Source organism: Xanthomonas sp. LF07-6 (assembly GCF_034105445.1).
In the GTDB taxonomy this organism is placed as follows: Bacteria; Pseudomonadota; Gammaproteobacteria; order Xanthomonadales; family Xanthomonadaceae; genus Xanthomonas_A; species Xanthomonas_A sontii.
In genome coordinates this window covers 1-57,671 of sequence record NZ_JAXGGI010000003.1, presented here as the reverse complement: position 1 = coordinate 57,671, position 57,671 = coordinate 1, and the positions used below count along the sequence as shown (strand labels likewise).

General features: G+C 68.8%; 42 protein-coding genes and 1 CRISPR repeat array (1 of these 43 running past the window's edge). Of the genes, 29 read left to right on the top strand and 13 right to left on the bottom strand.

The window, feature by feature from the left end:
• Nucleotides 1–3,389 carry the 5' portion of an NAD-glutamate dehydrogenase domain-containing protein gene (locus SLW56_RS07625; protein ID WP_320694603.1) on the bottom strand. Its footprint begins 1,729 nt before the window's first position, so the window shows 3,389 of its 5,118 coding nt (coding positions 1–3,389); its start codon is at nt 3,387–3,389; its stop codon lies off the left edge, out of view.
• Nucleotides 3,390–3,630: 241 nt separating this feature from the next.
• On the opposite strand from SLW56_RS07625, the gene SLW56_RS07620 reads away from it, so the two are divergent.
• Genes SLW56_RS07620 through SLW56_RS07610 form a run of 3 tightly spaced genes read left to right on the top strand, consistent with a single transcriptional unit; the run spans nt 3,631 to nt 8,753 of the window.
• Nucleotides 3,631–4,284, top strand: coding sequence for a TetR/AcrR family transcriptional regulator (locus tag SLW56_RS07620; protein ID WP_017907605.1), 654 nt, complete (start codon nt 3,631–3,633; stop codon nt 4,282–4,284).
• A complete protein-coding gene (locus tag SLW56_RS07615) occupies nt 4,281–5,567 on the top strand; it encodes an efflux RND transporter periplasmic adaptor subunit (RefSeq protein WP_267122428.1) in 1,287 nt (428 codons plus the stop codon). The genes SLW56_RS07620 and SLW56_RS07615 overlap by 4 nt, the downstream gene beginning before the upstream one ends.
• Before the next feature lie 12 nt (nt 5,568–5,579).
• A complete protein-coding gene (locus SLW56_RS07610; protein ID WP_017907603.1) occupies nt 5,580–8,753 on the top strand; it encodes a multidrug efflux RND transporter permease subunit in 3,174 nt (1,057 codons plus the stop codon).
• Between the two features lie 338 nt (nt 8,754–9,091).
• Here the strand turns inward: SLW56_RS07610 and SLW56_RS07605 are convergent, their stop codons facing one another.
• Nucleotides 9,092–10,240 (bottom strand): acyl-CoA dehydrogenase family protein, encoded by a 1,149-nt coding sequence (locus SLW56_RS07605; RefSeq protein ID WP_017907602.1) that lies wholly within the window; start codon nt 10,238–10,240, stop codon nt 9,092–9,094.
• A 126-nt stretch (nt 10,241–10,366) separates the two neighbouring features.
• Here SLW56_RS07605 and SLW56_RS07600 point away from each other — a divergent pair, with 126 nt between their 5' ends.
• The 4 genes from SLW56_RS07600 to SLW56_RS07585 all read left to right on the top strand — a co-directional run bounded on the left by SLW56_RS07600 (nt 10,367) and on the right by SLW56_RS07585 (nt 16,361).
• The gene (locus SLW56_RS07600) at nt 10,367–11,368 is read left to right on the top strand and encodes a metalloregulator ArsR/SmtB family transcription factor (RefSeq protein WP_267085715.1); all 1,002 of its coding nucleotides are present in this window, start codon (nt 10,367–10,369) and stop codon (nt 11,366–11,368) included.
• Complete coding sequence (locus SLW56_RS07595; protein WP_267085714.1) at nt 11,365–12,510, top strand: homocysteine S-methyltransferase family protein; 1,146 nt, start codon at nt 11,365–11,367, stop codon at nt 12,508–12,510. The genes SLW56_RS07600 and SLW56_RS07595 overlap by 4 nt, the downstream gene beginning before the upstream one ends.
• Nucleotides 12,511–12,613: 103 nt before the next feature.
• On the top strand, nt 12,614–15,376 hold the full coding sequence (gene metH, locus SLW56_RS07590) for a methionine synthase (protein ID WP_152237282.1): 2,763 nt from the start codon (nt 12,614–12,616) through the stop codon (nt 15,374–15,376).
• 73 nt (nt 15,377–15,449) lie between these two features.
• Nucleotides 15,450–16,361: an NAD(P)-dependent oxidoreductase gene (locus SLW56_RS07585; protein ID WP_267100723.1), complete on the top strand. Its 912-nt coding sequence runs from the start codon at nt 15,450–15,452 to the stop codon at nt 16,359–16,361.
• A 250-nt stretch (nt 16,362–16,611) separates the two neighbouring features.
• Nucleotides 16,612–18,798: a CRISPR direct-repeat array (repeat unit 31 nt; unit sequence GTCGCGCCCTCACGGGCGCGTGGATTGAAAC).
• Nucleotides 18,799–18,918: 120 nt separating this feature from the next.
• Here the strand turns inward: SLW56_RS07585 and SLW56_RS07580 are convergent.
• The 7 genes from SLW56_RS07580 to SLW56_RS07550 all read right to left on the bottom strand — a co-directional run bounded on the left by SLW56_RS07580 (nt 18,919) and on the right by SLW56_RS07550 (nt 25,894).
• On the bottom strand, nt 18,919–19,776 hold the full coding sequence (locus SLW56_RS07580; RefSeq protein ID WP_320694602.1) for a transporter: 858 nt from the start codon (nt 19,774–19,776) through the stop codon (nt 18,919–18,921).
• A gap of 39 nt (nt 19,777–19,815) precedes the next feature.
• Nucleotides 19,816–21,963, bottom strand: a complete 2,148-nt coding sequence (locus SLW56_RS07575) for an acyltransferase family protein (protein WP_320694601.1) — start codon at nt 21,961–21,963, stop codon at nt 19,816–19,818.
• Nucleotides 21,964–21,965: 2 nt separating this feature from the next.
• The gene (locus tag SLW56_RS07570) at nt 21,966–22,661 is read right to left on the bottom strand and encodes a DUF2058 family protein (RefSeq protein ID WP_043092168.1); all 696 of its coding nucleotides are present in this window, start codon (nt 22,659–22,661) and stop codon (nt 21,966–21,968) included.
• A gap of 27 nt (nt 22,662–22,688) precedes the next feature.
• Complete coding sequence (locus SLW56_RS07565; protein WP_017908102.1) at nt 22,689–22,925, bottom strand: SlyX family protein; 237 nt, start codon at nt 22,923–22,925, stop codon at nt 22,689–22,691.
• A complete protein-coding gene (locus tag SLW56_RS07560; protein WP_267106488.1) occupies nt 22,915–24,261 on the bottom strand; it encodes a UDP-glucose/GDP-mannose dehydrogenase family protein in 1,347 nt (448 codons plus the stop codon). Before SLW56_RS07560 ends, SLW56_RS07565 begins: the two co-directional genes overlap by 11 nt.
• Nucleotides 24,262–24,276: 15 nt before the next feature.
• Nucleotides 24,277–25,227: an FKBP-type peptidyl-prolyl cis-trans isomerase gene (locus SLW56_RS07555; RefSeq protein WP_148827766.1), complete on the bottom strand. Its 951-nt coding sequence runs from the start codon at nt 25,225–25,227 to the stop codon at nt 24,277–24,279.
• Between the two features lie 100 nt (nt 25,228–25,327).
• A complete protein-coding gene (locus tag SLW56_RS07550; RefSeq protein WP_320694600.1) occupies nt 25,328–25,894 on the bottom strand; it encodes a glutathione peroxidase in 567 nt (188 codons plus the stop codon).
• A gap of 130 nt (nt 25,895–26,024) precedes the next feature.
• Here SLW56_RS07550 and SLW56_RS07545 point away from each other — a divergent pair, with 130 nt between their 5' ends.
• Genes SLW56_RS07545 through SLW56_RS07520 form a run of 6 tightly spaced genes read left to right on the top strand, consistent with a single transcriptional unit; the run spans nt 26,025 to nt 29,970 of the window.
• Nucleotides 26,025–26,267: a hypothetical protein gene (locus tag SLW56_RS07545; protein ID WP_010344229.1), complete on the top strand. Its 243-nt coding sequence runs from the start codon at nt 26,025–26,027 to the stop codon at nt 26,265–26,267.
• A gap of 2 nt (nt 26,268–26,269) precedes the next feature.
• Nucleotides 26,270–26,632, top strand: coding sequence for a GntR family transcriptional regulator (locus tag SLW56_RS07540; RefSeq protein ID WP_017908106.1), 363 nt, complete (start codon nt 26,270–26,272; stop codon nt 26,630–26,632).
• Nucleotides 26,629–27,510 (top strand): ABC transporter ATP-binding protein, encoded by an 882-nt coding sequence (locus SLW56_RS07535; RefSeq protein ID WP_017908107.1) that lies wholly within the window; start codon nt 26,629–26,631, stop codon nt 27,508–27,510. Before SLW56_RS07540 ends, SLW56_RS07535 begins: the two co-directional genes overlap by 4 nt.
• Nucleotides 27,507–28,499 (top strand): hypothetical protein, encoded by a 993-nt coding sequence (locus tag SLW56_RS07530; protein WP_043092173.1) that lies wholly within the window; start codon nt 27,507–27,509, stop codon nt 28,497–28,499. The genes SLW56_RS07535 and SLW56_RS07530 overlap by 4 nt, the downstream gene beginning before the upstream one ends.
• Before the next feature lie 43 nt (nt 28,500–28,542).
• Entirely contained in the window at nt 28,543–29,364 is an 822-nt protein-coding gene (locus SLW56_RS07525) for a DUF2807 domain-containing protein (protein WP_017908109.1), read from the top strand.
• Between the two features lie 45 nt (nt 29,365–29,409).
• Entirely contained in the window at nt 29,410–29,970 is a 561-nt protein-coding gene (locus SLW56_RS07520) for a DUF2884 family protein (protein ID WP_152238381.1), read from the top strand.
• 100 nt (nt 29,971–30,070) lie between these two features.
• On the opposite strand, the gene SLW56_RS07515 is transcribed toward SLW56_RS07520, so the two are convergent.
• A complete protein-coding gene (locus SLW56_RS07515; protein ID WP_026143342.1) occupies nt 30,071–30,934 on the bottom strand; it encodes a DMT family transporter in 864 nt (287 codons plus the stop codon).
• A gap of 161 nt (nt 30,935–31,095) precedes the next feature.
• Between SLW56_RS07515 and SLW56_RS07510 the strand changes: the two genes are divergently transcribed.
• Nucleotides 31,096–32,463, top strand: coding sequence for a PLP-dependent aminotransferase family protein (locus tag SLW56_RS07510; RefSeq protein ID WP_267100499.1), 1,368 nt, complete (start codon nt 31,096–31,098; stop codon nt 32,461–32,463).
• Nucleotides 32,464–32,542: 79 nt separating this feature from the next.
• Nucleotides 32,543–32,983: a hypothetical protein gene (locus SLW56_RS07505; RefSeq protein ID WP_267085786.1), complete on the top strand. Its 441-nt coding sequence runs from the start codon at nt 32,543–32,545 to the stop codon at nt 32,981–32,983.
• 258 nt (nt 32,984–33,241) lie between these two features.
• Here SLW56_RS07505 and SLW56_RS07500 read toward each other — a convergent pair whose 3' ends face one another.
• Complete coding sequence (locus SLW56_RS07500) at nt 33,242–34,675, bottom strand: class II fumarate hydratase (RefSeq protein WP_295909773.1); 1,434 nt, start codon at nt 34,673–34,675, stop codon at nt 33,242–33,244.
• Between the two features lie 389 nt (nt 34,676–35,064).
• The gene (locus SLW56_RS07495; RefSeq protein WP_320694599.1) at nt 35,065–36,069 is read right to left on the bottom strand and encodes a YiiG family protein; all 1,005 of its coding nucleotides are present in this window, start codon (nt 36,067–36,069) and stop codon (nt 35,065–35,067) included.
• Nucleotides 36,070–36,467: 398 nt separating this feature from the next.
• Here SLW56_RS07495 and SLW56_RS07490 point away from each other — a divergent pair, with 398 nt between their 5' ends.
• The 9 genes from SLW56_RS07490 to SLW56_RS07450 all read left to right on the top strand — a co-directional run bounded on the left by SLW56_RS07490 (nt 36,468) and on the right by SLW56_RS07450 (nt 49,081).
• Nucleotides 36,468–37,787: a hemolysin family protein gene (locus SLW56_RS07490; RefSeq protein WP_320694598.1), complete on the top strand. Its 1,320-nt coding sequence runs from the start codon at nt 36,468–36,470 to the stop codon at nt 37,785–37,787.
• A 37-nt stretch (nt 37,788–37,824) separates the two neighbouring features.
• Nucleotides 37,825–39,192, top strand: coding sequence for an adenylosuccinate lyase (gene purB / locus SLW56_RS07485; RefSeq protein WP_320694597.1), 1,368 nt, complete (start codon nt 37,825–37,827; stop codon nt 39,190–39,192).
• Nucleotides 39,193–39,431: 239 nt separating this feature from the next.
• Complete coding sequence (locus tag SLW56_RS07480; RefSeq protein WP_267092396.1) at nt 39,432–40,034, top strand: DUF3060 domain-containing protein; 603 nt, start codon at nt 39,432–39,434, stop codon at nt 40,032–40,034.
• Between the two features lie 287 nt (nt 40,035–40,321).
• Nucleotides 40,322–41,563, top strand: coding sequence for a cupin domain-containing protein (locus SLW56_RS07475; protein ID WP_150410498.1), 1,242 nt, complete (start codon nt 40,322–40,324; stop codon nt 41,561–41,563).
• Nucleotides 41,564–41,570: 7 nt separating this feature from the next.
• Complete coding sequence (locus tag SLW56_RS07470; protein WP_267092397.1) at nt 41,571–42,467, top strand: GNAT family N-acetyltransferase; 897 nt, start codon at nt 41,571–41,573, stop codon at nt 42,465–42,467.
• Nucleotides 42,468–42,652: 185 nt separating this feature from the next.
• Nucleotides 42,653–45,478, top strand: coding sequence for a 2-oxoglutarate dehydrogenase E1 component (locus SLW56_RS07465; RefSeq protein WP_043092181.1), 2,826 nt, complete (start codon nt 42,653–42,655; stop codon nt 45,476–45,478).
• 48 nt (nt 45,479–45,526) lie between these two features.
• Nucleotides 45,527–46,741, top strand: a complete 1,215-nt coding sequence (sucB, locus tag SLW56_RS07460) for a dihydrolipoyllysine-residue succinyltransferase (protein WP_017909176.1) — start codon at nt 45,527–45,529, stop codon at nt 46,739–46,741.
• A 149-nt stretch (nt 46,742–46,890) separates the two neighbouring features.
• Nucleotides 46,891–48,342, top strand: coding sequence for a dihydrolipoyl dehydrogenase (gene lpdA, locus SLW56_RS07455; RefSeq protein WP_148829753.1), 1,452 nt, complete (start codon nt 46,891–46,893; stop codon nt 48,340–48,342).
• A 145-nt stretch (nt 48,343–48,487) separates the two neighbouring features.
• A complete protein-coding gene (locus SLW56_RS07450) occupies nt 48,488–49,081 on the top strand; it encodes a TIGR00730 family Rossman fold protein (protein WP_017913415.1) in 594 nt (197 codons plus the stop codon).
• A 716-nt stretch (nt 49,082–49,797) separates the two neighbouring features.
• Here SLW56_RS07450 and SLW56_RS07445 read toward each other — a convergent pair.
• Nucleotides 49,798–52,683: an EAL domain-containing protein gene (locus tag SLW56_RS07445; protein ID WP_320694596.1), complete on the bottom strand. Its 2,886-nt coding sequence runs from the start codon at nt 52,681–52,683 to the stop codon at nt 49,798–49,800.
• A gap of 219 nt (nt 52,684–52,902) precedes the next feature.
• Between SLW56_RS07445 and SLW56_RS07440 the strand changes: the two genes are divergently transcribed.
• The 5 genes from SLW56_RS07440 to SLW56_RS07420 all read left to right on the top strand — a co-directional run bounded on the left by SLW56_RS07440 (nt 52,903) and on the right by SLW56_RS07420 (nt 57,357).
• Nucleotides 52,903–53,457, top strand: coding sequence for an RNA polymerase sigma factor (locus SLW56_RS07440; protein WP_017915811.1), 555 nt, complete (start codon nt 52,903–52,905; stop codon nt 53,455–53,457).
• The gene (locus SLW56_RS07435) at nt 53,454–54,608 is read left to right on the top strand and encodes a hypothetical protein (protein WP_320694595.1); all 1,155 of its coding nucleotides are present in this window, start codon (nt 53,454–53,456) and stop codon (nt 54,606–54,608) included. The genes SLW56_RS07440 and SLW56_RS07435 overlap by 4 nt, the downstream gene beginning before the upstream one ends.
• Before the next feature lie 61 nt (nt 54,609–54,669).
• Complete coding sequence (locus SLW56_RS07430; protein WP_017908536.1) at nt 54,670–55,263, top strand: YigZ family protein; 594 nt, start codon at nt 54,670–54,672, stop codon at nt 55,261–55,263.
• A complete protein-coding gene (locus tag SLW56_RS07425) occupies nt 55,260–57,026 on the top strand; it encodes an ABC transporter transmembrane domain-containing protein (RefSeq protein ID WP_320694594.1) in 1,767 nt (588 codons plus the stop codon). The genes SLW56_RS07430 and SLW56_RS07425 overlap by 4 nt, the downstream gene beginning before the upstream one ends.
• A gap of 118 nt (nt 57,027–57,144) precedes the next feature.
• Nucleotides 57,145–57,357, top strand: a complete 213-nt coding sequence (locus SLW56_RS07420; RefSeq protein ID WP_017917721.1) for a hypothetical protein — start codon at nt 57,145–57,147, stop codon at nt 57,355–57,357.
• The last annotated feature ends 314 nt before the right edge of the window (nt 57,358–57,671 follow it).

The window sequence follows — 57,671 nt, the reverse complement described above, 5'->3', positions numbered from 1 at the left end:
CGCGGCAGCTTGAACAGGCGCTCGCGCTCGGCGAAGGACGCCGCCGCGTCCGGGTTCGGGTCGAGGAAGATGTGGCGGTGGTCGAACGCGGCCAGCAGGCGGATGTGGCGCGACAGCAGCATGCCGTTGCCGAACACGTCGCCGGACATGTCGCCGATGCCCACGCAGGTGAAGTCCTCGCTCTGGCAGTCGCGGCCCAGGGCGCGGAAGTGGCGCTTGACCGACTCCCAGGCGCCGCGCGCGGTGATGCCCATGCCCTTGTGGTCGTAGCCGACCGAGCCGCCGGAGGCGAACGCGTCGCCCAGCCAGAAACCGTGGTCCAGCGCCAGGCCGTTGGCGATGTCGGAGAAGGTGGCCGTGCCCTTGTCGGCGGCGACCACCAGGTACGGGTCGTCCTGGTCGTGGCGCACCACCTGCGGCGGCGGCACGATCTTGCCGCCGACGATGTTGTCGGTGATGTCCAGCAGGCCCTGGATGAACAGCTTGTAGCAGGCGATACCTTCGGCCAGCACCGCGTCGCGGTCGCCGCCGACCGGCGGGCGCTTGCAGAAGAAGCCGCCCTTGGCGCCGACCGGCACGATCACCGTGTTCTTGACCATCTGCGCCTTGACCAGGCCCAGCACCTCGGTGCGGAAGTCCTCGCGCCGGTCGGACCAGCGCAGGCCGCCACGCGCCACCGCGCCGAAGCGCAGGTGCACGCCTTCCACGCGCGGGCCGTACACGAAGATCTCGCGGTACGGACGCGGCTTGGGCAGGTCCGGCACCTTGGCCGAATCCAGCTTGAAGCTGATGCAGTGACCCAGCCCGCCATCGGCGGTGCGCTGGTAGTGGCTGGTGCGCAGGGTCGCCTCGATCACGCCCTTGAAGCTGCGCAGGATGCGGTCCTCATCGAGGCTCGCCACCTGGTCGAACAGCTTCAGCAACGCGGCCGAGACCGCCTCCAGCTGCGCGTCGCGGCTGCCGCTGCGCGCATCGATCACCGGCTGCAGCGCCTTCAGCGCCGCGGCATCGTCCTTGGCCAGCAGGTGCAGTTGCGCCGTCAGCGCGGCCTGTCCCTCGGCGATCTGCGCCTTGCTCTCGTTGCCGGTGGCCGGATCGAAGCGCGCCTCGAACAGCTCCACCAGCAGCCGCGCCAGCAGCGGATAGCGGTTGCAGGTCTCTTCAACGTAGGCCTGCGAGAACGGCACGCCGGTCTGCAGCAGGTACTTGCAGTAGCCGCGCAGCACCGCGACCTGGCGCCAGCTCAGGCTGGCACCGACGATCAGGCGGTTGAAGCCGTCGTTCTCGGCGTCGCCGCGCCAGATCCGCACGAACGCCTCGCACAGCGGCGCGTCGGCCGCGGCCACATCGATGCTGCCGGCCAGCGGCTCGACCTCGAAGTCCTGGATCGACAGCGGCGTGCCGTCGACCACCAGCCGGTACGGACGCTCGGAGATCACCCGCAGGCCCAGGTTCTCCATCATCGGCAGCACGTCCGACAGCGGCAGGTCGTCGTGCTGGCGGTACAGCTTCAGGCGCAGGCTGTCGGCGCCGTCGCGGCGCAGCGCCTGCAGGCTCAGGTGCAGGTCTTCCGGACCGCGCAGCGCGGCCAGGCGCTCGACGTCGCGCGCGGCGATCTGCGCGGTCGACTCCTCGATGTAGCCGGCCGGCAGCGCGCGGCCGTAGCCGGCGGCCAGGCGCAGACCATCGCGCTCGCCGCAGCTGGCCACCAACGCCTCGCGCAGGTCGTCATGCCAGTTGCGCAGCAGGTGCGCCAGGCGCGATTCCAGTTCGGTGGTGTCGAACTCCAGCGCCTCGCCGGGCTTGGGCCGCACGATCATGTGCAGCTGCGCCAGCGGCGATTCGCCCAGCACCACGTTGGAATCGATGTACTCGCCGTGCAGCGCGTCCTTCAGCAAGGCCTCGATGCGCAGGCGCACGTCGGTGTTGAAACGCTCGCGCGGGATGTACACCAGCGCGGAAATGAAGCGGCCGTACTTGTCGCGGCGCAGGAACAGGCGACTGCGCACCCGCTCCTGCAGGCCCAGAATGCCCATCGCGGTGCGGTACAGCTCTTCCTCGTTGGACTGGAACAGCTCCTCGCGCGGCAGCGTCTCCAGGATATGGCGCAGCGCCTTGCCGCTGTGGCTGCTCGGGGTCAGTTCGGACTTGCGCATCACGTAGTCGAAGCGCTCGCGCACCAGCGGGATCTCCCACGGGCGGCGGTTGTAGGCGCTGGAGGTGAACAGGCCGAGGAAGCGCTGTTCGGCGACGATGCGGCCCTTGGCGTCGAACTCCAGCACGCCGATGTAGTCCATGTAGCCGCTGCGGTGCACCCGCGAGCGCGCATTGGTCTTGGTCAGGATCAGCGCTTCCTTGGTGCCGGACTCGCTGAGGCCGTGTGCGGCCAGCGTGCGCACCGGCCGCGCCGGCGACTTGTCCTGCCCGCGCAGCAGGCCCAGGCCGCTGTCTTCCAGCGGCGCCAGCACGTCTTCGCCGCCCTGCTTCTCCACGCGGTATTCGCGGTAGCCGAAGAAGGTGAAATGGTCGGCCGCGGCCCAGCGCAGGAATTCCTGCGCCTCGCGCCGGCCCTTGTCGTCCACCGGCAGGCGCCGCGTGGTCAGGTCGTCGGCCAGCGCCAGCATCTTCTCGCGCATGCCGCCCCAGTCGCGCACGATGTTGCGCACCTCGCCAAGGATGCGCCGGATCGCCGCTTCCACCTGCGCCATGTCTTCCGGCGGCTGGCGGTCGATCTCCAGCGCCATCAGCGATTCCGCCTTGCCCTCGCCCACGTTCTCCAGCGTGCCGCCCTTGTCGCGCTGCATGCGCAGCACCGGGTGGCCGAGCACGTGCACGCCGATGCCCAGCTCGGCCAGCGCCATGCTCACCGAATCGACCAGGAACGGCATGTCGTCGTTGACGATCTGCAGCACCGTGTGCGACGACTCCCAGCCGTCGTCCTTCAGGTTCGGGTTGAACACCCGCACGTTGACCGTGCCCGGCTTGCGCTTGCGTGCGAACTCCAGCATCGACGCGGCCAGTGCCGCCCACTCCTGCGCACTGTGGTGAGGGAACTCGTCCTCCTCCATGCGCTTGTAGAACTCTTCGGCGAAGGTCTGCGCCTCCTGCTGGCGCGCGGCCGGGTAGCGCTTGCGCAGCGCCGCGAACACCGAGGCCAGGCTGAAGGCGCTGGCGGCGGGCGCCGCGTCGATCACCTTGGCGGTCGCCGGCACGGTCGCGGCCAGCCTGGGCGGCGTCGCGGCCTTGCGCGGGGCGGCGGCCTTGGCCGCAGGCTTGGCGGCCGCCTTGGTCTTGGCAGGCGCCTTGGCCGGCTTGGTGGCGGACGGGGTCGCGGAGGTGCGGGTGGCGGCCGAAGATTTGGAACGGGAAGCGGCGTGTTTGGGTTTCATGACGGAGAGCAGCAACGATGCTCGATGGGAAAGCCGGAATTGTACCGGTGCTCCGTTCAACTACCTTGCTGCATCGCAAACCAATGGAGCGGCCGCGGCGACGCGCCAGATCGCGCAAAGCGACCGCAACACCATCATCACGCGGCGGTCACCATGCTTTGCCGGCCACGCTGTTGTCAGCAAGAACACCCCTGTGTCAAGGCTGTTCTAATTCTAAACTGGACGGTATAGTCCACAATCGATGAGCACTCCCCTCGCCTCCGCCGCACAGCGCCAGGCGCGCGACCAGCGCGTGTACGCTGCCGTGCGCGAATTGCTGGCCGAGGAAGGCATGGGCCTGAGCATGGATGCAGTGGCGGCACGCGCCGGCTGCTCCAAGCAGACCCTGTACAGCCGCTACCGCAGCAAGCAGGGCCTGCTGCGGCGGGCGATGCAGGATCACCTGGACCTGGCCACCGCGCACCTGGAACCGGTGCAGGACGACCTGCGCGGCAGCCTGCTGCGTTTCGCCTGCGAGTACCTGGAACAGCTGTCGGAACCGCGTGTGCTGCAGAGTTGCCAGCTGATCGCCGCCGAGTCGCGGCACTTCCCCGAAGAAGCGCGCGCCATGTTCCGCGACAGCGCCGGCGCGCTGATGCAGCGCCTGAGCGAGCGCCTGCGCGGCGCCATGGCGCGCGGCCAGCTCCGGCATGACGATCCGCACTTCATGGCCGAGCTGCTGTTGAGCATGATCGTCGGCATGGATTTCGAGCGTCAGCGCTTCCACAGCGCGCATCGCGGCGACGCCGCCGCGCAGCGCGCCTGGGCCGAGTTCGCCGTGGACGGCTTCTTGCGCGCGTTCGCCGCCGCCCCTTTCCTTCCTTCTACAAAACCAGACCGGAGTACCACCCGATGACCTCCCCGTTGCGTTCTCTCGCCCTGGCCTGCGCCGTCGTGGTGGTGTTGGCGTCCTGCAAGAAACAGGAGCAGCAGCAGGCCATGCCGCCGCCGGAAGTGGGCGTGCTGCAGGCGCAGCCGCAGACCGTGCCGCTTGAGCGCGAACTGGTCGGCCGCCTGTCCGCGTTCCGCAGCGCCGACGTGCGCGCCCGCGTGCCCGGCGTGCTGGAAAAGCGCCTGTACACCGAAGGCACCGACGTCAAGGAAGGCCAGCCGCTGTTCCAGATCGATCCGGCGCCGCTGCGTGCGACCCTGGCCTCGGCGCAGGGCCAGCTGGCCGCGGCCGAAGCCACCTACGCCAACGCCAAGGCTGCCGCCGCCCGCGCGCGCAGCCTGGCGCCGCAGGCCTACGTGTCCAAGTCCGACCTGGACAACGCCGAGGCCACCGAACGCAGCTCCGCCGCGTCGGTGCAGCAGGCCCGTGCGGCGGTGGAAACCGCGCGCATCAACCTCGGCTACGCCACCGTCACTGCGCCGATCGCCGGCCGCGCCGGCAAGCAGCAGGTCACCGAGGGCGCGCTGGTCGGCCAGGGCGACAGCACGCTGCTGACCACGATCGACCAGCTGGACCCGCTGTACGTCAACTTCTCGATGAGTTCCGACGAACTGGCGCAGCTGCGCCAGGCGCAGACCGAAGGCAACGTCGCCCTCAACGCCGAGGACAAGTCCACCGTGCAGATCAAGCTCGGCGACGGCAGCACCTATGCGCATGCCGGCACCCTGGACTTCTCCGGCGCCGCGGTCGACCCGAGCACCGGCTCGGTGACGCTGCGCGCGCTGCTGCCCAATCCGGACCGGGTGCTGCTGCCCGGCGCCTTCGTCAGCTTCTCGGCCAACCTGGGCCAGCGCAAGGACGTGTACCTGATCCCGCAGGCGGCCGTGCTGCGCGACGCCAAGGGCGCCTATGCCTTGGTCGTCGGCAAAGACAGCAAGGTGGTGCGCAAGGACCTGACCACGGTCGGCCAGCAGGGCGACAAGTGGATCGTCAGCGGCGGCCTGCAGAACGGCGACCAGGTCGTGGTCAGCGGCCTGCCCAAGGTCAAGGAAGGCGCACCGGCCGTGGCCAAGCCGTGGGATCCGAATGCCGCCGCGCAGGGCCAGGGCCCCGCTGCCGGCGCGGCTCCCGGCCAGGGCGCCCAAGGCGCCGCGGCGCCGCCGGCCAAGGGCGCCGCCCCGGCGCAGGGCGCAGCGCACGGCGATGCGCCGAACGCCGCCTCGCCTTCCGACCAGCCGAAGCAGTAACGGACTCCCCCCATGCCTAAGTTCTTCATCGAACACCCGGTCTTCGCCTGGGTGGTGGCGATCCTGATCTCGCTCAGCGGCGTGATCGCCATCCTCAATCTCGGCGTCGAGTCGTATCCCTCGATCGCCCCACCCCAGGTCACCGTCAACGCCACCTATCCCGGCGCCAGCGCCAGCACCACCGAACGCTCGGTCACCCAGGTCATCGAGCAGCAGCTGACCGGCATCGACCACCTGCTGTACTTCAGCTCGTCGTCGTCGTCCAGCGGCAGCGCCACCATCACCCTGACCTTCGAGACCGGCACCGACCCGGACATCGCCCAGGTGCAGGTGCAGAACAAGGTGTCGCTGGCGACCCCGCGCCTGCCCTCGGAAGTGACCGCGCAGGGCGTGGTGGTGGCCAAGGCCAACGCCGGCTTCCTCAGCGTGATCGCGCTGCGTTCGGACAACCCGTCGATCGACCGCGACGCGCTCAACGACATCGTCGGGTCGCGCGTGCTGGAACAGATCTCGCGCGTGCCCGGCGTCGGCAGCACCCAGCAGTTCGGTGCCGAGTACGCCATGGACATCTGGTTGAACCCGGAGAAGCTGCAGGGTTACCACATGTCCGCCACGGACGTGTACAACGCGATCCGCGCGCAGAACGTGCAGTTCGCCGCCGGCTCGCTCGGTTCGGATCCGGCGCCGCAGGGCCAGTCGTTCACCGCCACGGTCAGCGCCGAGGGCCGCTTCACCTCGCCCGAGCAGTTCGAGAACATCATCCTGCGCGCCGACGGCAACGGCACCGTGGTGCGGCTGAAGGACGTGGCCCGGGTCGCGTTCGGCCCGACCAACTTCGGTTTCGACACCCAGTACAACGGCAAGCCGACCGGCGCCTTCGCCATCCAGCTGCTGCCGGGCGCCAATGCGCTGAGCGTGTCCGAGGCGGTCAAGGCCAAGATGGACGAGCTGCAGCCCAGCTTCCCGCAGGGCGTCACCTGGTTCACGCCGTACGAGAGCACCACCTTCGTCAAGATCTCGATCGAGGAAGTGGTCAAGACCCTGGCCGAGGCGATCGTGCTGGTGTTCCTGGTGATGCTGGTGTTCCTGCAGAACTTCCGCGCCACCATCATCCCCACCCTGGTCATCCCGGTGGCGCTGCTGGGCACCTTCCTGGGCATGTGGGCGATCGGCTTCACCATCAACCAGCTGACCCTGTTCGCGATGGTGCTGGCGATCGGCATCGTGGTCGACGACGCGATCGTGGTGATCGAGAACGTCGAACGCATCATGTCCGAGGAGCACCTGGCGCCGAAGGCAGCTACGCACAAGGCGATGACCCAGATCACCGGCGCGGTGGTGGCCATCACCGTGGTGCTGGCGGCGGTGTTCATTCCGTCGGCGATGCAGCCCGGCGCGGCCGGCGCGATCTACAAGCAGTTCGCGATCACCATCGCCATGTCGATGGCGTTCTCCGCCTTCCTGGCGCTGAGCTTCACCCCGGCGCTGTGTGCGGCGTTCCTCAAGCCCACCCACAACGACAACCCGAACTGGGTCTACCGCACCTTCAACAAGTACTACGACAAGCTGGCGCACCGCTACGTCGGCGCGGTGGGCAACACCATCCGCCGCGCGCCGCGCTGGATGGCGGTGTTCGCCCTGCTGGTGGTGCTGTGCGGCTTCCTGTTCACGCGCATGCCGGGCAGCTTCCTGCCGGAAGAGGACCAGGGCTTCGCGCTGGCGATCGTGCAGTTGCCGCCGGGTGCGACCAAGACCCGCACCAACGAGGTGTTCGCGCAGATGCGCGGCGTGCTGCAGCAGCAGAAGGCGGTCGAAGGCATGCTGCAGGTGGCCGGCTTCAGCTTCCTGGGCCGCGGCGAGAACGTGGGCATGGGCTTCATCCGACTCAAGCCCTGGGACGAGCGCGACATCGCCGCCGGCGACCTGATCCAGCAGTTGAACGGGATGTTCTACGGCATCAAGGACGCGCAGATCTTCGTGGTCAACCTGCCCACGGTGAACGGCCTGGGCCAGTTCGGCGGCTTCGACATGTGGCTGCAGGATCGCAGCGGCCAGGGCGAGGAAGCCCTGCTGCAGGCACGCAACATCGTGCTCGGCAAGGCCGCGCAGCGCCAGGACACCCTGGCCGGCGTGCGTCCGAACGGCCTGGAGAACTCGCCGCAGCTGCAGTTGAAGGTGGATCGCGTGCAGGCGCAGTCGATGGGCCTGTCGGTCAACGACATCTACCAGTCGATCCAGCTGATGCTGGCGCCGGTGTACGTCAACGACTTCTTCTACGAAGGCCGCATCAAGCGCGTCAACATGCAGGCCGACGCGCCGTTCCGCACCGGTCCGGAGTCGCTGCGCAACTTCTACGTGCCCAGCAGTACCGCCTCCGATAGCAGCGGCCTGCCGCAGATGATCCCGCTGAGCACGGTGGTGAGCTCGGACTGGATCTACAGCTCGCCGTCGCTGAGCCGCTACAACGGCTACTCGGCGATCAACATCGTCGGCAACCCGGCGCCGGGCGGCAGTTCCGGCCAGGCGATGAGCGCGATGGAGGACATCGTCAACAACGACCTGCCGCCGGGCTTCGGCTTCGACTGGAGCGGCATGTCGTACCAGGAAATCATCGCCGGCAACACCGCCACGCTGCTGCTGGTGCTGTCGATCGTGGTGGTGTTCCTGTGCCTGGCGGCGCTGTACGAAAGCTGGTCGATCCCGGTGTCGGTGCTGCTGGTGGTGCCGATCGGCGTGCTCGGCGCGGTGGCGTTCTCGCTGCTGCGCGGCCTGCCCAACGACATCTACTTCAAGATCGGCCTGATCACGGTGATCGGCCTGGCCGCCAAGAACGCGATCCTGATCGTCGAGTTCGCGGTGGAGCAGCGGGCGATGGGCAAGACCCTGCGCGAGGCCGCGGCCGAGGCGGCGCACCTGCGTTTCCGCCCGATCCTGATGACCTCGTTCGCCTTCATCCTCGGCGTGCTGCCGATGGCGATCTCCACCGGCGCCGGCGCCAACGCCCGCCACGCGATCGGTACCGGCGTGATCGGCGGCATGCTGTTCGCCACCGTGCTGGGCGTGCTGTTCATCCCGCTGTTCTTCGTGATGGTGCGGCGCATGCTCGGCGACAAACTGGACGAGCCGTCGAAGGAGTTCACGCAGATGCAGGAAGCCGGCCTGGCGCGGCATCAGCCGGATCGCTGAGGCGCCGGGATTGGGGATTCGGGAGTGGGGATTCGTGAATCCTCCTCTCGGACTTGATCCTTCCGCCTTGTAGAGGCAAACAAAGAGCGGCCGCAAGGCCGCTTTTTGTTGTCCGGGAATCTGGTCGGGAAGCGCGACCCAACACCCCATGCAGGCGGAGCGCTCCTTGAAGGCTGAGCGCTCCTTGTGGGAGGGACTTCAGTCCCGGCGCGTTGCAGCCCGAACCTCACTCATCCCTTTTCCACAAAAAGAAAAAGCGGCCTTGCGGCCGCTTCTCCTGATGCCTCAACCGATTCGGGAACCGGCGAATCCTCAGTCCCGAATCCCCACTCCCGGCCTCACCGCAACCCGGTCTCGTTACGCGCGATCACCAGGCGCTGGATCTCGCTGGTGCCTTCGTAGATCTCGGTGATCTTGGCATCGCGGAAGTAGCGCTCCAGCGGCATCTCCTTGGAATAGCCCATGCCGCCGTGGATCTGCACCGCCTGGTGGGTGATCCACATCGCCGCCTCGGAGGCGGTCAGCTTGGCCACCGAAGCCTCGGTGGTGAAGCGCTGGCCCTGCCCCTTCAGCCAGGCCGCGCGCAAGGTCAGCAGCAGCGCCGCGTCCAGCTTGCACTTCATGTCCGCGATCTTGGCCTGGGTCATCTGGAACGCGCCGATCGGCGAACCGAACGCCTTGCGCTCCTTCACGTACTCCAGGGTCGCCTCGTAGGCGGCGCGGGCCAGGCCGATCGCCTGCGAGGCGATGCCGATGCGGCCGGCGTCGAGCACGCTCATCGCGATCTTGAAGCCCTCGCCCGGCGTGCCCAGCACCTCGTCGGCGCTGGCCACGTAGTCCTGGAACTCGATCTCGCAGGTGGCCGAGGCGCGGATGCCGAGCTTGGGCTCGGTCTTGCCGCGGTGGAAGCCGGGCTTGTCGGTGTCGACCACGAAGGCGGTGATGCCGCGCGCGCCCTTGTCCGGCTCGCTCATCGCGAACAGCACGATGTACTTGGCGACCGGGCCGGAGGTGATCCAGCTCTTCTTGCCGTTGATGACGAAGCTGCCGTCGTCCTGGCGCACCGCGCGGCACCGCATCGCGGTGGCGTCGGAGCCGGATTGCGGCTCGGTCAGCGCGAAGGCGCCTATCTCGCGACCTTCGGCGATGGCGCGCACATACTTCTGCTTCTGTTCCTCGTTGCCGTTCTTGAGGATGCCGGCGCAGAACAGCGAGTTGTTGACCGACATGATGGTCGAATGCGCCGCATCGCCAGCGGCGATCTCGACCATCGCCAGCACATAGGCGATCGGGTCCATGCCGGCGCCGCCGTACTCTTCCGGTACCTCGATGCCCATCAGCCCGTTCTCGCCCAGCAGGCGGATGTTCTCCAGCGGGAATTCGCCGGCACGGTCGTGGTGCTCGGCGCTGGGGGCGATGCGCTCCTGGGCGATGCGCCGCGCCACGTCCTGGATCATCAATTGCTCTTCGGTAAAGCTGAAATCCACGTCGAACCCCTCCCGGGCATATTGGTCCGGCCATTGTAGCCGTGCCGACCATACGCCGGCGTGTGCAACTTGACCGGAACCGCCGCGCGGACCAAAATATCTCTATATCGCGATAGGAAGATATTTATGGATCTGGAGGACTGGTCATCCCGGCTGAAGGTCTTCGCCGACGCCACCCGCGTGCGCCTGCTGGCACTGCTGGAACAGGAGGAGCTGACCGTGGCCGAGTTGTCGGCCATCACCCGCCTGGCGCAGCCGCGGGTCTCGACCCACCTGGCCAAGCTCAAGGAGGCCGGGCTGGTGCGCGACCGCCGCGCCGGCGTGTCGGCCTATTATCGCTTCGACGAGACCCTGCTGGATCCGGCCCAGCGCGCGCTGTGGCTGGCGCTGAGCACCGGCAGCGACGACCCGCTGCTGCGTCAGGACGCCGAGCGCGTGGCCGCAGTGCTGGCCAACCGCGCCGCCGACCAGAACTGGGCCGACTCGGTGGCCGGCGACATGGAGCGCCACTATTCGCCGGGCCGCACCTGGGAAGCGCTGGCGCGCACCGCCCTGCCGCTGCTGGAAACCGGCGACGTGCTCGACATCGCCTCCGGCGACGGCGTGCTGGCCGAACTGGTGGCGCCGCACGCGCGCCGCTACGTCTGCATCGACACCAGCGCACGGGTGGTGGCCGCGGCCAGCGAACGCCTGCGCCGGCTCGGCAACGTGGAAGTGCGCGAAGGCGACATGCATGCCCTGCCCTTCGCCGATGCCAGCTTCGACCTGGTGGTGATGATGCATGCCCTGACCTATGCGACCAAGCCGGCGCAGGCGGTCTGCGAATCGGCGCGGGTGCTGCGCCCGGGCGGCCGCCTGCTGCTGTGCAGCCTGGCACGCCACGAGCACAAGGCCGCGGTGCAGGCCTACGGCCACGTCAACCTCGGCTTTTCGGCCAAGGAACTGCGCAAGTTCGTCGGCAAGGCCGGGCTCGAAGTCTCCAGCCTGGAAACCGTGACCCGCGAGAAGCGCCCGCCGCACTTCGAGGTGATTTCGTTGATTGCGGGGAAGCCGGGAATCGGGAGTGGGGAATCGGGAATCGAAAAAGCAACCGCCAAGGCCAAGTCGGCCGCAGGAGATGTCGCATGAGCGCCATCGCTCCTCCCCCATTCCCCATTCTCCATTCCCCACTCCCTGCCTTCCAATGGCTCCACCCGCAGCGCGCCGAAGCGCTGCTGCAGGCCTTGTCCCAGCGCATCCTGATCATCGATGGGGCGATGGGCACGATGATCCAGCGCCATGGGCTGCAGGAGGCCGACTATCGCGGCGAGCGTTTCGCCGAGGGCTACGACGCGCAGGCCGGGCACGTGCACGGCCCCGGCTGCGACCACGCGCCGCAGGGCCACGACCTGAAGGGCAACAACGACCTGTTGCTGCTGACCCGGCCGGAGGTGATCGCCGAGATCCACCGCGCCTACCTCGACGCCGGCGCCGACCTGCTCGAGACCAATACCTTCAACGCGACGTCGATCAGCCAGGCCGACTACCACCTGGAACACCTGGTCTACGAACTCAACAAGGCCGGCGCGCAGGTCGCGCGTGCCTGCTGCGACGCGGTCGAAGCGCTGACGCCGGACAAGCCGCGGTTCGTGATCGGCGTGCTCGGCCCGACCAGCCGCACCGCCTCGATCAGCCCGGACGTCAACGACCCCGGCTTCCGCAACACCAGCTTCGACGAACTGCGCGCCACCTACCGCGAGGCCATCGACGGCCTGATCGACGGCGGCGCCGATACGCTGATGGTCGAGACCATCTTCGACACGCTCAACGCCAAGGCCGCGCTGTACGCGATCGAGGAAGTGTTCGACGCGCGCGGCGGGCGCCTGCCGGTGATGATCTCCGGCACCATCACCGACGCCTCCGGCCGCACCCTGTCCGGGCAGACCGCCGAGGCGTTCTACGCCTCGGTCGCGCACGGGCGGCCGCTGTCGGTCGGACTGAACTGCGCGCTCGGCGCCAAGGACCTGCGCCCGCACGTGGAGACCCTGGCGCGCATCGCCGATGGCTACGTCAGCGCGCATCCCAACGCCGGCCTGCCCAACGCCTTCGGCGAGTACGACGAGACGCCGGAGGAAATGGCGGCGACGCTGCGCGAGTTCGCCGAGTCCGGGCTGCTGAACCTGGTCGGCGGCTGCTGCGGCACCACCCCGGCGCACATCCGCGCCATCGCCGAGGCGGTGCGCGGGCTGCCGCCGCGCGTGCCGCTGGCGGCGCCGGCGCAGGCCGCCTGATGTCCGCCGCGCGCACGCCCGCCGCCCCCGCCCGCGCAGTCCTGCGCGGGCACGCTGCCGCCTGCGCGTGCGCCGGCACCTCCCCGTTTTCGGAACGCTGACCATGTCCTCCGCCCGTCACACCCGCCTGTCCGGCCTGGAGCCGCTGCTGCTGACCCCGGACCTGCTGTTCGTCAACGTCGGCGAGCGCACCAACGTCACCGGCAGCGCGCAGTTCCGCAAGCTGATCAAGGAAGAGCGCTACGAGGAAGCGGTGGAGGTGGCGCGCCAGCAGGTCGCCAACGGCGCGCAGATCCTCGACGTCAACATGGACGAGGGCCTGATCGACTCGGAGAAGGCGATGGTGCGCTTTCTCAACCTGATCATGTCCGAGCCGGACATCGCGCGCATCCCGGTGATGGTCGACTCCTCCAAGTGGAGCGTGATCGAGGCCGGGCTGAAGTGCCTGCAGGGCAAGAGCGTGGTCAATTCGATCTCGCTCAAGGAAGGCGAAGCGCCGTTCGTCGAACACGCGCGCAAGGTGCTGCGCTACGGTGCCGCGGCGGTGGTGATGGCCTTCGACGAGGTCGGCCAGGCCGACACCTGCGCGCGCAAGGTGGAGATCTGCACCCGCGCCTACCGCATCCTCACCGAGCAGGTCGGGTTCCCGCCGGAAGACATCATCTTCGATCCGAACATCTTCGCCGTGGCCACCGGCATCGAGGAGCACGACAACTACGCGGTCGACTTCATCGAGGCCACTCGCGAGATCAAGCGCACCCTGCCGCATTGCCACGTCTCCGGTGGTGTATCCAACGTGTCATTCTCGTTCCGCGGCAACGAGACCGTGCGCCAGGCGATCCATTCGGTGTTCCTGTATCACGCCATCGCCGCGGGCATGGACATGGGCATCGTCAACGCCGGCGGCATGCCGATCTACGACGAACTGGACCCGGAGCTGCGCGAGCGCGTGGAGGACGTGATCCTCAACCGCCGCCGCGACGCCACCGAACGCCTGCTGGAGATCGCCGAACGTTACAAAAAGGCCGGGAATCGGGATGCGGGAATCGGGAACCGGGAAAAGCTGGCGTGGCGCGAGAAGACGGTACGCGAGCGCTTGAGCCATGCGCTGGTGCATGGCATCGACGAGTTCGTCGAGGTCGATACGGAAGAGGCGCGGCAGCAGGCCGCGCGGCCGCTGGACGTGATCGAAGGCCCGCTGATGGACGGCATGAACGTGGTCGGCGATCTGTTCGGCGCTGGCAAGATGTTCCTGCCGCAGGTGGTGAAGTCGGCGCGGGTGATGAAGAAGGCGGTCGCCTACCTGCTGCCCTACATCGAGGCGGAGAAGCTGCGCAGCGGCGACACCGGCAAGTCCAACGGCAAGATCGTCATGGCCACGGTCAAGGGCGACGTGCACGACATCGGCAAGAACATCGTCGGCGTGGTCCTGGCCTGCAACAACTTCGACGTGATCGACCTGGGGGTGATGGTGCCGACCCAGACCATCCTCGACCGCGCCCGCGCCGAGAACGCCGACATCATCGGCCTGTCGGGGCTGATCACCCCGTCGCTGGAAGAGATGACCCACGTCGCCCGCGAGATGCAGCGGCAGGGCTTCTCGATGCCGCTGCTGATCGGCGGCGCCACCACCTCGCGCGCGCACACCGCGCTGAAGATCGACCCGCATTACGCAGCGCCGACGGTGTGGGTCAAGGACGCCTCGCGCGCGGTGGGCGTGGCGCAATCGCTGATCTCGCGCGAACTGCGCGCGGCCTTCGTGGCCGCCAACGACGCCGACTACGCCGAGATCCGCCAGCGCCACAAGAACCGCGGCGACGCCAAGCGCCTGGTCTCGCTCGCGCACGCGCGCGGGCAGCGCTTCGACGGCGGCTGGGACGCCTACACCCCGCCGGCGCCCAGGCAGCCCGGCCTGCACGTGTTCGACGACTACCCGCTGGACGACCTGGTCCCGCTGATCGACTGGACCCCGTTCTTCCAGGCCTGGGAACTGGCCGGCAAGTTTCCGGCGATCCTCACCGACGAGATCGTCGGCCAGCAGGCCAGCGAGCTGTACCAGGACGCGCGGGCGATGCTGCAGCGGATCGTGGAGGAGAAATGGCTGACCGCCAAGGCCGTGTTCGGGCTGTGGCCGGCGCAGTCGGTGGGGGATGACGTTGTGGTCCTGACGGACCGGGAATCGGGAAACGGGAATGGGGAATCGTCAGGCGCGACCGCGCCGCTCGACCATTCCCGATTCTCCATTCCCCATTCCCTGCACTTTTTGCGACAACAGGTCGACAAGCCCGCCGAGCGCCCGGACTTCTGCCTGGCCGACTTCATCGCCCCGCACGACAGCGGCAGGCAGGACTGGATCGGTGCCTTCGCGGTCACCGCCGGCATCGGCATCGAACCGCACGTGGCGCGCTTCGAGGCCGCGCACGACGACTACAACGCGATCCTGCTCAAGGCCCTGGCCGACCGCCTGGCCGAGGCGCTGGCCGAACGCCTGCACCAGCGCGTGCGCACCGAGTTCTGGGGTTACGCCGACGACGAGGCACTGGACAACGAGGCGCTGATCGCCGAGCGCTATCGCGGCATCCGTCCCGCGCCCGGCTATCCGGCCTGCCCCGACCATAGCGAGAAGCAGACCCTGTTCGCCCTGCTCGACGCCGGTCGCAATGCCGGCATGTCGCTCACCGAGAGCTTCGCGATGCTGCCGACCGCCGCGGTGTCCGGCTACTACTTCAGCCACCCGCAGAGCCAGTACTTCGTGGTCGGCCGGCTGGGCAAGGACCAACTCGCCGACTACGCCCGGCGCAAGGGCGTCTCGCTGCAACAGGCCGAACGCTGGCTGGCCTCCAACCTGGACTACGATCCGGAGTGAGCCCACGCCGAGCGCAGGCGCCCCCATAGCGCCTGTGCCGCCCCACGCGCCTTCGAGTCCAGCGCCGATGCCCATGTCCACTCCGACCCCATTGAAGATCGTGGTCACCGGCAGTGCCGGCCGGGTCGGCCGCGCGATCCATATCCGGCTCGCGCGCGAGCACCACGTCAGCGGCCTCGACCGGACGCCCTGCTCCACAACCGACTGGGTCGGCGACCTCGACGATGCCGCACTGCTGGCGCGCGCACTGCAGGGCGTGGACGCCGTAATTCACACGGCCGCGCTGCATGCCCCGCACGTCGCGCATGTGCCGGCGGCGCGCTTCCGCCAGGTCAATGTCGACGGCACGCGCCGCGTCCTGGACGCCGCGGCGGCGGCCGGCGTGCGCCGCATCGTGTTCACCAGCACCACCGCGCTGTATGGCGACGCAACCACTCCCGACGGCAGCGCCGGCTGGGTCGACGAGATGCTGGCGCCGCAGCCGCAGACCATCTACCACCACACCAAGCTGGAGGCCGAGGCGCTGCTGCGCGAAGCGGCCGACCAGGGCGGTCCGAGCGTGCGCATCCTGCGCATGTCGCGCTGCTTCCCGGAACCGGTCAACGTGATGGCGGCATTCCGCCTGCATCGCGGCATCGACGCGCGCGACGTCGCCGAGGCCCATGCGGCGGCATTGCGGCATGCCGGGTCGGCAAGCGCGACGTTCGTGATTTCCGGCGCCACCCCGTTCCTGCGCGAAGATTGCGCCGAGCTGCACACCTCGGCACCGGCGGTCCTGCACCGCCGCGCGCCGACGCTGGTGGCGGCGTTCGCGCAACGCGGCTGGGCATTGCCGGAACGGATCGATCGCGTCTATTCGCCGCAACGGGCGCTGGACGCGCTGGGCTGGCAACCGCGCCATGGTTTCGCGGAAGTGCTGCACCAATACGACACGCACGTGCCCGAGGTGCTGCCGCCCAACGACGGACGCGCCGTCAGCGACTGAACGCCCGGCGCTGATCGGCACACCGGGTCCGGATGGCGGAGCAAGGACGTGCGCCGTCGGCGCGAACCGGAAGCGCCCGGGGTTTTACCGGCCGGTTCGCGAATCCCGATAAAGACTTGATCGAAAAAGCGAAATGCCTGGGCACCATGAAACCGGGCAAGGCAGCCCCGCCCCCTGCACGTCGCCGCACGCCCGTTTCGCGAAATCGGCACTTTTTCCTTAGTCCCGGCCGGCAGTTATGCTGAGGGCTGTCGCGCCCTCACGGGCGCGTGGATTGAAACTCGTCAAGCTGCGCTGCGATGACGTTGTCGAAGCGTCGCGCCCTCACGGGCGCGTGGATTGAAACGTCATCTTCACCGGCGTGGGCGGCCTTCTGCACTATGTCGCGCCCTCACGGGCGCGTGGATTGAAACGCCTGAGGCAGTAGGTGCCAGTAGTTGCCCACACGTCGCGCCCTCACGGGCGCGTGGATTGAAACGGCCGCTATAGCCCGTAACCGCCTCCGAGTCGATAGTCGTGCCCTCACGGGCGCGTGGATTGAAACTGGGCGTACGCCCACGCCGCCTCACGGCTCGGGAACGTCGCGCCCTCACGGGCGCGTGGATTGAAACAAGAACTCCAACTGCTGGGAATGGAGCGCGCCGCCCGTCGCGCCCTCACGGGCGCGTGGATTGAAACCAGAACACGTTCCGGAACGCCGATGCCGACTTCTGTCGCGCCCTCACGGGCGCGTGGATTGAAACTTGGCCTAGAAGATGCCGCTGCTAATGAGTTGAGGCGTCGCGCCCTCACGGGCGCGTGGATTGAAACCGGTAAGCCCGACGCATTGCCTTCAGCTCGGCGTCGTCGCGCCCTCACGGGCGCGTGGATTGAAACCCGGTCCCGTCCACCAATAGGCCGGGTCGCGCCCTCACGGGCGCGTGGATTGAAACAGCATTACGCAAAGATCCACGGCCTCTCGTCAGTTGTCGCGCCCTCACGGGCGCGTGGATTGAAACCACGCGAAGGAAGCGAAGCTGCGCGAGTGGGGAGTCGCGCCCTCACGGGCGCGTGGATTGAAACATGTAGTGCGCGATGACCTTCGCGGAGGTGCTCGTCGCGCCCTCACGGGCGCGTGGATTGAAACGTCTTCGGGTGGCTATACCGGGATGGTCGCGGCGGTCGCGCCCTCACGGGCGCGTGGATTGAAACTGAGACAGGCCGATGAGGGTTTGCCCCTTGATGGCTGTCGCGCCCTCACGGGCGCGTGGATTGAAACTGGCTGTCGGTAGTGCGGTTCAGCTCCGGCGTATGTCGCGCCCTCACGGGCGCGTGGATTGAAACGATGCCGGCAACTGGACACCGATCGAAAAGCCAGGTCGCGCCCTCACGGGCGCGTGGATTGAAACTCCAGCGCCATCAGGCCTGGATCCAGCGTCGCCTCGTCGCGCCCTCACGGGCGCGTGGATTGAAACTTGCTCGACAAGTACCCGCCAACGGCGGTGACCGCGTCGCGCCCTCACGGGCGCGTGGATTGAAACGTTGCGCTCGCCGCGGCTGCAACCTGCAGCGAAGGTCGCGCCCTCACGGGCGCGTGGATTGAAACTGAAGCGCGTCTGATACTCGTAGCCGTTGGGGCCGTCGCGCCCTCACGGGCGCGTGGATTGAAACTGCGCATCCAGGTTGAAGGCGTCATAAAACGCCGGTCGCGCCCTCACGGGCGCGTGGATTGAAACACCTTCGACCCGCGAGAGCTCCCCACTGCATCGGGTCGCGCCCTCACGGGCGCGTGGATTGAAACGGCGCGAGACGGTCAGGTCGGTGATCTTGTAGGAGTCGCGCCCTCACGGGCGCGTGGATTGAAACCAATGTTGTTCGTCGAAAGCGCTTTCCAGGACCGTCGCGCCCTCACGGGCGCGTGGATTGAAACTTCTCCTTCGCGCCGAAGGTCAGGCCAACGTGCTTGTCGCGCCCTCACGGGCGCGTGGATTGAAACGAGCATGTACCACCGCTTGTCGCCCCAGTAGACGCGTCGCGCCCTCACGGGCGCGTGGATTGAAACTTGCCGGGCGCTTTCGGCGCTTCGGAAACCGGCGCGTCGCGCCCTCACGGGCGCGTGGATTGAAACTTAGGTGCTGCCATCAGATTCATCCTCGTCGTCTGTCGCGCCCTCACGGGCGCGTGGATTGAAACACCCGCAAGAAGCCGCTGGCGCCGAACACGCTGCGGGTCGCGCCCTCACGGGCGCGTGGATTGAAACTTGTCCAACACCTTGCCGTCGATCGCACGCAGATCGTCGCGCCCTCACGGGCGCGTGGATTGAAACCCGTTCCCGGTGGAGGTGCAGCAGGACGCCCTCGGAGTCGCGCCCTCACGGGTGCGTGGATTGAAACCTGGCTTGCAAGATCGACGCGCTGGTCGGTTCCGGTCGCGCCCTTACAGGCGTGTGGATTGAAACCCCTTGCCGGCAGGGACTCGCTCACGCATGCCTGTCCCGCCATCCAAGGCGCCTGGGTGGAACCGTGCAGGCCCTTGGTTGCGCGGAGGCGCGATTCACGCCATCACCGCACCATGGACCTCAGCGCAGCAACACCGAAATGCCGAGGCCGCCCTGCCAATCCGGGGTCTGCGACGACAGGCCGCGCAGCACCGACAGATCCAGTTGCACGCGGTTGGCAAACAACCAGGTGACGCCGCTGCCGAGCGCGCGCATCTCGTCCTCGCCGCCGCCGATGCCGGCCTCGACGTAGGCGCTCAGCGTGTCGCCGGCGTAGAACGTGTAGCTCGGCGAGACGCTCCAGCCGGAGCCGTCCTCGCTGTCGCTGGCATTGCCGTACAGCGCCAGGCTGCGCCCTTCGGGCAGATCCCAGCCGGCGCTCACGCCCAGATCGTAGCGGTGGCCGGCATCGCCGTACGGCGCGCGCCCGACCGGCAGACTGGCGCTGCCGAGCAAGGCCCAGCTGACGCGGTCGCTGGCGCTGGGCAACGCCTGCTTCAAGCCGATGCTGGCGTCGCCGCCACTGTGCCCGCGCTGGTCCTGCCCGCGGCCACGCACGCGCTGCCACACCTGGCTGTCGATCGCCAGCTGCAACTCGGTGCGTGCGCTCAGGCCGAACCGCAGCCGGCTGTTGGCGACGTATTCGGTGCTGCGCACGTCGCCGACGCGGTCGTAGCTGCCATCGAAGAACGCCTGCTCCCAGGCCAACTGTCCACGCTGCAGGGTGGTCGAGGCGAAGCCGATACCGGGCCGGTCGAACGCCGGCGCGTCCTCGGCGCAGGCCACGCCGGCAGTGCCGGTAGTGGCCGCCAGCAGCAGCGCCCCGCGCAGCAGCGCATTGCCGCGGCGGCGCAACTGCGGCCGGCGGCCATGGTGGGTGGCGACGAACGACGGCACCGCCCGCGATCGCTGCGGCGCGAGAAAAGGCAGAACAGGCATGCGCGAACTCCTTGCGATGCGGGAGCGGAGGGCTGCGCCTCAAGGCGCCGGCGGCGAGTGTGCCTGGATCGCCGCAATGTGCGATGTGAAGCCCGGCAGCAGCACCCGGTTGCCGTAGCCGCTGAGGTGATCGGCATCGAAGAACAGCGGGCGCCCGTCGCGGCTGCCGCTGCAGTACTGCGCGTCGCACAGCAGCGGCAACGGATCCCACACCGAGGCATGCGGCAGCTGCGCGGCGATGCGCTGCAGGCTCTGCAGCACCGGCGCACGGTAGCGCTCCATCGTCGCGCGTGCGATCGGGATGCCGCGCGCGCAGATCGGATTGCCGCGGTTGAACCAGTCTGAACAGCGATACGGCGGCGCGCGCAGCACCGGCTTTGGCGCTTCGAAGACGATACGCACGCCGCGCTGCGCCAAGGGCTGCAGCAGCGTGACCGCAGCCGCTTCGCCAGCGCTGCGCGCGGCCTGCGCCTCGGCACCCTCCTGCTCGGCCATCGCCGCGGTCTCGTCGAACAGGCGGTCCTGATCGGCCAGGCGCAGCACGCGCAGGGCGGGCAGAAAAAGTACATCGCCGTCGCGCGCGTGCGCGGCGACGTCGGCCAGGGTGCTGCGCTCATAGGCCTGGCAGCCGGGATTGCTGGCCTGCCAAGCCTGCAGGCCGACGATCGGGCAACCGCCGACACCATACAGGCGCACCGGCACCCCGCTCTGCAGCGCGAAGCGCCGCAGCAGTTCGTTGTAGGCCAGCGCATGCGAGTCGCCGGCCACGAACACCTGGCCGCCGTCATCGCGGTTGGGCAGCGTGCAGGCGCCGCGCTCGAACAGCTTGGCGCTGCCCACCTGCACCGGCACCTGGCGGGTTTGCAGCGCGCACTGCGGAAACTCCCGCCGCAGGCCCTTGGCATAGGCGTACCAGTCCAGCGGATGCCGGCTGACCGTGCTCAACCCGTAATAGCGCTGGACGTTCTGCAGCAGCGCATGGGTGCCGCCGGCGAGCAGCACCAGGCCCAGCCCGGCGACGATGGTCCGCGCCGGCGTGCGCGCGCGGCCGATGCGGCCATGCCGCCACGGCAGCTCCACCCAGCGGTACGAGGCCAGCGCCAGCAAAGCGACCAGCAGCAGCGCCGCGGCTCTGGTCGGCGCCGATTCCAGACCGACGGTCCAGCGGAACAGCACGAACACCGGCCAGTGCCACAGATACAGCGAGTACGAGACGCGGCCGATCGCCACCGGTACGCGGTGCGCCAGCGCGCGCCGGATCCAGCCGGCCGGGGCGCCATGCAGCAGCGCCAGCAGGGCGAGTGTGCCCAACACCGGCCACAGTCCATCCGGCCACGGCGAGTGGCCGGGACGCGCGCACCACAGGCCGACCACCACCGCCGCCAGCGCCATCGCCAGCAACGGCGAACGCCAGCTCCAGGCGCCCGGCGGCGGCGCCTGCGTCCCGGCCTCGAAGCGTCCGCGCAGCGCCAGCACCTGGTACAGCAACACGCCGCTGCCCAGTTGCCAGAAGCGTGCGGTGGTCAGGTAGAACGCGGCCGCCGCATCACCGGCATCGCGGCTATGCCGCCAGGCGAACGCCAGCGAGGCGGCCGAGGCCAGCGCCACCAGCAGCGTCGACCACACCCGACCGCGGCCGCCACGGTTCCAGGCCAGGAACAGCAGCGGGAACAGCAGATAGAACTGCTCCTCCACGCCCAGCGACCAGGTATGCGTGTACGGATTGAATTCGGCCTTGGGCGAGAAGTAATCGTTGCCGGTCGCGGCCAGCACCCAGTTGCTGAGGCCGACGAAGGCCATGCGCCCGGTCCTGGCGCTGGTCTCGCTGAGCCAGGACTCGGGAATGAACAGGCCGCTGGCCAGGGCCGTGACCAGCAGGCACACCACCAGGGCCGGCGCGATGCGCCGCAGGCGCCGCGCATAGAACTGCGCGAACACGCCCAGCTGTCCGGCCGCCGGCAGGCGCTGCAACGACGCGCTGACCACGAAGCCGGAGATCACGAAGAACATGTCCACGCCGGTGAACCCGCCCGGCAGCCATGCCGGATCGAGGTGGTAGGCGATCACCGCCAGCACCGCGATCGCGCGCAGCCCGTCCACGTACGGCAGATAGCCGCCACCGGTCTGCGCGTGCGGCGGCGTGTGGCCGCGCCCGGCGGCCAGCGTGCCCGTCCCTGGCAGCGCCACGTTTACCAGACCAGATCGTCGGGGATCTGGTACTTGGGATCGGCGTAGGGGTCTTCTTCCGCCGTCGCGTTCGGATCGACCCGCAGCGCCACCGCCGCCGGGAAGATCGCTTCGGCCTGGTCCAACAGCGCCGCGGTCACCAGCAGGTAGCGACCGTTCTGCTGCAGCACGCCCAACTCGCCGGCGTTGAGCGCCTTGAGCTGGTCGGCGGTGACGTAGATGCGCTTGATCTTGCCGCCATAGGGGAAATGGCGGGCGATGTCGGCCTCGGCGTGGTTCAGCGCCTGGCCCTTGAGCAGTTCGTCGAGCTTGGCCCGCGCTTCACGGCGCAGGCGCGCTTCTTCCTGCTTCTGCCGCTCGGCCTCGATGCGCTCGTCCTTCTCGCGCTGGGCACGGATCGCATAGGCCTTGGCCAGGTCGATGTCCTCGCGGCTGCGCGGCGGTCGCCCCGGCTGGCCGCCCGCGCCCTGCGGCTTGCCCTGGCCAGGGCCGTTCCCGTGCGGACGGCCGCGCCCGCCGCCGGGCTTGCCGGCGTTGGGCGCGCCGCCAGGAGCGCGCTCGCCGCGCGCCCCGGCCGGTGCCGGGCGCTGGCCCGGCCGTCCCTGCGGCCGCGGCGCGGCAGGCGGGGCTTTGCGTTCGGGTTTCGGCGCGGGCTTGAAGCCCAGGCCCAGCAATTGCTCGCGGAGGGTATCGCTCATCGGGACGGCATCGGTCGGTTCGGGGGATCAGTAATGCGGCGGCGGCGGTTCGTCGGCCGGATCGGCGTAGAGCGTGCTGCGCACCTTGCCCAGATCTTCGAGCAGGTGACGCAGCAACTCGGCGTTGCGCTGGCTTTCGATACGCGCTTCGGCCAGGGCATCGCTCATTTCCGACAGCGCCTGCTCCTGGAAGGAGAGGCGCGTTTCCAGCTCGATCAGGCGGTTTTCCAGCAACCGATCCTGGGTGGAAAAATCATGCTGCATGGATCGAACGTCCGCGGCCGATGCCGTAATACGCCAGGCCGAAGCTCTCGATTTCCTGCGGATCGTAGAGATTGCGGCCGTCGAACACCACCGCATCGCCGATCAGCTCCTTCATGCGGGTGAAGTCCGGGCTGCGGAACTGCTTCCACTCGGTGACCACCGCCAGCGCATCGGCGCCTTCCAGCGCGTCGAAGGCATCGTCGCAGAAATGCAGATCGGCGCGTTCGCCGAAGATGCGCTTGGCCTCGTCGGTCGCCTCCGGATCGTAGGCACGCACCGTCGCGCCCGCCTCCCACAGTTGCGCCAGCAAGCGGCGGCTGGAGGCGGCACGCATGTCGTCGGTGTTGGGCTTGAAGGCCAGTCCCCACACCGCGAAGGTCTTGCCCTTCAGCGACTGCGCCGCACCGTAGTGGCGCTGGATCAGCTCGTACAGGTGGCCCTTCTGCGCCTCGTTGACCGCCTCCACCGCATCCAGCAGCCTGGGCGCATGCCCATACTGCTGCGCGGTGCGCGCCAGCGCCTGCACGTCCTTGGGGAAGCACGAGCCGCCGTAGCCGGCACCCGGGTAGATGAAGTGCCAGCCGATGCGCGGATCCGAGCCGATGCCCTGGCGCACCTTCTCCACGTCGGCACCGACGCGCTCGGCGATGTTGGCGATCTCGTTCATGAAACTGATCTTGGTCGCCAGCATCGCGTTGGCCGCGTACTTGGTCAGTTCGGCCGAGCGCACGTCCATTTCCACGATGCGGTCGTGGTTGCGGTTGAACGGCGCGTACAGACGACGCAGGCGCGCGGCCGAGCCGGGCTTGCTGCTGCCGATGACGATGCGGTCCGGGCGCATGCAATCGGCGACGGCATCGCCTTCCTTCAGGAACTCCGGGTTGGAGACCACGTCGAACTCGATCGCCTCGCCGCGCGCTTCCAACTCGGCGGCGATCGCCGCGCGCACCTTGTCGGCGGTGCCGACCGGCACCGTCGACTTGTTGACCACGATGGTCGGCCCCTGGATGTGCTGGCCGATGGTGCGAGCCACCGCCAGCACGTACTGCAGATCTGCGCTACCGTCCTCGTCCGGCGGCGTGCCGACGGCGATGAACACGATATCCCCATGCGCGATGGCGCTGGCCGCATCGGTGGTGAAGAACAGCCTCCGTGCGGCGTGATTGGCCTTGACCATCGGCGAGAGGCCAGGCTCGTAAATCGGGACCACGCCCTTGTTGAGCCCATCCACCTTGGCCTGGTCGATGTCTACGCACACCACATGGTGGCCGACTTCGGCCAGACAGGTTCCGGTGACGAGCCCGACATAGCCGGTGCCGAATATCGCTACGCGCATGTAATCTCCTTTCGGTTATTGAAGGATGTTCAAAAGTTCCACGTCGAAGGTCAACATCGCATCCGGGCCGATCGGGCTGCCCGGCATTCCCTGCGGGCCGTAGCCCAGATTGGACGGAATCCAGAAGCGGTACTTGGACCCCACCGGCATCAGCGCCACGCCCTCGCTCCAGCCCGGCACGACCTGGTTCAGCGCGAACTCGGCCGGCTGGCCGTTCTTGTAGGAACTGTCGAAGACGGTGCCGTCGAGCAACTTGCCCTCGTAGTTCACCCGCACCTTGCTGCTGGACGTGGGCCGCGCGCCGCTGCCTTCGCGCAGCACCATGTACTGCAGGCCGGACGGGGTGGTGATCACACCCTTCTGGTTCTTGTTCTGCGCCAGGAAGGCATTGCCTTCCTGCTTGTTCTTGGTCGCCACCGCGGCCTGCTTGGACGCACCGAAGGCCTGCAGCGTGGCCATCGCCTGCTCCTGGGTCATCGCGGTCTGGCCCTTGGCGAACACCGTGCGCACCGCGCCCATCAGCGTCGGCAGATCGATGTCGTTCTGGATCCGCGCCAGCGACGGACCGACCGCACGGTCGCCCAGCATCAGGCCCACGTTCTCCTTGGACACCGGCGGCGGCTGCGTGCCCGGCGCCATGCCCGGCACCGGCTGGCCGTTGCGCGCGGCCAGCTGCGTGCGCAGCGCGGTATCGGTGGCCTGGGTCTGCTCATCGGACAGCAGCGGCTTGCCCTGCTTGAAGGCGTTCTCGATCGCGCGCTGCATCGCGTCCACGTCGATGTCCTGGGCGATCGGCTCGAACGAACGCGCCACATCCATGCCGATCGCGTAGCTGACCTTCTGCTTCTCGGTGCTCAGCGTCGTCGCCGTGCCGCCGGCCGCCGGCGCCTGCGCGGACGCGTGACCGGCGACCATCGCCATCCCCACCACCAGCGACGCCACGGCGCCGCGCATTCCCATCTTCATTCGCTACTTTCCCTGGAAGTGAACTGTGAACTGGACGCGCCGAACTGGCGCAGACAGAGGCCGGCATTGTCGCATGTGCGGCCGAGATGTTGACCCGCTTTCAGTGCGACGCCGGCTGCGCTTTCAGTTCGCGTTCGATGGCACTGCGCAAGGCCGGATCGTCCGGCGTGACCTTGCTCGGGAATTGCGCGACCACGCGCCCATCGCGCGAGATCAGATACTTGTGGAAATTCCAGCCCGGCGCCACGCCGGTGGCCTGGGTCAGTTGCTTGTACAGCGGCGTCGCCTCGTCGCCGATCACGTGCACCTTCTCGAACATCGGGAACTTCACCCCGTAGGTGAGCGTGCAGAATTCCTGGATCTGCTTCTCCGATCCGGGCTCCTGGCCCTTGAAGTCGTTGGACGGGAAGCCGAGCACGCTGAAGCCCTGCGCCGCGTACTGCTGCTGCAGCTTCTCCAGGCCGTCGTACTGCGGGGTGTAGCCGCACTTGCTGGCGGTGTTGACCACCAGCAGCACCTTGCCGCCGTAGGTCTTGTTCAGGTTCACCTTCTCCTTGCCGGCCAGCGGACGGTAGTCCCGGTCCAGCAAGGAGCCGGCCCAGGCACTGCCGACGGTGCCGACAGCGGCCAGGATCGCGAGGAAAAACAGACGCTTGGGAAGTTTCATGGGGCACCGTCGAGAAGAAGTAAGGAAGTGGCACGCGACCAGGTCAGAAGTTGGGTCTGCAGCGTGTTGACATGCCGTGTAACGGTGTTATAGTTAAATACAACACCACTCACCCAGAGCAGGTCCCACGATGAACCTCAAACGCCTCCAGCGCAGTCTTCCGGCCCTGGTCATCGTCGGCACCCTGCTCTGCGCGAGCTGGATCGGCGCCCAACGCCACCAGGGACGGCCGCTGGATTATGGCGCCAGCACGCCGCACGACGACAGCGCCGCCGGCGCCGCACCTTCTACCGTCCCGGCGGTGCGGCGTCTGCGGGCTTCGCTGTCCGTGCCTTATTTCTCCTTCGCGCGCACCCTGCGCCCACGGAGCTGACCATGAGCGATATCCAATGGAGCGACGGCGCTCCGATCTACCGCCAGCTGAAGGAGCGCGTCATCGCGATGATGCTCGACGGCATCCTCAAGCCCGGCGACGCCCTGCCCTCGGTGCGCCAGGTGGCTGCCGAGTACCAGCTCAATCCGATCACCGTCTCGCGCGCCTACCAGGAACTGGCCGACGAGGCCCTGGTCGAGAAGCGTCGCGGGCTGGGCATGTTCATGACCGAGGAAGCGGCGCAGAAGCTGCGCGGCAGCGAGCGCGAGCGCTTCCTCAACGAAGAGTGGCCTCTGGTGCTGGAACGCATCCAGCGCCTGGGCCTGACACTGCAAGACTTGTTGCCACCGGGGAAAACGCCATGACTGCCGCTGTCGCCGCATCCGAATCCGTCGTCTACGCGCAGGGGTTGCGCAAGACCTACAACAACAAGCCGGCGCTGGCCGATGCGTCCTTCGCCATCGCGCCGGGCCGCATCGTCGGCCTGATCGGCCCCAACGGCGCCGGCAAGACCACCGCGCTGAAGGCGGTGCTGGGCCTGACCGCCGTGGAAGGCGAACTGCGCGTGCTGGGCATGGACCCGCGCAAGCAGCGCGACGCGCTGATGAACGAAGTGTGCTTCATCGCCGACGTGGCGGTGCTGCCGCGCTGGATGCGGGTCAGCGAGGCGATCGACTTCGTCGCCGGCGTGCATCCGCGTTTCGATCGCGCCAAGTGCGAGCGCTTTCTGGCCAACACCAAGCTCTCGCCCAAGCTGCGGGTGCGCGAGATGTCCAAGGGCATGATCGTGCAGCTGCACCTGGCCCTGGTGATGGCGATCGACGCGCGCCTGCTGGTGCTGGACGAGCCGACCCTGGGCCTGGACATCCTGTACCGCAAGGAGTTCTACCAGCGCCTGCTGGAAGACTACTTCGACGAACAGAAGACCATCATCATCACCACCCACCAGGTGGAGGAGATCGAGCACATCCTCACCGACGTGCTGTTCATCCGCGACGGCCGCATCGTGCTCAGCGCCGACATGGAGCACATGGCCACCCGCTACACCGAACTGCTGGTGCCGGCCGAGCGCATCGAGGCGGCGCGCGCGCTGCAGCCGATCGACGAACGCGGCCTGCCGTTCGGCAAGTCGGTATTCCTGTACGACGGCGTGCCGCAGGCGCAGCTGGCCGCGCTCGGCGAAACCCGCACCCCCGGCCTGGCCGACCTGTTCGTCGCCATCATGAAGGGCACCTACGCATGAACGCTCCCGCCAAATCGATCTCTCCCGTGTCCACCTTCAAGTGGCTGCTCAAGCGCGAGTTCTGGGAACACCGCGGCGGTTTCCTGTGGGCCCCGGTCATCACCGGCGGCATCGTCGCCACCCTGTACACGGTGCTGTCGATCATCGGCAGCATCGCCGGCCGCAACCACGGCGGCGGCGTACGTCTGAACGATGTGCAATGGGAAGGCCAGGCCAACAACGCCCACCAGATCATCGGCGCGGTCGGCGACGGCACCATGCTCGCCGGGGTGATCCTGGCCTGCATCGTGGTCGGCTTCGTGGTGTTCTTCTACGCGCTGGGCGCGCTGTACGACGACCGCCGCGACCGCAGCGTGCTGTTCTGGAAGTCGCTGCCGCTGTCGGACACCGGCACCGTGCTGTCCAAGGCCGCCTGGGCGCTGCTGCTGGCGCCGCTGCTGGCGATCGGCATCGGCCTGCTGATCGGCCTGGCACTGTGGGTGGTCACCGCCCTGACCCTGTCGGTCAACGGTATCCCGCAGAGCACCGCGGTCTTCACCGAATCGCACCCGCTGCGCATCATCGGCATGGTCCTGGCCGCACTGCCGGTGCAGGTGATGTGGTCGCTGCCGGCGATCGGCTGGCTGATGCTGTGCTCGGCCTGGGCGCGCAGCAAGCCGTTCCTGTGGGCGGTGCTGATCCCGATCCTGGGCTGCGTGATGGCCAGCATGATGGGCATCCTGCCGATGCTCGATGTCAACCACAATCTGATCTGGTACACCGTGGTCTACCGCGGCCTGCTGAGCGTGCTGCCCGGCAGCTGGGGTCCGGTACTGAACGAGCAGGTGGCCGAGACCCACATCAGCGGTCCGCAGGATCTGGTCAATGCGATCCATCTCGGCGACAGCTGGGTGCTGTTCCGCGACCCCGACATCTGGATCGGCGCCGCGGTCGGCGTGGCCTTCATCGTCGCCGCGATCTACGTGCGCCGCTGGCGCGACGAAGCCTGATCGCACCTCCGTCTCTCTTCCCTTTTCCGCAAGGAGTTTTCCGATGCGCAAGACCCTCGCCCTGTGTGCCCTGCTGTCGCTGCCGGCCGTCGCCATGGCCGACGACTGCAAGTATTCCGAACCGCGCGAACTGAAGCTGGATCTGACCGGCGTCAAGTCGGTGCTGCTGGACGTGCAGCAGAACGATCTCAAGCTCAGCGGCGCCAGCGGCGACTCCACTCTGCGCGGCCGTGCCTGCGCCTCCGACGCCGACATGCTCAAGGAGCTGACCCTGCGCCAGCGCCACGACGGCGACACCCTGGTGGTGACGCTGAAGCACGAGGGCAAGATCCACGGCATCAGCGTCGGCAACCGCTACGCCTACCTCAACGTGGCCGGCAGCATCCCGGCCAACCTGCCGGTGCAGCTGCAACTGGGCTCCGGCGACGCCGAGATCAGCGGCGTGGCCTCGCTCGACGCCAAGGTCGGCTCCGGCGACCTGCACGCGCAGAACATTCGCGGCGCGGTCAGCGCCACGGTCGGCTCCGGCGACATCGAACTGCGCAATGTCGGCAGCGTGGCCCTGCCGACGCTGGGCTCGGGCGACGTCAAGGCCGACCAGGTCGGCGGCGACGTCAAGGTCGGCACCGTCGGCTCCGGCGACCTGACCGTGCACGGCGTGCGCGGCAGCGTGCAGGTCGACAGCGTCGGCTCCGGCGACGTGCAACTGCGCGACGTCACCGGCAATGTCGCGGTGCAGACGGTCGGCTCCGGCGACCTGGATGTCGGCACCGTCGGCGGCAACCTGAGCGTGCAGAAGGTCGGCAGCGGCGACGTCACCCACCGCGGCGTGCGTGGCAGCGTCAACCTGCCCAAGCCGCGCTGATCCTGCCGCCCGATTCTCCTTCCACATCCACACGAGGACGCGCCCATGCAGTACCGTTCCCTGTCCCTGGCCGGCGTCGCCCTGGCCGTGCTGTTCTCGCTCAGCGCCTGCCAGCGCTCGGCCTCGTCGAACGACCGCGTCGTCGTCGATCACGGTGGCGCGCAAAGCCTGACCTTCCTCAACGGCGACCTCACCCTGAAGGCCGATGGCCAGCCGCCGGCCACCATCACCCGCGACGGCAAGCTGCTGATCGACGGCAAGCCGGTCGCGCTGGACGCCGAGCAGCAGCGCCTGCTGCTGGCCTACCGCAGCCAGATCGAGGCGGTCGGCAAGCAGGGCGTGGAAGTCGGCAAGGCCGGCGCGGCGCTCGGCGTGAAGGCGGCCGGCGATGCCATCAGCGGCGTGCTCAGCGGCGACACCGACCATATCGGCGAGCGGGTCGAGGCGCAGGCCGACAAGATCAAGCAGGCCGCGTTGAAGATCTGCGACCAGGTCGCCGCGCTGCGCGCCGCGCAGGATGCGCTGATGCAGAAGGTGCCGGCGTTCCGTCCCTACTCCACCCTCGACGACAGCGACGTCAGCGACTGCAAGCACTCGGCCGCGTAATCGGCGGCAGCCACGCTGCCGCGACCATCGTCCACGAGCGCTCGCTGAGTCCGCGACCCACCCGGCAGTCGTGCAAACGCCTGCCGGGCGGGTCGCGGTCTCAGCGGGCGTAGTGTTTCGCGCCGGCCACGCAGACCATCGCGACCAGGGTCACCGCCAGCATCGTCCAGCTCACGGTTTCGTGCAGCAGCAGCGCGGCCAGGCCCAAGCCGATGAAGGGCTGGAACAACTGCAGTTGCCCGACCGCCGCGATCCCGCCTTGCGCCAGGCCGCGGTACCAGAACACGAAGCCGATCAACATGCTGAACAGCGAGACATAGCCCAGGCCAAGCCATGCCGGCATGCGCACGGTGCCGAACGACGCAGGCTGCGTCAGCAAGGCCAGGGACACCATCAGCGGCAGCGACAGCACCAGCGCCCAACAGATGACCTGCCATCCGCCCAGCGTGCGCGACAGGCGCGCGCCTTCCGCATAGCCCAGCCCACACAGCACCACCGCGGCCAGCATCAGCAGATCGCCCTGCCACGAGGCGTCGATCCCGCCGATCGCCGCATAGCCGACCACGCTGCAGGCACCGGCCAGCGAGAACACCCAGAACGGTGGACGCGGGCGTTCGCCGGCGCGCAACACGGCGAACACGGCGGTGCACAACGGCAGCAGGCCCACGAACACGATGGAATGCGCCGAGGTGACGTGCTGCAGCGCCAGTGCGGTCAGCAGGGGAAATCCGGCCACGACCCCCAGCGCCGTCATCGCCAAGGCGGGGAGTTCGGCGCGGCGCGGACGCGGTTGCCGAAACCCGAGCAGGAGCGCCAGCCCCAGCGCGGCGGCAATGCTGGCGCGGGCGCAGGTCAGGAACACGGGGGAGAAATCGGCGACCGCGACGCGCGTTGCGGGCAACGACCCCGCAAAAATCATCACGCCGATACATCCATTGATCCAGCCACCGGTGGTTTTTTCCATGCGCGTCTCCTTCTGCATCGCCGTTGCAGTAGACGCCTCGTGGGACCGATCCGGCCAGATACGATCCAATACGGTTTTGCAGTACTGTTATGGCTCAAGACCCAGTACAGCTGACGAAAGTGGACAGACCCGCAGCACCCGGCACGCGCATCGATGCGGTGATGGCCGACATCCGCGCCCGCATCGCCAACCGCACCAGCCTGCCGGGAGCGCGCCTGCCCTCCGTGCGCGCGCAGGCGCGCGCGCTGCGGGTGTCGGTGTCGACGGTGGTGGAAGCCTACGAGCGGCTGGCGGCCGAGGGCGCGATCGCGGCGCGCCCAGGGTCGGGCTTCTATGTGGCCGGGTCGGTGGCCCCACTGGCGCTGGCGCAACTCGGCCCGAAGCTCGACCGGCAGATCGATCCGCTGTGGGTATCGCGGCAGTCGCTGGAAGCGGATGCGCGCGTGCTCAAGCCCGGCTGCGGCTGGCTGCCACCCGAATGGCTGTACGGCGCGGGCATGCGCCGCGCACTGCGCACGCTGGCGCGCGCCGACACGCAGGAACTGACCGAGTACGCCACGCCCCTGGGCCACCCCGGCTTGCGCCAGTTCCTGTCGCGACGGCTGGCGGGCAATGGCGTGCAGGCGCCGCCCGAACAGATCCTGCTCGCCGAATCGGGCACGCATGCGATCGACCTGATCGGCCGTTTCCTGCTCTCGCCCGGCGACACGGTGCTGGTCGACGACCCGTGCTACTTCAATTTCCATGCCTTGCTCAAGGCGCATCGCGTGCAGGTCGTGGGCGTGCCCTATACGCCGAACGGACCGGACGTGGCGCACTTCGAAGCGGCGCTGCGGGCGCATGCGCCGCGGCTGTACATCACCAATTCGGGGATCCACAACCCCACCGGCGCGACCCTGTCCGCGACGACGGCGCACCGGCTGCTGCTCCTGGCCGAGGGCTCGGACCTGGTGATCGTCGAGGACGACATCTTCGCCGACTTCGAGACCAGCCCCGCCCCGCGGCTGGCGGCCTTCGACGGCCTGGCGCGGGTCATCCAGATCGGCAGCTTTTCCAAGACGGTGTCAGCGTCGCTGCGTTGCGGCTACATCGCCGCACGTGGCGACTGGATCGAAAGCCTCGCCGACCTGAAGATCGCCACCAGCTTCGGCGGCGGCCGGCTGGCGGCCGAGGCCGTGCGGATCGCCCTGACCGACAGCGGCTACCGCCGGCATCTGGAGACCTTGCGGCGGCGCCTGGCGGAGCAGATGGCCAGGACGGTAGAGCGGCTCCAGGGTCTCGGCGTCCGACCCTGGCTGATTCCACGGGCCGGCCTGTTCCTTTGGTGCAGGCTGCCCGCGGGCATGGAGGCCGCAGCGATCGCGCACGCCTGCCTGCAGGAAGGCGTGGTGCTGGCGCCGGGCAATGCCTTCAGCCAGTCGTTGAGCGCAGGCGATTTCCTGCGTTTCAACGTCGCGCAATCCACCGACGAACGGATGTTCAGCGTGCTCGCGCGCGCCATGCAGTCCGCTTCGACCTCACGCAGTTGATGCGCGGCCAGCGCGCCTCGCCACGACCGCAGCCGCCGCACGTTCTAGAATGCCCGCACTCCCCCACTGCATCGCCTCCATGAAGAAGACGCTGTTCGCCTGGTTCTCGCTGCTGTCGTTATGCCTGCTGATCGCCGCCTGCGGCGGACGCGGCGGCGAGACCACCTCCTCGCGCGCCGAGCGCAGCAAGCCGCGGGTGGCGGTGGACAGCATGAACGTGATGCTGCGCCGCGCCCCGGCCGCCAATGCCACCATTGGGCCCGACGGCAGCCTGCGCATCGACGATATCGAACTGCCGCTGCCCGCCGCGCAGCGCACCGAACTGCAGCAGTTGTTCATGCACCTGCAGATGCAGCGCCAGCGCACCCTGGAGACCGCGGCGCCGGACCCGAACATGCGCTCGGTGGGCTTCGCGCCGACCCCGGAGATCACCGAAGCGCAGGCGGCCGTGCTGCGCGACATTCCCTCGCTGCAGCCCTACCGCGACAGTTTCGGCAACCTGCAGGCCGAGCGCCGCTGAGGCGTGCCGGCGCGCGTGCGCCGGCATGAGAGCCCTCAGTAAGAGTTGGCCCCTTCCTTTGGGAGCGGCTTCAGCCGCGATGGGCTTTACCGGTAAGGCCCGTCGCGGCTGAAGCTGCTCCTACGCCAGCTTGCGATGAGGTGTCTGGGCGCAATGTGGGAGGGACTTCAGTCCCAACTGCTTTCACCGTGCGATCTTCTGTTTGCGCCTGGCACGACCACACGGCCGTGCCAGGCCTGCGTGCAGCGCTGGCGCAACTCAGCCGCCGCCACCCGCGCCGGCATGGATGCCGCCCTCGGTCAGTGCGGCAGGGTCCAGCAGCCGGCGCAATTCGTCCTCGCCGAGGCCGCTGTCCTCCTTGGCCACCTCCAGCACCGGCCGGTTCTCCTTGTAGGCACGCTTGGCGATCGCCGCGGCCTTCTCGTAGCCGATGATCGGATTCAGCGCGGTCACCAGGATCGGATTGCGGTCCAGCGCCTCGCGTACCCGCTCCTCGCGCACCTTGAGGCCGGCGATCGCCGAATCGGCCAGCAGCACCGACACGTTGCCCAGCAACTGGATCGAGTCCAGCAGGTTCGCCGCGATCAGCGGCAGGGTCACGTTCAACTGGAAGTTGCCGGTCTGCCCGGCCACGGTGATCGCGGTGTGGTGGCCGATGACCTGCGCGCAGGCCATCACCGTGGCTTCGGGAATCACCGGATTGACCTTGCCCGGCATGATCGAGCTGCCCGGCTGCAGCGCCGGCAACTCGATCTCGCCGAGGCCGGCCAGCGGCCCGGCGTTCATCCAGCGCAGGTCGTTGGCGATCTTGATCAGCGCCACCGCCAGCGCGTTGAGCTGGCCGGACAGTTCCACCGCATCGTCCTGCGCGGCCAAGCCCTCGAACTTGTTCTCGGCGCTCTCGAAGGTATGGTCGGTCAGCGCCGACAGCGCCTTGGCGACCTTGCCGCCAAAGCGCGGATCGGCGTTGATGCCGGTGCCGATGGCGGTGCCGCCCAGCGGCAGCCGGCGCAGGCGCTTGAGGCTGTCGTCGATGCGCGCCTGCGCCGACACCAGCTGCGCCGACCAGGCACCGAACTCCTGACCGAAGGTCAGCGGCATCGCGTCCATCAGGTGGGTGCGCCCAGTCTTGACCACACCCTGCAACTGCTTGGCGCGCTTGTCGATCGTCTTGCGCAGGTGCTTGAGCGACGGCAGCAGATGCTCGCGCGCAGCGAGCAACGCAGCGACGCGGATCGCGGTGGGGACCACGTCGTTGGAACTCTGGCCCAGGTTGACGTGGTCGTTGGGATGCACCGCCGGCCGTGTCTTGCTGCCGTGCTTGCCCTCGCCCTTGGCGGCGCGGTTGGCCAGCGTGGCAATGACCTCGTTGGCGTTCATGTTCGACGAGGTGCCCGACCCGGTCTGGTAGATGTCGATCGGGAAGTGCGCGTCGTGGCGACCATCGGCCACCTCCAGCGCCGCGGCCTGGATCGCCTTGGCGACGGCCTTCGGCAACAGCTCCAGGTCGGCATTGACGCCGGCCGCGGAGGCCTTGATCAGGCCCAGCGCGCGGATGAAGCCGCGTGGCATCGGCTGCCCGGACACCGGAAAGTTCTGCACCGCACGCTGGGTCTGCGCTCCCCACAAGGCCTCTGCAGGCACCTGCAGTTCGCCCATGCTGTCGTGTTCGACCCTGAATGTGTCACTCATTGCACAATCTCCGCATCTGCAAAAGGGAATCCATCGGCGCCGTCGTCGGACGTCCGGGGAGGCAGGCTGGCGGGACTGCGGCTGGCGCACGCATTATCCGCGGCGCAGCGCCCGGCGTCAGCAGTGTGCGCCGGCGGATGTTAGGAATGTCTGGAGGCGAGGAATGCACGGCGGACCGCCGAAGTCGGCAGGCGTACATGATCGAGGATCGATCCACTGAGCCCCGCAACGTGTACGCGGAATGATGCTCGCCCTGCAAGCGCACCAGCGGCGTGCTGCGGAAGGAGCACACCGCGCCCGCTTGTCGGCGAAAGACGGGACGACGGCATGCCGCCCCGCCGTGGCGACGGCGCGACGGGGCCAGCGGCATGCGCCGCCGGCCCGCACGCTCAGCGCTGGCGGTTGCTCTGGAACACCAGGTCGTTGTAGCTCTTGAGCAAGCGTGCCGGCGAACCCTCCGGCGCGACGATCGGATTGTCCATCGAGCGCTGCTCGAACTCGCTGTACGGAATCTTCTCCGCCACCCGCTTGATGCGCGCCTTGGATTCCTTGCGGAAGTTCTCCGCCGCGGTCTCGAAACCGGTCCAGTCGGACTTGCCCGGCTCCTGGTTGGAGACCTTGGCATGCGCCTCGTCGGACAGGCTGTTGAAGCCGGCCACCAATGCCGTGGCCTTGGCGGTGTCGAAGTCGTCGTCCTGCATCAGGCCGACGATGTCCTTGGCCTCGAGCATCATCGACAGCCGATAGAAATCGCGGGTGCGGCCCTCGGCCTTTTCCATCGCCTTCAGTTGCTCGCGCTGCGCGGCGTCGTTCTGCGCCTCCAGTTCGTGGCTGAAGGCCTTGCTGGCCTCGTGGAATTCGGACAGCGCGGCCATCAGCGGCGCATGCAGTTGCTTGCCCTTGGCGAACTGGTCGTCCTGGTAGTCCTCGCGGTCGTAGTAGTCGCGCGCCTGGTTGGCCAGCGGCTGCAGCGTCTTCAAGGCGGCCAGATAGCGCTTCGCCGCGGCATCCAGCGCCGGCAGCGACGGCTTGGCCGCGATCGCCTGGGTCATCGGCGCATCGCACAGCTTCATCGCGTACTCGTCGATCGGGGCGGGCCCGTACACGCTGGTTTCCTTGCCGGTGGGGCCGGCCTTGGGGTCGGCCATCCAGCGCACGTACTGCTGCGCGCCTTCGTGGATGCGCCCATCGACCTTGTTGAAGCATTCGATGTAGGCGTTGAGCTTGCCGGTCAGCGCCTGGTCCGCGTCGCTGGCGCCGGCATCGGCGGATGCATGGTTGGCATCCGCACTGGCATCGGAACCGGCCGGTGTCGCCGCAGGCTTGCCACCGCAGGCGGTGAGAAAAACGGACACAGCGGCGGCCAGCGCCGCCAGACGCAAGGAAGATTTCATGGGGAATATCGAGGTTGAAAACGGTTACAGAAAGTCTAGCAAACGAAAAGATCGTCGCGGCGTGATGGTTGAAGGGCTGGGATGATCAGCCATTCGGCTGCTGAAAGGCCGGGGAGTGGGGAGTGGGGATTCGTGACAGCGGTTCTGCGCGCTGATCCATGGTGCATGTGGCTGCGGTGCCATGTGACCGAATGCGCGGGACGGCGCGTGCACGCGGCAACGACGCAACGCATCGGCTAGACTGCGGCGACGTATCACCGATGGAACCCTCACGCCGCCATGGGCGACGATTCAGACTGTAGATGCCGGCGCACGCCGCGCCGGACCACGCACCCCGCCGTTTCCACCCTTCCCGCCCGGCGCCATGACGCGCCAGCCGCGCGCGCCGGGGAACGCACATGATCGGCAACCTCCTGCTGCTGGCAGTGGCGATGCTGCTGGTGCTGCTCAACGGCTTCTTCGTCGCCGCCGAGTTCGCCTTGGTCAAGTTGCGCCACACGCAGGCCGTGGGCCTGGCCGAGCACCACGGCTGGCGCGGCCGCCTGCTGCTCAACGTGCACGGCCACCTCGACGCCTACCTGTCGGCCTGCCAGCTCGGCATCACCCTGTCCTCGCTAGGCCTGGGTTGGGTCGGCGAGCCGGCCTTCGCGCACCTGCTGCAGCCGCTGTTCGACCTGCTGGGGCTGAGCGAAGAGGCGGCACGCCTGAGCGCCTTCGTCATCGCCTTCAGCGTCATCTCGTTCCTGCACATCGTGCTGGGCGAACTGGCCCCCAAGTCGATGGCGATCCGCCGCCCGGAGCGCATGTCGCTGTGGACCGCCGCACCGCTGTACCTGTTCTACTGGGCGATGTATCCGGCGATCTGGCTGCTCAACACCAGCGCCAACGCGCTGCTGAAGGCCGCGGGCTGGGGCGATGTGGAGCACACCTCGCATCGCTATTCGCGCGAGGAACTGAAGCTGATCGTCGGCCGCCAGCAACCCGCCGGCGGTGCGCCCGATCACGAGCTGACCCTGATGAGCCATGCCTTGGAGCTGCCGGAACTGGTGGCCGGCGATCTGATGCGCGCGCGCGACCATCTGCGCGGGTTCCGCGACGGCATGGCGCTGGACGCGGTGATGGCCGAGTTCGCCGACAGCCGCTACAGCCGCTATCCGTGGTTCGACCGCGACGGCGAGCAGGTGCTGGGCATCCTGCATATGAAGGACTTGCTGGTGGAGATCGCCCGCGGCCGCCGCAGCGACGACCTGCGCCCGCTGCTGCGCCCGGCCAATCTGATCGCACTGGAAACGCCGGTGCCGCTGGTGCTGGAGCGCTTCCGCACCGGTACCACGCACATGGCGCTGTGCGTGGACGAGCACGGCCGCATCCTCGGCTACTTCACCCTGGAAGACCTGCTGGAAGTGGTGGTCGGCGACATCGAGGACGAGCACCCGCACGTGGTCAAGGACGCGCCGACCCGCGGCGCCGACGGCAGTGTGCTGGTGGCCGGCTCGACCTCGATCTTCCGCCTCGAACGCCTGCTCGGCCACGACCTGCGCGCGCCGGAGCATCTCAACTCGGTCGGCGGGTTGATCGTGCATCAGTTGCAGCGCCTGCCCGAGGAAGGCGAGCAGTTGGAGATCGACGGCCACCTGTTCACGGTCAAGCGCATGGCCGGGCACCGCATCCAGGCGGTGACGGTACGCCTGGCGCCGGCCGAGGCCGCGCCGACGTAGAATGGCGCCCCCGCCGACACCACCCCACGCCCCCGCCATGTCCGATTCCGCCCTGCTCGCCCTGTCCCCGCTCGATGGCCGCTATGCCGGCAAGGTCGACGCCCTGCGGCCGATCTTCTCCGAATACGGCCTGATCAGGGCGCGGGTGAAGGTGGAGATCGAATGGCTGCTGGCGCTGGGCGCCGAGCCGGCTATCGGCGAACTGGCCGCGTTCTCGCCGGCGGCGGCGCAGCGCCTGCGCGCGCTGGCCGAGGGCTTCGGCGTGGAGCACGCGGCGCGGGTCAAGCAGATCGAGCGCACCACCAACCACGACGTCAAGGCGGTGGAGTACTTCATCAAGGAGCAGCTCAAGGACGACGCCGAACTCGGCCCGGCCCTGGAGTTCGTGCATTTCGCCTGCACCAGCGAGGACATCAACAACCTCAGCTACGGGCTGATGCTGGAGCAGGCCCGACGCGAGGTGCTGCTGCCGACCCTGGACGCGGTGACCGCCACGCTGCGCGCGCTGGCCCATGCGCAGGCCGCGCAGCCGATGCTGTCGCGCACCCACGGCCAGACCGCCTCGCCGACCACCCTCGGCAAGGAGATCGCCAACGTCGTCGCGCGCCTCGAGCGCCAGCGCCGGCAGATCGCCGCGGTCGAGCTGACCGGCAAGATCAATGGCGCGGTCGGCAACTACAACGCCCATGTCGCCAGCTACCCGGACGTCGACTGGCCGGGCTTCGCGCAGCGCTTCGTGGAAAGCCTGGGCCTGGTGTTCAACCCGTACACCACCCAGATCGAGCCGCACGACAACGTCGCCGAATTGGGCGACGCCACCCGCCGCGCCAACACCGTGCTGATCGACCTGGCGCGCGACATCTGGGGCTACATCTCGCTGGGCTACTTCAAGCAGAAGCTCAAGGAAGGCGAAGTCGGCTCCTCGACCATGCCGCACAAGGTCAACCCGATCGACTTCGAGAACGCCGAAGGCAACTTCGGCATCGCCAACGCCCTGTTCGAGCACTTCTCGGCCAAGCTGCCGATCAGCCGCTGGCAGCGCGACCTCACCGACTCCACCGTGCTGCGCGCGCTCGGCACCGCCTTCGGCCATACCCAGGTGGCGCTGGACTCGCTGGCCAAGGGCCTGGGCAAGCTGACCGTGAACCCGGAGCGCCTGGACGCCGACCTGGATGCCGCCTGGGAAGTGCTGGCCGAAGCAGTGCAGACGGTGATGCGCCGCCACGGCCTGCCCAACCCCTACGAGCAGCTCAAGGCGCTGACCCGCGGCCAGGGCATCACCGCCGAATCGATGCGCGCCTTCGTCGAGACCCTGGACCTGCCCGAGGACGCCAAGCAGCGCCTGCGCGAGCTGACCCCGGGCGGCTACGTCGGCCTGGCCGAACGGCTGGCGCGCGGCGTCTAGGGCGCGTCACCCATTCCCGAGTATGCCGCGTTGGGTCTGGCAGGCGCGCTGCCGGCGTTGCGTGGCGCAGCGCCTGACTGGCCGTCAGGTCAAGCCGCGCGGCGCCGGCAGCGCGCCTGCCAGGCCCAACCCGAAGGGCCACGGCGCGGCATGCTCGGGGATTGATGGCACGCCCTAGTCCCGTCCATCCTGGGTTAATCGGCCGGGGGCATGCTGGTGGCTCACAGCAGAGCCCCGCGATGAGACCCACCCCGTTGTTTGTGTTGCCGCTGCTGGTCCTGGCCGGCTGCGCGCAGGCGCCACGCCCGCCGGCCGGCGATGGCGCACACACTGCCGCCCCGCGCACCGTGGTCATGCAGGCCGCGCCGCCGATCGCGGCGGCGCCGTCGGCCGGCGACATCGCCGATGGCGACGAGCGCGATGCCGAGGCGCCGATCCGCATGGCCGCCTCGGCCAGCGGCGACATCGATTGCGACGGTCGCGACCTGAACATCGTCGGCCGCGACGCCACCCTGGTGCTGCACGGCCACTGCGCCACCGTCAGCCTGTTCGGCCGCAACGGCAACCTGCAGATCGAGCGGGCCGACACCCTGCGCGTGCTCGGCGACAACGCCCAGATCGCGATGCGTGGCGATGCCGAGCAGGTCGCCTTGTTCGGCCGCCATGGCCGGCTGCAAATGGCGCGCATCGCGACACTGGACGTGTCCGGCGACCAGAACCAGTTGCAGGCCAGCGAGATCGACACCATCGCCCTGCAGGGCAACGGCAATGCCATCGTCCAGCGCAGCGGCAGCGCCCAGGTCGACGACAGCGGCCGCGACAACCGCATCCTCGTCCAATAGCGCGAGCGGCGCTGCGCCCCCACTGCCCTGGCCTACCCCCGGGGCGTCGCCGTCATCGCCCAGTCCGGATGCGCCTGGCGCCGCCCCTGGCCTGCGCGCACGGGGTCACCCACGTTGCGCGGTCACGACACACCGTCAGGGCCTCCGCGCGGCCGTCCATCCGCGCACAGCGGCGCACACGAAGACCAGCGCGATGGCCCCACGCGCCAAACCGGCGGACAATGGCGGGGTCGGCCGGCGCCGCTGCGCCTGCCCTTTACCTTCCGCGTCGCAAGGACCCACCGCACATGGCTGCCCGCAAGACCGCCGCTCCCGCCTTCGAACTCCACGCCCGCCCCGGGCAACCGCTGGGCATGCCCGCCGCGACCTTCCTGCGCGACTACTGGCACAAGCGCCCGCTGCTGATCCGCAACGCCTTCCCCAACTTCGTCTCGCCGATCGAGCCCGGCGACCTGGCCGGCCTGGCCTGCGAAGAGGCGGCGCTGTCGCGGCTGGTCGAGCACGATCGCGCCAACGACCGCTGGCGCGTGCGCAGCGGCCCGTTCCAGGAGCACGAATTCCCGGGCATGCCCGACCACGACTGGACCCTGCTGGTGCAGGACGTGGACAAGTGGGACCCGGACATCCGCGCCCTGCTCGAGCAGTTCCGCTTCCTGCCGCGCTGGCGGGTGGACGACGTGATGGTCAGCTTCGCCGCGCGCGGCGGCTCGGTCGGCGCGCACGTGGACCACTACGACGTGTTCCTGCTGCAGGCCCACGGCCACCGCCGCTGGCAGATCGACGCCAGCGTCGCGCTGGGCCGCCCCGCGCCGCCGACCGACTTCCGCGACGACGTGGAGCTGAAGCTGCTGCGCCAGTTCGACCCGACCCACGACTGGGTGCTGGGGCCGGGCGACATGCTGTACCTGCCGCCCTTGGTGCCGCACCACGGCGTCGCCGAGGACGCCTGCCTGACCTTCTCGGTGGGCATGCGCGCACCGTCCTCGGCCGAGCTGATCGCCGACTACCTGGACACCCTGATCGACGGCGCCGACGAGGCATTGCGCTACCACGACGAAGACCTGCAGGCGCCGGCCGATCCCTACGAGATCGATGCGGCGGCGATGGGCCGCGTGGTCGAGGCGCTGAACGCGCTGCGCATGAACGACCCGGACAAGCTGGGCGCCTGGTTCGGCCGCTTCATCACCACCTACCGCGCCGCCGGCGACATCCTGCCGCCGGCCGGCCTGCCGCCGGCGGAAGAGATCGCCGCCGCGCTGGAACAGGGCCTGGTTCTGCAGCGGCATCCCTGGGCGCGGCCGGCGTGGCGGCGTGCCAGCCGCGGCGCCATGCTGTTCTGCAGCGGCCAGGAGTTCGCGCTGCCGGTCAAGGACGCCAAACGCCTGGCCGCGGCCGAACACATCGACGGCACCGACTACGCGGCGCTGTCGGCAGCCGGCAGGCAGACCTTGCTGGAGCTGATCGAAGGCGGCTTCTACCAGCCGCTGGAGGCCGAGGACGCCACCGACGAGGACGCCGACGCGGCCTGATCCGACCATGCCCGGCCCCGGTTTCCGCATCGCTGCGCTGGATCCCGTCCGCGACGGCGCCGAACTGCGCGCGCTGCGTGCCGCGGCCGGCACCGCCGTGGACCTGGCCGACGCCGCGGCCGCGCTGGACGCGCTGGGCGACCATCTGGTCGCGCGCAGCGACGACGGCCAGGCAGTGGGCGCGGCCCGGCTCGGCGCGGACCGGCGGATCGCCGCGCTGGCGGTGCTGCCGGACTGGCGCGGGCGCGGCGTCGGCGGCGCGCTGCTGCGCGGCCTGATCGAGACAGCGCAGCGCCGGCACTGGCCGCAGTTGGAACTGCAGGTGCCGGCCGCGGCACTGGCGTTCTGCGCCCGCCACGGCTTCCTGCCGCCCCCGGGCGGCGTGGCCGCCACCGCGGAGGCCGTGCCGCTGCGCCGCCGCTTCGACGGCGCCGTGGCGGTGGAGGACGCGGCGATGGCGATCGCCGCCAGCATCGCGGTACTGGCGCAGGCCCGCCGCCAGGTGCTGATCCACAGCCGCATGCTGGATCCCGGCCTGCTCGACGATGCCCGCGTGGTGGAACAGGTGCGGCGCTTCGCGGTCGCCGCGCATGCCAAGCAGGTGCGCGTGCTGCTGCACGACGCGGCCGCGCCGCAGCGAGCCGGCGCCCCCTTGCTGGCGCTGGCACAGCGCCTGCCCAGCGTGTTCGAGTTCCGCGAAGTCAGCGATCCGGTGGACCGCAGCGACGCCACCGCCTACCTGGTCAACGACGGCGGCGGCTACTACTTCCGTGGACTCGGTCACCGTTACGACGGCGAGACCGACCTGCTCGGTGGCGGCCGCGCACGCCAGTTGCGCGCCACCTTCGACCGGGTCTGGGAGCGTGCGCGCCCATGCAGCGAACTGCGCGCCCTGGGCTGGTAAGGGGGCCGGACCGGCGCCGCCGCGCGCGCCACGGATGAACCGGGATCGGCCTTGACCACGCCGAATGCACACCCCGGCTGGTTCATGGGGGTATAATTTTTGCGCTTGATTACGCCCGCGCGGCCCTCGCGTCCGCCGGTTCCTGCCGCAAGCCATCCCAAACAAAGCGACCGCACCCCACCATCGTGGACAATCTACTCAAGCAGTTTGCGCAGTCATCGCAACTCGCCGGCGGCAATGCCGCCTATATCGAAGACCTGTACGAGCAGTATCTGGTCTCTCCCGACAGCATCGATCCCAAGTGGAAAACCTACTTCGACGGCTTCCAGGGCCGCGATGCCGGTGACGTCCCCCACTCGGCGGTCATCGCCCACATCGCCAGCGCCGCGCGCCAGGCCGCCAACAGCGGCACCGGCCCGAGCGGCGACGAGCGCGAGCGCCATGTCGGCCGCCTGATCACCGCCTACCGGTCGCGCGGCCACCTCGGCGCGCGCCTGGATCCGCTGGGCCTGACCCCGCCGGTGAACCCGCCGGATCTGGGCCTGCCGTTCCACAGCCTGTCGGAAAGCGATCTGGGCAGCGAGTTCAGCACCGGCGGCCTCGGCGGCCAGCCGCGGATGAAACTGCGCGACCTGCTGGCGCGGCTGAAGGCGACCTACACCGGGTCGATCGGCAGCGAGTTCATGCACATCTCCGAGTTCGAACAGCGCCAGTGGATCTACCAGCGCCTGGAGAACGCGGGCGGCAACATCGCCGGCGACACCGCCAGCCGCCGCCGCACCCTGGAGCGGATCACCGCCGCCGAGGGCCTGGAGCGCTACCTGCACACCAAGTACGTCGGCCAGAAGCGCTTCTCGCTGGAAGGCGGCGACTCGCTGATCCCGATGATGGACGTGCTGGTGCAGCGCGCCGGCAGCGACACGGTCAAGGACATCGTGGTCGGCATGGCCCACCGCGGCCGCCTCAACGTGCTGGTCAACACCCTGGGCAAGAACCCGCGCAAGCTGTTCGACGAGTTCGAAGGCAAGTTCGAGCACGCCCACGACGACCGCGCCCACACCGGCGACGTGAAGTACCACATGGGCTTCTCCGCCGACGTGGCGGTGGCCGACGGCAAGTCGGTGCACCTGGCGCTGGCGTTCAACCCCTCACATCTGGAAATCGTCGACCCCGTGGTGGTCGGCAGCGTGCGGTCGCGCCAGGAGCGCTACGGCGACGCCGCGCGCAAGTCGGTGCTGCCGGTGATCATCCACGGCGACGCCGCGTTCGCCGGCCAGGGCGTGGTCATGGAGCTGTTCCAGATGTCGCAGGCGCGCGGCTTCGCGGTCGGCGGCACCGTGCACATCGTGGTCAACAACCAGATCGGCTTCACCACCAGCGCCCGCGACGACGCCCGTTCCACGCTGTACTGCACCGACGTGGCCAAGATGATCGGCGCGCCGGTGTTCCATGTGAACGGCGACGATCCGGACGCGGTGGCGTTCGTGGCCAACCTGGCCTACGACTTCCGCCAGCAGTTCAACAAGGACGTGGTCATCGACCTGGTCTGCTACCGCCGCTGGGGCCACAACGAGGCCGACGAGCCGGCGGCCACCCAGCCGGTGATGTACCAGACCATCCGCAAGCACAAGACCACCCGCGAACTGTACGCCGCCCAGCTGGAAAGCGAAGGCGTGCTGCAGGCCGGCGAGGCGCAGGCGCTGGTCGACGGCTACCGCAACAAGCTCGACTCGGGCGAATACACCACCGAGCTGGCGACCCGCAAGCCCGACGAATTCGCCATCGACTGGTCCAAGTACCTGTCGGGCAAGCTGGCGGACAAGGTCGACACCACGGTCAAGCGCAAGACCCTGGATCAGCTGGCCAAGATCATCACCACCATCCCGGGCGGCGTCGAGCTGCACCCGCGCGTGGCCAAGATCTACGAGGACCGGGTGAAGATGGCCGCCGGCGAACTGCCGGGCGACTGGGGCTTCGCCGAGAACCTGGCCTACGCCACCCTGCTGGGCGAAGGCCACAAGCTGCGCCTGGTCGGCCAGGACGCGGGCCGCGGCACGTTCTTCCACCGTCACGCGATCCTGCACGACCAGAAGACCGACAGCTACTACCTGCCGCTGCGGCAGTTGGTGGAGAACCCGGAAGACGCCACCGTGATCGACTCGCTGCTCAGCGAGGAGGCGGTGATGGGCTTCGAGTACGGCTACTCCACCACCGATCCCAACGCGCTGTGCATCTGGGAAGCGCAGTTCGGCGACTTCGCCAACGGCGCGCAGGTGGTGATAGACCAGTTCATCGCCGCCGGCGAAGCCAAGTGGGGCCGCATCTCGGGCCTGTCGCTGTTCCTGCCGCACGGCTACGAAGGCCAGGGCCCGGAGCACAGCTCCGCACGCCTGGAGCGCTTCCTGCAGCTGTGCGCGCTGGAGAACATGCTGGTCTGCGTGCCGACCACCCCGGCGCAGGCCTTCCACATGATCCGCCGGCAGATGCGCATGTCCACGCGCAAGCCGCTGGTGGTGATGACGCCCAAGTCGCTGCTGCGCCACAAGCTGGCGGTGTCGACGCTGGAGGAACTGGCCGACGGCGAGTTCCAGCACCTGATCCCGGACGCCAAGGCAGACCCGAAGAAGGTCAAGCGCGTGGTCGCGTGCTCCGGCAAGGTCTACTACGACCTGCTCGAGGACCAGACCAAGCGCGGCCAGGACGACGTCGCCATCCTGCGCGTGGAGCAGCTGTATCCGTTCCCGCGCGAGCTGCTGTCGGCCGAGCTGAAGCGCTACGGCAATGCCACCGACCTGGTCTGGTGCCAGGAAGAGCCGCAGAACCAGGGCGCCTGGTACCAGATCAAGCACCACCTGCAGGCCTGCCTGGCCGACGGACAGAGCCTGCACTACGCCGGCCGCGCCCGCTCGCCGTCTCCCGCGGCCGGCCACTTCGCCGAGCACGTGGAAGAACAACTGAAGCTGGTCGCCGATGCGCTGTTGAATCCGTTCAACGACCAAGTCGCTGAATAAACACCCTTTCACACTTCAAATAAAGACACCACTAGGACGCCCCCTGCAATGGCCACCGAAGTCAAAGTTCCGGTACTGCCCGAATCCGTATCCGATGCCACCATCGCCAGCTGGCACAAGAAGGCCGGCGAGGCGGTCAAGCGCGACGAGAACCTGGTGGACCTGGAGACCGACAAGGTCGTGCTGGAAGTGCCCTCGCCCGTCGACGGCGTGCTGAAGGAGATCAAGTTCGAGACCGGCGCCACCGTGACCAGCTCGCAGATTCTGGCGATCATCGAGGAAGGCGCGACCGCCGCTGCGGCGCCGGCCGAGGCCAAGGTCGCCGAGGCCCCGAAGGCCGAAGCGCCCAAGGCCGCCGCCGCGGAAGCGCCGAAGGCCGCCAAGGCCGACGCGCCGAAGGCCGCCGGTGATGTGTCCAGCCTGCCGCCGGGCGCACGCTTCAGCGCCATCACCGAAGGCGTGGATCCGTCGCAGGTCGAAGGCACCGGCCGCCGCGGCGCGGTGACCAAGGAAGACATCCTCAACTACGCCAAGAACGGCGGCGCCGGCAAGGCCAGCGGTGCGCGTCCGGAAGAGCGCGTGCCGATGACCCGCGTGCGCAAGCGCATCGCCGAGCGCCTGATGCAGTCGAAGAACTCGACCGCGATGCTGACCACCTTCAACGAGGTCAACCTGGCCAAGGTCTCGGCGGCACGCAAGGAACTGCAGGACGAGTTCCAGAAGGCCCACGGCATCAAGCTCGGCTTCATGAGCTTCTTCGTCAAGGCCGCGGCCAACGCGCTGCAGCGCTTCCCGCTGGTCAACGCCTCGATCGACGGCGACGACATCATCTATCACGGCTACAGCGACATCTCCATCGCCGTGTCCACCGACAAGGGCCTGGTCACCCCGGTGCTGCGCAACGTCGAGCGGCAGTCCTTCGCCGACATCGAGCAGGGCATCGCCGACTACGCCAAGAAGGCGCGCGACGGCAAGCTGAGCCTGGAAGAACTGCAGGGCGGCACCTTCACCGTGACCAACGGCGGCACCTTCGGCTCGCTGCTGTCGACCCCGATCATCAACCCGCCGCAGAGCGCGATCCTGGGCATGCACGCGATCAAGGAGCGTCCGATCGCCGAGAACGGCCAGGTCGTGATCGCGCCGATGATGTACCTGGCGCTGTCCTACGACCACCGCATCATCGACGGCAAGGACTCGGTGCAGTTCCTGGTCGACATCAAGAACCAACTGGAAAACCCGGGCCGGATGCTGTTCGGTCTGTAAGCGCCGGGAATCGGGAATGGAGAGTGGGGAATGGGACAAGCGCCCATTTCCCTGCCCTGTTCCCGCCTGGACCTGGAAGGGAGGCGGCAGGCGCCTGCGCTTTTGCGATTCCCCATTCCCTATTCCCCATTCCCGTGTGAGCGAATGAAATGAGCGAACAATACGACGTCGTCGTCATCGGTGCCGGTCCCGCCGGCTATCACGCGGCCATCCGTGCCGCCCAGTTGGGCCTGAAGACCGCGTGCATCGACGCGGCGCTGGGCAAGGACGGCAAGCCGGCGCTCGGAGGCACCTGCCTGCGCGTGGGCTGCATTCCGTCCAAGGCGCTGCTGGATTCCTCGCGCCAGTTCTGGAACATGGGCCACCTGTTCGGCGAGCACGGCATCAGCTTCAAGGATGCCAAGATCGACGTCGCGGCGATGGTCGGGCGCAAGGACAAGATCGTCAAGCAGTTCACCGGCGGCATCGCGATGCTGTTCAAGGCGAACAAGATCACCCCGTACTACGGCTTCGGCGAGCTCCAAGCAAACGCGGGGCAGCCGGGCAACGTGGTCAAGGTCAAGCAGCACGACGGCAGCGAAGTCGAGCTGAAGGGCACAAACGTGATCCTGGCCGCCGGCTCGGATTCGATCGAACTGCCGTTCGCCAAGTTCGACGGCGAGACCATCGTCGACAACGTCGGTGCGCTGGACTTCACCGAAGTGCCCAAGCGCCTGGCGGTGATCGGCGCCGGCGTGATCGGCCTGGAACTGGGCAGCGTGTGGAAGCGCCTGGGCGCCGAGGTCACCATCCTCGAAGCGCTGCCGGACTTCCTGGCCCTGGCCGATGCCGAAGTGGCCAAGACCGCCTTGAAGGAATTCAAGAAGCAGGGCCTGGACATCAAGCTCGGCGCCAAGGTCTCCAAGACCGAAGTCACCGGCAAGGGCAAGAAGCAGGAAGTGGTCGTCACCTATAGCGACAGCGAAGGCGAGAAGACCCTCAACGTGGACAAGCTGCTGGTGGCCGTCGGCCGCCGCGCCGCCACCAAGGGCCTGCTGGCCGACGGTACCGGCGTCAAGGTCAACGAGCGCGGCCAGATCGAGGTCGATGCGCACTGCCATACCGGCGTCGACGGCGTGTGGGCGATCGGCGACTGCGTGCGCGGGCCGATGCTCGCGCACAAGGGTTTCGAGGAAGGCATCGCGGTCGCCGAACTGATCGCCGGCCTGCCCGGCCACGTCAACTTCGACACCATTCCGTGGGTCATCTACACCGAGCCGGAAATCGCCTGGGTCGGCAAGACCGAGCAGCAGCTCAAGGCCGAAGGCGTGCCGTACAAGGCCGGCAGCTTCCCGTTCGCCGCGATCGGCCGTGCGGTGGCGATGGGCGAGCCCGCGGGCTTCGTCAAGGTCATCGCCCACGCCGAGACCGACCGCGTCCTGGGCATGCACCTGGTCGGCGTCGGCGTCTCCGAACTGGTCCACGAAGGCGTGCTGACCATGGAGTTCAACGGCTCGGCCGACGACCTGGCGCGCATCTGCCACGCCCACCCCACCCTGTCCGAAGCGATCCACGACGCGGCCATGGCGGTGAGCAAGCGGGCGATTCATAAGGCCAATTGAGGCCGGGAAACGGGAATGGAGAATCGGGAATGGCAAGCGCATTCCCGGCACTGCATTCCCACTGCATAACGCCGGGCCCGAGTCCGGCGTTATGCGTTTCGGCTTTTGATTTTCCCTATTCCCCATTCCCGACTCCCCATTCCCGATGAAAAGCATCTGCGTCTACTGCGGCTCCAACGCCGGCAACAAGCCCGCCTATGTCGAACGTGCCACCGCGCTGGGCACACGCATCGCCGAACAGGGACTGCGCCTGGTCTATGGCGGCGGCAATGTCGGCCTGATGGGCACCGTGGCCAATGCGGTGCTCGCCGCCGGCGGCGAGGTCACCGGCGTGATCCCCAAGCAACTGGCGGACTGGGAAGTGGCGCACCGCGGCCTCACCGAGCTGGAGATCGTCGGCTCGATGCACGAGCGCAAGTCGCGCATGTTCGACCTGTCCGATGCCTTCGTCGCCCTGCCCGGCGGCTTCGGCACCATGGAAGAAATCTTCGAGATGCTGACCTGGCGCCAGCTCGGCATCGGCAACAAGCCCTGTGCCTTCCTCGACGTGGAAGGGTTCTACGCGCCGCTGATCGGCATGATCGATCGCATGGTCGAGGAGCGCTTCCTGCACCCGGACCAGCGCGCCGACCTGTGGTACGGCAGCGACATCGACACGATGCTGGGCTGGATGCGGGAGTACACGCCGGCGCAGGCGTCGAAGTGGATTGACGAGAAGCGCCGTAACGCGCTGCGCTGAGAGCATCTCTGATCGGCGGTAAGCATCTGGCGCGTGGCGACGCGTTACAGATTCCGGCGCCTCACTGCTTCCATGGCGCGGATTGATGAAAAGCGACGCAACGCGCTGCGCTAGGAGCGTCTGAGGGGCGGCGGGATCAATGCGCGTGGCGACGCGCTACCGACTCCGGCGCCTCACCGCCACTGCGGCGCGGATCGACGAGAAGCGTCGAAACGCACTGCGTTGAGAGCATCCGATCGGCGGTTAGCGCCTCGCGCGTGGCGACGCGTTACAAATTCCGGCGCCTCACTGCTTGCATGGCGCGGATTGATGAAAAGCGCCGCAACGCGTTGCGCTGAGACGCCGAAAGCGGCAACGTCATGACGCGTGGCGACGCGTCATGAATTCCGGCGCACGATTGTTCCTGCGGCGCGGATCGACAAAAAGCGGCGCAACGCGTTGCGCCAGGCGCATCCGATCCACGGCAAGCGCTTGGCGCGTGGCGAACCGTTTAGGCCGCCGCCTATACCGACAGGACGTGTCCTGCAGGAGCGGCTTCAGCCGCGACGGGCGTGCTCGATAAAACCCATCGCGGCTGAAGCCGCTCCTACGCGGCAACCTGCCATGACGGCATCTTCAGTCGCTCCAGCATCGGAGGCGCGAATCGAACAAACGCGCCGCAACGCGTCGCGCTGCGAGCAACGGGCGCATGGCGCCGCGCTCCGCACCCGATCGCCTCAAAGCAGCTGCGGCGCGGCGGCCGGGCGCCCGAGCAGATAGCCCTGCCCGTAGTCGCAACCCAGCTCGCGCAATGTCGCCAGTTGCTGCTCGGTCTCGATGCCCTCGCCCACGGTCTCGATCCCCAGGGTGCTGGCCAGGGCAAGGATGCCGCGTACCAGCGCGTGGCTGCCGGTGCTGCCCTCGTCCTGCAGGCCGGCGACGAAGCTCTGGTCGATCTTCAGCACCGAGATCGGGAAGCGGTGCAGGTAGGACAGCGCCGAGAAGCCGGTACCGAAGTCGTCCAGTTGCGCCAGCACGCCGCGCTCGCGCAGCGCCTGCAGGATGGTCAGGGTGCGCGGTGCGTCGTCGAGCAGCGCCACCTCGGTGATCTCCACGCGCAGGCGGCGCGGATCGGCGCCGGCGGTGTCGATCAGCCCGAACAGCCGCTCGGTGAAATCCGGCGAGCGGAAATGCCGCGGCGAGACGTTGACCGAGACGTAGCCGCCCTCGCTCTGCGCCAGGCGCCGGATCACCTGCGCGTACAGCAGCCAGTCCACCTGCTCGATCAGGCCGCTCTCCTCGCCCAGGTCGATGAACTGGCTCGGCACCAGCAGCCCGCGGCTTTCGTGGCGCCAGCGCAGCAGCGCTTCGTGGCCGATCACCTCGCCGTCGCGCAGGCGCACGATCGGCTGGTAGAACGGCTCGAAGTCGCGGTTGTTGATCGCCCGACGCAGGTCCGCCTCCAGATCGAGGCTGCGCAGCGCCGCCTCGCGCATGGCCTCGTCGAACACCACGCAGCGGTCCTGCGTCTGCGCCTTGGCCCGGTACATGGCCGCGTCGGCGTCGCGCAGCATCTCCTCGCCGTTGTGGTAGCGCGGATGCCAGGCGGCGATGCCCAGGCTGCCGGACGGGAACAATTCGCGGCCGGCCACCCACATCGGCTGGCCGAGCACGTGCAGCAGGCGCCGCGCCAGCTCGCGCGCGCCGTCCAGGCCGTGCTCGCACGGCGTCAGCACCGCGAATTCGTCGCCGCCCAGGCGCGCCACCACGTCCTGGCCGCGGATCGTGGAGACGATGCGCTTGGCGACCTGCACCAGCATCTCGTCGCCGGCGGCGTGGCCGATGCTGTCGTTGACCAGCTTGAACCGGTCCAGATCCAGGAACAGCACGGCGAAGGTCCTGCCGCCGCCGCGGGCACGGGAGATCGCCTCGCTGAGCCGGTCCAGCAGATGCGATCGGTTCGGCAATCCGGTCAGCGCATCGTGCAGCGCCTGGTGGGTCAGGCGCTGCTCGGCACGCCAGCGTTCGGCGATCTGCGCCAGCAATTGCTCGTTGACCTCGGCCAGTTCGCGGGTGCGCTCGTCCACGCGCTGCTCCAGCTCCGCGTGCGCCAGCCGCAGCCGTTCCTGCGCGCGTTGCCGCGCCAGCCCGCTGCCGACGTTGTGCGCAACGAAGGTCAGCAGGCGCTGGTCGTGCTCGGTGAACCGCACCTTGGCGATGTAGCTCTGCACCACGATCGCGCCGATCACCTCGCCTTCGTCGAACAGCGGCACGCCCAGCCAGCTGTAGGGGCGCTGGCCGTATTCCTGTACCTCGCCCTGCGCCAGCAAGGCGTCGATATCGGGAAGTTCGAGCAGTTGCGGACGCCGCACCCGCATCACGTACTCGGTCAGTCCGCGGCCGCGGCGCCGTTGCGGCCGGTAGGGGGTGAACTCGTCCACCGAGTAGACGAACTCCAGCATCGTGTCGTCGTCGGACAGCAGCGCGATGTACAGGTTGCGCGCGTCGATCAGCCCGCCGACGATGGCGTGCACCTCGGTGTAGAACTGCTGCAGGCTCTCCGAGCGGATCGCCAGCTCGGCGATGCGGAACAGCGCCAGTTGCAGCGTCTCGGCGCGCTTGCGCTCCTGGATCTCGTCCTGCAGGTCGCGGTTGGCGCGCTGCAGTTCCTGGGTCCGCAGGTGCACCCGCCGCTCCAGTTGCACCTGCGCATGGCGCCGGTCCATCGCAGTCTGCACGTGTTGCGCCACGTAGGCCAGCAGCGCGCGGTCGGCGTCGGTGTAGCGCAGCGAGTAGTCGTAGTTCTGCACCACGATCGCGCCGCACACCCGGCCCTCGCGCAGCATCGGCACGCCCAGCCAGTCGCGGCTCTCCGGGCCGTGTTCGGCGTTGTAGCCCACCTGCAGGCGTTCGCGCACCTGCTCCGAGGGCCCACGCACCGCGCGGCCGTGGCGCAGCAGTCCCACGGTGAGGCTGTGCGGCATGTCGCGCAGGAAGTAGGTCTGCTCCGGATCGGCGACGAAGTCGTCGTGGCGGTCGGAGAAGTACAGAAAGCGCATGCTCTGCTGATCTTCGTCGTATTCGACGATGTAGCAGTTCTCCGCGTACATCAGCGATTCCAGCACCGCATGCACGCGCTGCAGCATCTGGCTCATTTCCAGATCGGCGCCGGCCAGATCGGCGATCTCGTACAGCGCCTGCTGCAGCTGCTTGGATTTCTCCAGGCCCTCGATGCGCGCGCGCATGCGCTCGGTGTCGAGCAGGTTGAGGCCGAAGGCGACCGCGGCCTCGCACCAGGCGGCGCGGTACGCTTCGTCCAGCGGCTGTGTCACCTGCGCACCGATGACCACGCAGGCCCCCTCGGCGGTGCGATGTACGTGCAGCACCGTCGTTGTCGTCGACGGTGGCAACTCGGTGGCGGCCAGCGTCTGCGCGACCAGCGCCTGCAGCCACTCCGGCGCCTCCGCGCTGGCGCCGTGGAGGCGCCCGACCACGCCGTCGCCGCAGCCGACCACCACGGCGCTGCCGGGCGGCAGCAACCCGCACAAGGCCTGCGCCGTGCGGGCGGGCGCATGGCCGCCGGAAGCGTCTTCGCGGGCGGTGGCGGACGAATTGAACAGCATCGACAACGATTCTCCTGCAGGGCCCCCCGGAACCGCTCCACGCTCGCCCTTCACCACCAGCATACCCGTTGCATGCACCGATCGATGCCCGATCGACCCCGAAGTGCCGCGATACGCGTTTGTCTACCCATGTTGTCCGAATGTCCGCCATCGACGCCCTCTCCCGGGCCCCCGCCTCCCGACTATGCGGCGGACCGGCGAACGCTTAGGCTTGCCGCCGTGGACGCCCCGGTCGACGCGAGCGACGAAGCCCTGATGCTGGCCTATGCCGCCGGCGACGCACGCGCGTTCGAGACTCTGTACCTGCGCCATCGCGGCCGCCTGTACCAATACCTGCTGCGGCAGCTGCGCGACCGGGCGCTGGCCGAAGAACTGTTCCAGGACGTGTGGCAGCGGGTGATCGCCGCACGCCTGGACTGGCAGCCGCAGGCCGCGTTCACCACCTGGCTGCTGCGCATCGCCCACAATCGGCTTGGCGACCATTGGCGCGCGGCCAAGCACCGCCCGCCGGCGCCGGCCGACGCCGACCTGCGCACCGCGCGCGTGCAGGACCCCGACACCCCGGAGCGGCAGTTGTCCGCCTTCGAACAACGGCGCCAGTTGCAACTGGCGCTGGATGCGCTTCCCGAGGAGCAACGCGACGTGCTGCTGCTGCGCCTGGAGCAGGAATTGAGCCTGGACGAGATCGGGCAGATCACCGGCGTCGGCCGCGAGACGGTCAAGTCGCGGCTGCGCTATGCGATGGACAAACTGCGTGCGAGGTTGGGCGGATGAGCGCCGACGAACCGCTGACCCCGGAAGAGCGCGCGCTCGCCGAACGCCTGCGCCTGGGCCGGCAGGCATTGCCGCCGCCGGCGCTGGATGCGGCGATCCTGGCTGCCGCGCGCGCGGCGGCCGCACCGGGAGCCGCCGAGGTCCCGGAGTATCCCAGCAGCGCCGCGGAGCGCGCGCGGGCGCAAGCCACCGCGGCGATGCCAGCGTCCGCACCCGCCTCCATCGCGACCGCCGACCCGGCCGGGCCAGGCCCGGCGCCCGCATCGCGTGCCGCCCCGCCGGCGTCGCGGCCACGCTGGCCGACCTGGCTGGGCCTGGCGGCCTCGCTGGTGCTGGTGGCCGGCATCGCCTGGCGCGCACGCCCGCCGGTGCCCTCGGCGCCGATGCCGTCGGCAGCGCCTGCTCCGGCAGCGACGCCCGCCACCGACGCCGCTTCTGCGCCAGCCGCATCGCCGGCACCGCCCTCCGCGGAACCGGCGCCGGATGCCACCGCGCCGGCGGCCCCCAAGGCCACAGCGCCCGCCCCTGTGGCCTCGGCGCGCAGGGAAGCGGAAGCACCTGCCGCGCCACTGCCGGAGGCGCAGGCGCGCAAGCCGGTGCCCGCGAAGAGCCTGGCCCCTCCCGCGTCACCGGCGATGGTGGCGCCAGTTGCACCGCCGGCCCCGGCACCACCGCCACCGGCGATCGCAGCGGATAACAGCGAGCCGGCTGCCGCACCGGCCGCCGAACAGCAAGCCGCCCCCGCCGCCATGGCCTTGCGCGCACCGGCGCGCGCGGCAACGACGCAGGACACCTGGGCACGCAGCGCGCCCACCGACGACGCCCGCCAGGCCAAGCTGGCGGCCGCCCCGCGCGCGCAGGCGGCAGCGACCGGGTCCTCGGAGGCGCTGTCGCTGCAACCTTCGACGTCGTCTGCCGCGCCCACTGCCGCATCGGCGCAGCCACGGTCCTCCGCTGGTGTCTTGGCGGCCGCAGTGGAAGTGGCCGTGGAGGCCGACGCACAATTGCCCCCGCGGCGCTGGCTGCAACGGATCCGCGAGCGCCGCGACGGCGGCGAACTGGACGTCGCCCGCGCCAGCCTGCTGCGCTTCCAGCGCACCCACCCGCACCGCACGGTGCCTGCAGACCTGCGCCCGCTGCTGCAGGACTGAGCCGCGCGCTGCCGGCGCCTGCGCCGCAGGCCGGCAGCGCACCTCGTCTACAATGCCGCCGATGCCCGATACGCTCCCGCACCCCGTCAGCCACAGCGTGGAGATCAAGCACAGCCGCTTCATTGCCCACGCCGCGCCGATCGCCGACGCCGGCGCAGCGCTGGCGTTCGTGCAGCAGGTGATGGTGGCCGACGCCACCCACAATTGCTGGGCCTACCGCCACGGCGACGAATACCGTTCCAGCGACGACGGCGAGCCCGCCGGCACCGCCGGCCGGCCGATCCTGGCGGCGATCGACGGCCAGGGCTTCGACCGCGTGGTGGTGGTGGTCACGCGCTGGTACGGCGGCATCAAGCTCGGCGCCGGTGGCCTGGTCCGCGCCTATGGCGGCAGCGCGGCCGAATGCCTGCGCCTGGCGCCGCGGCAACCGTTGCTGGCCTTGAGCCTGCTCACCCTGCACTGCGGCTTCGACGACCTGGGCGCGGTGCATGCCGCGCTGAGCGCCTGCGCCGCGGAAAAACTCGATGAACGCTTCGACGCCGGCGGCGCCGAACTGCGCCTGCGCCTGCCCCGCGATCGCGTCGACGCCTTGAAAACCCGCCTGCGCGACGCCACTCGCAATCGGGTCCGCTGTTCGGAACCCGCCCCCGCATGAACACCCCGTCGGCCGACCAGGCCAAGTCGCTGCGCAGACTCGGCAGCCTGCGCACCCTGTGGCCGTTCGTGCGTCGCCGGCGCGGCCTGCTGATCGCCTGGCTGGTGGCGCTGGCGATCTCGTCCAGCGCCACGCTGAGCCTTCCGGTCGCGGTCCGGCAGATGATCGATCATGGCTTCGAGGACGTCGGCCTCATCAACCAGTCGTTCGCCCTGTTGTTCGCGGTCTCGGTGGTGCTGGCGGTGGCCACCGCCACGCGCTTCTACTTCGTGTCGCTGCTCGGCGAAAAGGTGGTCGCCGACCTGCGCGAACGCCTGTACACGCACCTGATCGGCCTGCATGCCGGGTTCCACGACCGCAACCGCAGCGGCGAACTGGTCTCGCGCCTGTCGGCCGACAGCGAACTGCTGCGCGGGGTCATCGGCAGCACCATGTCGGTGGCGCTGCGCAGCACGGTCACCGCGGTCGGCAGCGTGGTGATGCTGTGCGTGACCAGCCCGCACCTGGCCGCCTACACCCTGCTCGGCATCCCGCTGGCGGTGCTGCCGATCGTGCTCGGCGCGCGGCGCCTGCAGAAGATCTCGCGCGCCAGCCAGGATCGCGTCGCCGACGCCAACACCCTCGCTGCCGAGACCCTGGGCGCGGTGCGCACGGTGCAGGCCTACGCGCGCGAAGGCTACGAACGCGGCCGCTTCGGCGAAGCGCTGGCGCAGACCGTGGCGGTGGCGCGGCGCCGGGTCCGCGCGCAGGCGCTGATCACCGCCGCGGCCATCGTGTTGATCTTCGGCGCCATCGTGCTGGTGCTGTGGTTGGGCGCGCACGAGGTCGCCGCCCACGAACTCAGTGCGGGCGCGCTCGGCCAGTTTTTGCTGTATGCGATGTTCGGCGGCGGTTCGGTGGCCTCGCTGGCCGAAGTCTGGAACGACCTGCAGCGCGCGGCCGGCGGCATGGGCCGCATCGCCGAATTGTTCCAGGAACGTCCCGAGATCGTCGCCCCGACCCAACCACGTGCGCTGCCGCAGCCGCTGCGCGGCGAGGTGCGCTTCGACAACGTCAGCTTCCGCTACCCGCAGCGCCCCGATCACCCGGCGCTGGACGGCTTCGATCTGCACGTGCGGCCCGGCGAGAGCGTGGCCCTGGTCGGCCCCTCCGGCGCCGGCAAGAGCACGGTGCTGGCGCTGCTGATGCGCTTCCACGATCCGCAATCGGGCAGCGTGCAGGTGGACGGCCTGGATCTGCGCACGCTGGACCCGTCGCAACTGCGCGCGGCGATCGGACTGGTGCCGCAGCACCAGACCCTGTTCGCCGCCAGCGCCGCCGACAACATCCGCTACGGCCGGCTCGAGGCCAGCGAGGCGGAGGTCGAGGCCGCCGCGCGCGCGGCCGAAGCCGACGCGTTCCTGCGGCAATTGCCCGACGGCTATGCCAGCGAACTGGGCGAACGCGGTGCGCGCCTGTCCGGCGGCCAGCAGCAGCGCATCGCCATCGCCCGCGCCCTGCTCAAGGACGCGCCGATCCTGTTGCTGGACGAGGCCACCAGCGCCCTGGACGCGCAGAGCGAACACGCCGTGCAGCACGCGCTGGAGCGGCTGATGGCCGGGCGCACCACCCTGGTGATCGCACACCGCCTGGCCACCGTGCTGAAGGCCGACCGCATCGTGGTGATGGACCACGGCCGCATCGTCGCCCAGGGCACCCATGCGGAGCTGCTGGCGCAGGACGGGCTGTACGCCGAACTCGCTCGCCTGCAGTTCATCGACTGAGCACGCCGCGCTAACGGCGGCGGGACTACGGTCGGGCCGCGTCTGCGCTGCGGCCGCGCGCCCGCGGCCGCCGCTCCGGCGTCCCGCATTCGATGCAGCGTTCGACAGGAGGCTTCCGATGTCCTTTCGCCAATTGCCCGCCCTCGGTCCCGACGGCGAGGCCTATCTGATCACCGAGTTCCAGGACGATGCGCCGCGCCAGCAGCAGACGCAGCACGATCCGCACGCCGACAGCGGACTGCGCTACGAACTGGCCGACGGCCGCAAGCTGATCCGCCGCGGCCAGCAGTTCGTCACCACCGGCGGCGAGTTGACCCTGACCGCGGTCTAGCGTCGCCACCACGCTGTGCCGCCATGCCCTGTCATCGCCACTGGCGTTCGGGGTGCTGGCGGCACGCTGGTGAATTTTTCACCACACGGCTTGACAGGCTTGCGCCGCAAGGCGCGCCGAGGGTTATCCACATGTTTGCGCAGTGACCATCCACATGCGCTGTGGATGAATCTGGAGGTGGGCGTCGTGCGTCCATGTGTTCTGGAGCGCAGCTGAAGCCGCGACGAGCGAAGCGGTGCGCGTTCCGATCGCGCACCGCGTCGGGACTGAAGTCCCTCCTCCCACAGTGCCCCAGCCAACTCGCCGCAAGTTCC

Bases quoted from the DNA above. Each gene is read 5' to 3' on its own strand.
- SLW56_RS07620 (WP_017907605.1), top strand. From the start codon at position 3,631: ATGAGCACTCCCCTCGCCTCCGCCGCACAGCGCCAGGCGCGCGACCAG.
- SLW56_RS07615 (WP_267122428.1), top strand. From the start codon at position 4,281: ATGACCTCCCCGTTGCGTTCTCTCGCCCTGGCCTGCGCCGTCGTGGTG.
- SLW56_RS07610 (WP_017907603.1), top strand. From the start codon at position 5,580: ATGCCTAAGTTCTTCATCGAACACCCGGTCTTCGCCTGGGTGGTGGCG.
- SLW56_RS07600 (WP_267085715.1), top strand. From the start codon at position 10,367: ATGGATCTGGAGGACTGGTCATCCCGGCTGAAGGTCTTCGCCGACGCC.
- SLW56_RS07595 (WP_267085714.1), top strand. From the start codon at position 11,365: ATGAGCGCCATCGCTCCTCCCCCATTCCCCATTCTCCATTCCCCACTC.
- metH (WP_152237282.1), top strand. From the start codon at position 12,614: ATGTCCTCCGCCCGTCACACCCGCCTGTCCGGCCTGGAGCCGCTGCTG.
- SLW56_RS07585 (WP_267100723.1), top strand. From the start codon at position 15,450: ATGTCCACTCCGACCCCATTGAAGATCGTGGTCACCGGCAGTGCCGGC.
- SLW56_RS07580 (WP_320694602.1), bottom strand. From the start codon at position 19,776: ATGCCTGTTCTGCCTTTTCTCGCGCCGCAGCGATCGCGGGCGGTGCCG.
- SLW56_RS07570 (WP_043092168.1), bottom strand. From the start codon at position 22,661: ATGAGCGATACCCTCCGCGAGCAATTGCTGGGCCTGGGCTTCAAGCCC.
- SLW56_RS07565 (WP_017908102.1), bottom strand. From the start codon at position 22,925: ATGCAGCATGATTTTTCCACCCAGGATCGGTTGCTGGAAAACCGCCTG.
- SLW56_RS07560 (WP_267106488.1), bottom strand. From the start codon at position 24,261: ATGCGCGTAGCGATATTCGGCACCGGCTATGTCGGGCTCGTCACCGGA.
- SLW56_RS07555 (WP_148827766.1), bottom strand. From the start codon at position 25,227: ATGAAGATGGGAATGCGCGGCGCCGTGGCGTCGCTGGTGGTGGGGATG.
- SLW56_RS07550 (WP_320694600.1), bottom strand. From the start codon at position 25,894: ATGAAACTTCCCAAGCGTCTGTTTTTCCTCGCGATCCTGGCCGCTGTC.
- SLW56_RS07545 (WP_010344229.1), top strand. From the start codon at position 26,025: ATGAACCTCAAACGCCTCCAGCGCAGTCTTCCGGCCCTGGTCATCGTC.
- SLW56_RS07540 (WP_017908106.1), top strand. From the start codon at position 26,270: ATGAGCGATATCCAATGGAGCGACGGCGCTCCGATCTACCGCCAGCTG.
- SLW56_RS07535 (WP_017908107.1), top strand. From the start codon at position 26,629: ATGACTGCCGCTGTCGCCGCATCCGAATCCGTCGTCTACGCGCAGGGG.
- SLW56_RS07530 (WP_043092173.1), top strand. From the start codon at position 27,507: ATGAACGCTCCCGCCAAATCGATCTCTCCCGTGTCCACCTTCAAGTGG.
- SLW56_RS07525 (WP_017908109.1), top strand. From the start codon at position 28,543: ATGCGCAAGACCCTCGCCCTGTGTGCCCTGCTGTCGCTGCCGGCCGTC.
- SLW56_RS07520 (WP_152238381.1), top strand. From the start codon at position 29,410: ATGCAGTACCGTTCCCTGTCCCTGGCCGGCGTCGCCCTGGCCGTGCTG.
- SLW56_RS07515 (WP_026143342.1), bottom strand. From the start codon at position 30,934: ATGGAAAAAACCACCGGTGGCTGGATCAATGGATGTATCGGCGTGATG.
- SLW56_RS07510 (WP_267100499.1), top strand. From the start codon at position 31,096: ATGGCCGACATCCGCGCCCGCATCGCCAACCGCACCAGCCTGCCGGGA.
- SLW56_RS07505 (WP_267085786.1), top strand. From the start codon at position 32,543: ATGAAGAAGACGCTGTTCGCCTGGTTCTCGCTGCTGTCGTTATGCCTG.
- SLW56_RS07500 (WP_295909773.1), bottom strand. From the start codon at position 34,675: ATGAGTGACACATTCAGGGTCGAACACGACAGCATGGGCGAACTGCAG.
- SLW56_RS07495 (WP_320694599.1), bottom strand. From the start codon at position 36,069: ATGAAATCTTCCTTGCGTCTGGCGGCGCTGGCCGCCGCTGTGTCCGTT.
- SLW56_RS07490 (WP_320694598.1), top strand. From the start codon at position 36,468: ATGATCGGCAACCTCCTGCTGCTGGCAGTGGCGATGCTGCTGGTGCTG.
- purB (WP_320694597.1), top strand. From the start codon at position 37,825: ATGTCCGATTCCGCCCTGCTCGCCCTGTCCCCGCTCGATGGCCGCTAT.
- SLW56_RS07480 (WP_267092396.1), top strand. From the start codon at position 39,432: ATGAGACCCACCCCGTTGTTTGTGTTGCCGCTGCTGGTCCTGGCCGGC.
- SLW56_RS07475 (WP_150410498.1), top strand. From the start codon at position 40,322: ATGGCTGCCCGCAAGACCGCCGCTCCCGCCTTCGAACTCCACGCCCGC.
- SLW56_RS07470 (WP_267092397.1), top strand. From the start codon at position 41,571: ATGCCCGGCCCCGGTTTCCGCATCGCTGCGCTGGATCCCGTCCGCGAC.
- sucB (WP_017909176.1), top strand. From the start codon at position 45,527: ATGGCCACCGAAGTCAAAGTTCCGGTACTGCCCGAATCCGTATCCGAT.
- lpdA (WP_148829753.1), top strand. From the start codon at position 46,891: ATGAGCGAACAATACGACGTCGTCGTCATCGGTGCCGGTCCCGCCGGC.
- SLW56_RS07450 (WP_017913415.1), top strand. From the start codon at position 48,488: ATGAAAAGCATCTGCGTCTACTGCGGCTCCAACGCCGGCAACAAGCCC.
- SLW56_RS07445 (WP_320694596.1), bottom strand. From the start codon at position 52,683: ATGCTGTTCAATTCGTCCGCCACCGCCCGCGAAGACGCTTCCGGCGGC.
- SLW56_RS07435 (WP_320694595.1), top strand. From the start codon at position 53,454: ATGAGCGCCGACGAACCGCTGACCCCGGAAGAGCGCGCGCTCGCCGAA.
- SLW56_RS07430 (WP_017908536.1), top strand. From the start codon at position 54,670: ATGCCCGATACGCTCCCGCACCCCGTCAGCCACAGCGTGGAGATCAAG.
- SLW56_RS07425 (WP_320694594.1), top strand. From the start codon at position 55,260: ATGAACACCCCGTCGGCCGACCAGGCCAAGTCGCTGCGCAGACTCGGC.
- SLW56_RS07420 (WP_017917721.1), top strand. From the start codon at position 57,145: ATGTCCTTTCGCCAATTGCCCGCCCTCGGTCCCGACGGCGAGGCCTAT.